Here is a 57,671-nt window from a genome sequence, read left to right as displayed (position 1 = left end):
CTTGATGATGATCTGGCCCTTGCCGTTGCCCGAAGCCACCCCAAGGTCAGCCTCCCTGGCTTCACCTGGGCCGTTGACGATGCAACCCATGACGGCCACCCGGATGGGGGCGGTGATGTCCTTGAGACCCTCGGTCACTTCCTTGGCCAGCTCGATCACATCCACCTGGGCCCTGCCGCATGAGGGGCAGGAAATGATGTCGAAGTGACGCTGGCGCAGCCCCAGATATTCCAGAATCTTGCAACCCACCTTGACCTCTTCCACAGGCGGTGCGGACAGGGATACCCGGATGGTGTCGCCGATGCCCTCAGCCAGGAGCGCGCCGAAGGCCAGGCAGGATTTGATGGTCCCCTGCCAGGCTGGTCCGGCCTCGGTCACGCCCAGGTGCAGGGGCCAGTCGCCCTTGGATGCTAGGAGCCTGTAGGTCTGCACTGTGGTAACGGGATCGTGGTGCTTAACAGAGATCTTGAAGTCGTGGAAACCCACGTCCTCGAACATGTGGGCCTCTTTCAAGGCCGATGCAACCAGGGCTTCGGGGGTGGGGCCGCCGTAGCGGGCGTAGATATCCTTGTCCAGACTGCCGGCGTTGACTCCGATACGCAAGGATATGCCTGCATCCGTGGCAGCCTTGCAGATCTCGGGGCCGACCTGGTCGAACTTGCGGATGTTGCCCGGGTTGACCCTGACGGCTGCGCAGCCCGCATCGATGGCCTGGAAAACGTACTTGCTCTGGAAGTGGATGTCGGCGATGACCGGGATGGGCGACTTCTTCGCAATGATTGGAAGCGCGTCGGCATCATCCTGGCTTGGCACAGCCACCCGTACGATGTCGCAGCCGGCGGCGGCCAGCTCAGCGATTTGTTGAAGTGTGGCATTGATGTCCGCAGTGACCGTGTTGGTCATGGACTGCACCGAAATAGGGGCTCCCCCGCCGACCGGCACAGGTCCCACCATGATCCTACGGGAACGGCGACGAGGATGCAGCGGAGTCTGACTGATGGCCTGCTCGCCTGTCTTGCGGAACCCTTGGGAGGATGCTGACTGTTCGGTCTTGGGAATGCTACTCACGCTGTCATGTCTATCAAAGCATCGGCCCTTTGGCGTGCCTCACGCTCGACTTGCTCCATTACCTCCACGGATGTGAATGTTCCCGGAAGATGCGTTTCCATGGCATTCATGACCGTACGGATAGTTTCGACGATGTCCAGATAAGGCAACCGGTGATTCAGGAAGGCCCGGACCGCCTGCTCGTTGGCGGCATTGAAGACCGCAGTCATGGGCTCGCAGCTTCCCAGAGCCCGCCTGGCCAGGTTTACCGCCGGGAAGGCCTCGTCATCCAGCGGCTCGAAAGTCCAAGTGCTGGCCTTGGACCAGTCGCAAGCTGCAGCCACATTGTCAAGACGGGCAGGCGCCGACAGGCCCAAGGCAATGGGCAGACGCATGTCAGGAGGCGAGGCCTGGCTTATGGTGGCCCCGTCCTGGAACTGGACCATGGAGTGGACCACAGACTGGGGGTGGACCACCACGGTGATCCGCTCAGGCTCGATGCAGAAGAGCCGGCTGGCCTCGATAACCTCTAGACCCTTGTTGACCATAGTGGAGGAGTTGATGGTGACCACCGGACCCATGGACCAGGTGGGATGGTTCAGGGCCTGCTCAGGGGTGACCTCGCGCATGGCTTGGCGGCTCCAACCACGGAAGGGACCACCTGAGGCAGTGACCACCAGACGGGCAACCTCTCCGTGCTGCCCCGAACGCAGGGACTGCCAGATGGCCGAATGCTCGGAGTCGACCGGGTTAATCTGGCCCGGCCTTATCTCGGCGTCAAAGAGCAGATGGCCGCCGGCCACCACCGATTCCTTGTTGGCCAGAGCCAGCTGGGATCCGGCCTGCAGGGCCGCGATGGACGGACGCAGACCGACCGATCCGGTGATGCCGTTGAGGACCAGATCGCTGCCGGAACCGGCCAGAGCCTGGACCGCCTCCATGCCTGCCTCTATCTGGATACCGGTCAATCCCAAGGCATTGAGAGCCTGCTGCAGGGCCGGAACCCGGGCCTTGTCGGCCAGAGCCAGACGGGTCACGCCAAAATCGCGGGCCTGGCGGGCCAGGAGCTCGACATGTGCGCCGCCTGCGGCCAACCCGGTCACCTGGAACCGATCCCTATGGCGACTGATCAGATCCAGGGCCTGAGTGCCGATGGACCCCGTGGATCCCAGGATGACCAGAGTGCGAGACTGGTCGGCATCGACCCTGGGCGACCAATCCACCAAGGTACGTTCTCGTCCGACTGACAAACCGTCCTGCCTGCCTTCACTGCCTGTATTCACTGCTGTCAGATGACTCATCGACCGCCTTTATCCTGCTCCCCCTCATCACCGAAGGCTGGGAACGAAATATCGGGGATGTCCAGGTCCATCTTGGGCAGATCCTGGTTGAGCAGGGAAGCCAAGTAGGAATCCGGGTCCCGGTCCTGCTTATTCCCCTGCACGTTTTGCGAATACCGGGGCTTGGCCCAGTCGGGCGTATCCGTGCTGCTTCCGGTTGTTTCGGCCCAAGGACGTTCACGAGCCTCAGGCGCTGCAGGTGCTGGTTCCTCATAGCTGCCCAAGGGTCCGCCTGCGCCCAGGGGGCCATCGACGAAGGGCGAAGAGATAATCGAGGTGGCACCTGGTGTAGACGAAGTGTCAGCGTCAGTACCTGCCGAGGCTAACACCGGTGATTCTGGCCTTGCAGAGGTGACGAACTCAGTCCCAGTCGAGGTGGAAGAAGTGGAAGCGACAGATGCCGAAGGAGTCTGCTGAAATACCGTCGGCTCTGGAGTCTGCGGTGCGAGAGAAGAGGAAGAAGGTGCCATAGAGTTGAACGGCACAGATTGTGCAGCCGACGCAGGTGTCGCTGGAGTGGTGCGGGTTGGCGCAGAGGCCGGGTCTGTAGCCGCAGGCGGCACGGAGGTGGGCATGACCGATTCCTGTTGACCGGAGACAGCGGGATTGGCAGGGGCAGCAGCAGATCCACCACCGAATCTGGCTGATGATGCCGATCTGGCAGAAGAAGAGGAAGGAGCTGCTGCCGCCGATGCTGAAGAAGGTGCACCAACACCAGTTGCACCGGCAGCTGTGGTCCCAGCACCCATTGCAGCCCCAGCGCCTTCCTGGGCCAGTCGCTGGTTGACCGCCGAAGCCAGAGCACTCAGAGAACTGTTGGGCTGCACCGTCGGCGTCGTAGGTGTCATCTTCGTGCTAGCAGCCGGAGCCTCGAAGATAGCCCGCTCTGCCTGGTGCAGTTGAGCGAAATCATCCTGACTGCTCTGGTCGCTTGCAAGAGCGGAAGCATCAGGAATGCTCCAAGCGGGTGCCTGGCTCTGTCCGATCAGCGGCTGAACGCCAGAAGCCGAAGAGTCCTGCACCGGAAGTTGCGACTGCGCAGGAACAGCAGCGGGCGCCGTTGAACTCGCGCTGGCTCTTTTGGCCCTTTCGCTGACCCGCGCAAAGGACTCGAGCTGCTCCAGGAGCTCGACCGCCTTGGCCAGGAAGAAGTCCACCTGACGCTCGTCGTAACCTTTGGACCCTCGCCGCTGAGTGAAGATGACATTGGAGACGCGGTCAGCTGTGATGTCGGTGTTCTTCGGCTTGCCCGAGTCCGTCTTCCGCCCCTCCTGCAGGTTGAGCTGGTCAGAAGTCTTGTTGAGAACCTGCTCTATTAACCGCTCCACCTGCTTGCAATCGTATGAGGGCATACCGGCATCCCCGCGCTTGAAGACGCTGCCCGAAGGTCTGCCGGCATGGGCGGTCAGCTCTGATTGCAGACTGACCATTCTGGTCGTCCAACCATCCACCCCCACCCGGGCTATCTCCAGACTGGTCTGCCTATCGGAAATCACCCTCTCCAGTCGGGAGAGGGCAGCGTCTACCTGGGTGATGATATAGCCGTTCTTGCATAGGTCAAAGGAGGCATTGGCTATCTCCTCCTGGGTCAGATCAGGATCCTGGCTCTCATAAAGTGAGTGCGCCCGCTCCAGAAAGGCATCCACCTGCTTGGTGTCATATCCCCACTTGCGCTTGCCCGAGCGCGCGATGGTCGCCTCGGTTCCACGGGCATCAGGCTTAGCTGACATCAGGCATCGACCTCCTGACCTTTCTTGCCAACGATCGTCGTGCATCGATTCTACCTGAGCGTTAAGACTCGACTTCGGGCACGCCCCCTAAGGACACTTGTGGTCCCGCCCGGACTCGAACCGGGGACATCCACCGTGTAAAGGTGGCGCTCTAACCAACTGAGCCACGGGACCAGCACACTACCTTACCAGAATACACGGTGACAAGGCCGCACGGTGCGGCTATAATCCACTAGGAATTCGCGGCCATTGTCCGCAAACAAGAGCAATACACCATACAACAGGGGGTTCGGATTGTCACAGACAGTCGATACAGGCAGTGGCAGGAAGACCAATCGCACCCTGGTGACGGTGGCGGTCTTCATTGCCACCTTTATGACGGCTATTGAGGGGACCATCGTCTCCACCGCCATGCCCACCATCATCGGGGACCTGCATGGGCTGTCCATCATGAACTGGGTCTACTCCATCTATTTGCTCATGACGGCAGTCACCACGCCCATCTACGGCAAACTTTCAGACCGCTTTGGCCGCAAGCCGCTGCTGACCATCGGTCTGCTGGTCTTTGTGATCGGGTCCACCCTATGTGCACTATCCCAGTCCATGCCCCAGCTGATCGGCGCCCGTTTTCTGCAGGGCCTGGGAGCAGGTGCCATCCAGCCGCTGACCTACACGGTTCTGGCCGACATCTATCCACTGGACAAGCGGGCGGGCATGATCGGTCTGAACGGCTCGGCCTGGGGCATCGCCTCCATCATCGCTCCTCTGCTGGGAGGCTTCATCGTCCAGCAGATAAGCTGGCACTGGGTCTTCGCCATCAATGTGCCCATCGGACTGCTGGTCATCATCATGATCCAGCTCTTTCTGAGCGAGCATATCCAGGCGCGTGAAACCCGCGTCGACTACGTGGGCATCGGACTGCTCAGCATCTGCCTGATCTGCCTCATGCTCTGCCTGCAGAGCCTGGGTTCGGCGGGCGATGCGCGCATCACCCTGATCCTGGCTGTGGCCACCGTGGTCACCTTTGCCCTGCTTCTTCATGTGGAGGGCCGCCAGGAGGATCCCATCCTGCCCCTGCGCCTCTTCCGCATCAGGACCTTCGTCATCCAAAACATCTGCATGCTCCTGGTGGCCGGATTCCTCATGGGCTTCGACACCTACATGCCCATCTGGATGCAATCCGTGCTGGGAATGAATCCCTCCCTGGGCGGCTTTGTAGTCACCCCATCCTCCATTCTCTGGCTCCTGGGCGCCTACCTGGCCGGACCGCTGACCATGCACCACCCGCCGCACCGAGCCACCAACATTGGCCTATCCTTCATCCTGACGGCCTGTGTCTGCTACATAGCCGTCCCCCAGGCCACAGCCTACTGGGTTTTTCTGGTCATCTCGGCCGTGGTCGGCTTCGGCTTCGGCCTGACCATCACCACTTCAACCATCACCGCCCAGAGCGTGGTGCCCGCAGGCGACGTGGGCGCCTCGACCAGCTTCAACACCCTGGCCCGTTCCCTGGGGCAGACCCTGATGGTCTCCATCTTCGGCATCGTCATGAACACGGTCATCGCCCGCGAAGTGCCTCAGCATAAGGGGCTGACCGAGGACATGATGAATAGCATGATCAATCCAGCCACGGCAGGGAGCATCCCTTCACACCTGCTCGGCCCGGCCCGTACTATCGTCTTCGACGGCCTGCATTGGATCTTCCTGGTGGGCCTGGTCATCCTGATCATGGCCCTGGTGGCCAACCTCTGCGACATACGCTCGCGCACCCTACTGGCCGAGTATCAGAACAAGGCCACGACGGCGGCTCCTGCCATTGATGAGAAAGGTGCGCAGTAAGGACCGAGGCCAATCGGATTCCTCCGGGAATTCCTTATGAAAGACAGTGAGGTTGTAGGCATCGGTTAATCTCAATGTCCACAACCTCGTTCATTGGCGCTTATGCAATATGCCTGGCTGACGTAAGCGCCGGGACGGCTAGAAGTCTTACTTGCCCTTGCCGAAAGCTCGCAGCTGGGTTGCGTTCCAATCCTTGCTGACAGTGGTGGGCATCAGGGCATTCATGCCCGCGGTCTTGGCTGCATTGGAGACGACCCCTGGCGCCGATGCCCCCGGTCTGCCGGGTTTAGGAGTCAGCACCCAGAAAGGCGCACCCTTGTTGACCATGGCCGAGGCATCCATGATGGTATCTGCCAGATCGTCCTCGGCGTCGCCGTCTCGCCACCAGATGATGACCCCATCCACGGCTGCGTCATAGTCCTCGTCCACCAGCTCTTCGCCGGTCAGATCCTCGATCCTAGTCCGGATCCCGTCGTCGACATCATCGTCCCACATCCATTCCTGAACGATATCTCCGGGATGAAAACCGAACTCTTCCGCTGTATAGGTTGTAGTCTCAGCCACGGTTTCAGCATAACAAGACTGCCGGAATTCACCAATTGGACCGGCCTTGTCTTATTTGCCCTTGGTGGCCGTACAGTGTGGCAGCCCCTCCCCCTTGCCATGGCCGATGGCCACCAGGGCCTTGTAGGCCTCGTCCAAGGTCGATACCCGCACATCACGCAGCCCCTGTGGCACATGGCCTGCAACCTGTGAGCAGTTGGCCGCCGGGGCTAAGAACCAGGTGGCGCCGTCCCGCTTGGCGCCCAGCATCTTCAGTTGGATTCCACCGATGGCACCGACCCGTCCCTTCTGATCCATGGTGCCGGTTCCGGCTATGGTCAGACCGCCGGTCTCCTGCTCCGGAGTGATCTTGTCGATGGCCCCCAGGGTGTACATGAGCCCAGCAGAAGGACCGCCGATGTCAGCCACCCTCATGCTGAACTGAAGGCCTGAGACGTCATATCCTTGAGCCTTGAGGAAGGCCAGGGCCTGGGCCGAGGCGGCCTTCTGGGAGCCGTGCATGTCGCCCTGCTCCTGGCGCTTGTACTCCTCAACACTCTGCCCGGGAGGCACCACGGCCTCCTGGGGGAGCACCGTGGCGTGGGGGTCGGCCCAGCCCACCAGGGCATCCAGGTTGGAGGCCGGGTAGCCGGGGATTCCGCGGGCATTGACTGTGGTCATCAGCAGGCGACCCTTGTCATGGTGGACCTGACCACCCTTCACCTCGATGACCGGTGAGCCCTTTGAACTTCCCAGCACATCCTGAGTGGGTCCGGGCGTCTCGATGGTATAAGGCGAAGGAAGGAACAGCACCAAGAGAGCCAGAATGATCAGAAGACCGCCGACCAGCATTTTGCGGGTGGGTCCGCCAAGCGTCCCGATTCGCCTTTCGGGTGCGCCTGTGGCGCAGTGATCCGATTTCCCGTGCGGAAGTGTCATAGCTCCAATATTATGGTTGATGAAGACGATAATCCTGGCAGGTGCCAACCTTGACGGTGAACGACCTGCCTTGGCGAGGACTGGAAACAAAGCAATGGACGAGAATGCAATCCACCAATGGCTCATCGAGTGCTTCGGCCCGGTGCAGGGCGAGCTGGCCTGGAGTCAGTTCTCTCAGCTGCCTGAGTCCATCCGCTCCCAGATGGCGGCTCAGGGAGCCGATCAGCTGCCCAAACCCGCCGAGGTCCAGGCCCTGATTCAGGCTTTCACGGCCGGAGGGCTGAACACTCCGGCTGACATGCAGGCCCAGGCCGATCAGGGGCCCATCAACATTGCACTGGCCAAGAACATCGCCCTGGGGCGCACCAGGGCCGACCAGTCTGATACCACTGTCACAGCAGAGGACAGCGACCGGGTAGCCCGGGTCATGAGCGAGGCCAACCTCTGGCTGGACACCGTCTGTGCCTTTGACCCCGCCCCCGGCCAAACCGAAGCACTGACCCGTGCCGGATGGATCGAGGGTAGCATAGACGCCTGGGTCCAGTTCGCCTCACCGGTGGCCCAGGCGGTCAGCGAGGCCCTGACCTCCGTCATAAGCCAGCGCTTCCAAGGCTTCGACCAGGGCGAGATTTCTGGAATGTTCGCCGGACCTGTGCCCATTCCACTACCAGACAACCTCAAGGATCCCACCACGCTGATGAAGCTGCTGGGAAACACCTCTTTCGCCATGCAGCTGGGGCAGGCCGCCGGCGAGCTGGCCAAGGAGGTCCGCGGAGGATTCGACCAGGGCATCCCGTTGCTGAAGAACCCCGCCGGAGCCCTTATACCGCAGAACATCAAAGCCTACGCCAAATCCCTTGAATTGGATCTGGACGAAGTCACCCGCTACATGGCCCTCAAGGAGGCCGCCCACGCCCGGCTCTACGCCGCCGTCCCCTGGTTGATGCCGCGCTTCGAGGCCCTGATTGGCAAGTATGCCCGCGGAGTCTCCATCGACCTGGACGCCGTGGAGGACCAGCTGCGCGATGCTGAACAAATCAACCCCGAATCCATCGCCGGCGCCATCAACCTCAGCAATGTCGGCATCGAGGACACCCCTGAGCAGAAGGAGGCCCTGCACAGCCTGGGCGACCTGCTGGCCCTGGTCGACGGCTGGGTGGATTGCGTGGTATGGAACGCTGGCATGGCCCACCTACCCCACCTGGAGCAGCTGCGGGAGATGACCCGACGCGAGCGCGCCGTGGGAGGGCCGGCCGAACAGACCTTCGAGTCCCTGCTGGGCCTGCATCTTCATCCCAAGCAGCTACGTGAGGCCGCCGACCTCTGGGAGCGCATCACCGCCGACGAAGGGGTCCAGGGCCGTGACAGCCACTGGTCCCATCCTGATTTGCTGCCTTCCCTCCCCGTCAAGGAGGAATCCGACGAGGGTGGAGCTTCGACCTCTGCAGAGGGGCAATCCGAGCAGAAGGCCGACACTCCCGCCACCTCAGTGGATTGGGATGCCGAACTGGACAAATTGCTGAATGCCGAGGAGAAGGAATCCTCTACCAATCTGACCACCTCCGCAGACTCCGGAACTTCAGATTCTCAAGCTGCAGACTCCGACGCCTCTCATGACCAGGAACATTCGGACCACGAGACTCCCGGCAATCAGAAGAGCACTGGTACCGATTGCGAGGACACCGACGACGGTCACCCGGATCAGAACGACTCAGACAGGGGCGATTCAGAAAAGGACCAAACCTGAATCGCACACCCAATCCCCTGCGATTCGAAGATCAAGACGATAGCGCTCAGCGGTGAATGAACCGGCTGGGGGCGCGTCGGACGAAGGCGCTGCCATCCTTGTGCTCCGCATAGGAAAGGTGGAGGGTGTCCTCGGCCCGGGTCACCCCTACATACATGAGGCGGCGCTCCTCCTCCAGGGCATCCCCTTCCGGTGGTGAGCCAAAGGGAATCAGCCCCTCAGCACAGCCCACGATGAAGACATGGGCGAACTCCAACCCTTTGGCGGCGTGAATGGTGGAGACCGTGACCCTTCCCTGGCCCATGCCGCCCTCCAGCTGCTCCAGCACCTCCTGCTTGCTCAGATCGACCGACTGGTTCTGCCAGCCCGACTCCGTGCGCACCCGGTAACCGATTCCACGTTCGTGCAGGGCGCGGCAGATCAGGGTCTGCTGGGCGTTGATCCGCGTCAAGATTGCAAACTGGCTGGGCCGGGCCCCTTTCCGGACCATGGAGGCTATACGAGAGACCACTGCTCTAGCCTCATCACCATCGTCCTCATAACGGGTCATCGCAACCCTGCTGCCCTCCTGACGGGCTGAGGTCAGCTTCAGATAGTCGTCACGCACCGGCGAGCGCGCCAGAATGCCGTTGGCGTAATGGACCACCCTTCCCGTGGACCGGTAATCGGTAGACAGGTCCAAATCGGCCTTGATGCCCGGGAATTCCATAGGAAAGTTCAGCAAGTAGTAGGAAGTGGCCCCGGCAAAAGAGTAGATGGTCTGGGCCGGGTCCCCCACAACACACAGGTTCTGCCTACCGTTGAGCCAGAGTTTGAGCAGCCGGTGCTGCAGGGGCGAGACATCCTGGTACTCGTCCACAGTCAGCCAGCCGATTCGGTCTCGAATATCTGCAGCAGCCTGGCCGCCTTCTTCCAATATGTGACAGACCAACAGAAGAATATCGTTGAAGTCCATCTGATTATGGGCGGCCTTGGAGCTCTCGAAGACCGTGTACAAGTCGGCCATCCGATCAGCCTCCAGACCGGCCGGCGGCAGACGGTGACTGGCCGAGCAGACCCGAACATAGTCCTGGGGGGCGATCAGCCCCACCTTGGCCCAGTTGATCTCAGCAGTCAGGTCCCTGACCTGGCCCGGGTCGGCCTCCTGCCCGCAGACCCGTTGGTATGCGGAGGACACCAGGGGGCCCACATCTTCAATCAGATCGGGAGGGTAGGTCTCACTGACCTGGGGCCAGACCCGCCTGAGCTGGTGCAGGGCCGCCGAATGGAAGGTCGCCGCCTGCAGGGAGGACGACACGCCAAGCTTGGTCAAACGATCACGCATCTCGGCCGCAGCACGGACCGAGAAAGTCACTGCCAAGGTTCTGGATGGCTCCCAGCTACCGCTGGCGCAGGCATAGGCCATCCGCCGGGTTATGGTTCTGGTCTTGCCAGCCCCGGCCCCTGCGACGATCCGCACAGGCCCGTCAAGCACGGTAGCCGCCTGCCGCTGGGCGGGATCAAGTCCCTCCAGCAATCGTTTCTCATCCTCATGCACACCCCCCATTGTGTCAAAGGCAGGTATCATAACCGGCGGCGGCGTGCCCATGTGGTCAAGTGGACAACCGCATCCACAACAGTCCTTGTATTATCCTTGACAATGTGAGTGAACGAACGAAGCTGACCCTGGCCGCCCTGGCGTCGGCCGCCATGCCCGAGGTGCCCATGACCGGCGCGCGGGACTGCGACCAGCTCAGCAGCCTGGACCGTGCACAGGGCGTGGACTGTGCCGTGGTCCAGGACGCGACCGGCAACGTCTACGACGTCTGGGCCACCAGTTCGGAGGCCGGCAAACGCCGGCTGGCCGCTCGCGTCAAGGCGGCTCAGGCCCTGGCCGATGCCAAGGAGATGGCGGCCATGGGCTTCCGGGTCGAACGCATCCTGGCCTACCAGCCCGGCGAGAGGGCTGACAGTCCGACCGGCACCACAGCTGTTGCCGTTATGACCCACTGCCCAGGCCGAATCTGTCCCCTCCACCTGCTGACCATGAACGAATGCACCGCCGCAGGCACAGCCATCGGCGCCATCCATCGGGTGCGCCCTGATTTTCTGAAAACCCACGGCTATCCGGCCTTCTCCACTGCCCAGATCGCAGCACAACTGCGCGGATGGATCAAACGGTTGCGCATGGACGGCCACGTGCCCAAGGAAATCACTGATTCCTGGGCTTCCATTGTGGCAACCGAGGGACTCTGGTCCTTTGAAACTTGCACCGTGCACGGAGGCTTCTCCGACGGCGATCTGCTCTATTCAGATTCCGGACTCAGCGGGGTTTACGGATGGCAGGATATGCAGGTCAACGATCCTGCTCGGGACCTGGCCTGGATCTTCGCCAAGCTGGACGGGTCCCGCCGCAACGCTGTCATTGCAGCCTACGGCAGGATGATGGGGGCCCGGCTGGATGACCTGATCATGCTACGAGCCAATCTTTGGCTGCAAATGGAGCAGGTAGGCGAGTTCATCACCGCCCTGGATCATGCGGACAACGAGCGGATCATCCAATTCAAGGCCCAGGTTGAGCGTCTGGCCCAGCAGCTGGGCGATCACGAACAGGATCAACGCGCCCGTCGGCAGCAGAAGACGCCTAGTCCGTCATCCGCAGACGCACCTTCCACCATTACTGTGGGGACTCTGCTGGGTGACGATAAAGCTGAAGACTCCTCTGCAACCGAGGCACAGCAGAATCCGGCGCCAGAGCCGGACCCCGCCTCGGCAGATGCGTCGGGTGAAAGCTCGGCCACCATCGCCATCAACAGGGTGGAAATGGCTGACCTGGCTCTGGCCCAGACCGTCATGGACCACTCCGATGCCAGGAATAAGCCCATCAAGCAGGCCCAGAGCACAGACCTTGGCACCGACGCCCAACCCGAGCCACCAGCTGTTGCTTCCGTCCCCCAGGAAGAGGAATCAGGCCTGAGCGATCACTTCCGCGGCATCGGCAATCCGGTCACCGGCGACGAGGATACAAATGGCGAAGCGAAACCGCAGGCTGCAATGAGCGTTCCGTCCGCAGACCCGTCCGGGAACAATCAGCCTTCGAATGCCACTGAAGCGGGAGAGGACGCTTCCCAACCGGATGATGCATCATCAGCTCAGACCCTTCCAAGCAATCAGGCCGAGACCATCGTCATTCCCAAAAAGCCCTTGCCCGAACAGATTCCCACGCTCACTGCAGAGGGACAGACATCGGCATCGCCGCCGCAGACCGGCTCTGCCCAGGAGGAGTATCACGGGGACGCTTAGAGCGTAATCACCCGGGTCAGCGAATAATGAGACCGGAAGATCCGTAGACCGGCAGGTCTGGGCGACGGAGAAAAACCTTGGAGGTAGCAATGGATATCGAATTTGGCATCAAGAATGTGGCCCGCACGGTCAACTTCAGCACCAACGCCAAGGCGGACGAGGTGGCGGCCCACATCGCCCGGGCCCTGAATGAGGGCGGACCCATCGATCTGGTGGACGACAAAGGTCGGCACATCATCGTCCCCAAGGAGTCCTTGGGCTACGCAGTGGTCGGTTCCGACACCACCCATCCTGTGGGCTTCGGTGTCCTGGGAGGCTCCTCCGACTGAGAGTGTGATCGCCTGACGGGGGCGGCCGGATCCCTTTGGTCCGACCGCCCCCGATCTGTATCCACTAACCCTTCCAGGCCACCGGGCAGCTTCCCCGGGCCCTGTCCACGATTTGGGCCACCACCTGGTCACTGGTGCAGTTCTCCCCCATGCGATTTGGCTTGCCTTGACCGTGCCAGTCCGATCCTCCGGTCACCAGCAATCCCCAGCGCTGGGCCAGGGCCAGCAGTCGTCGACGCTGCTCGGGCGGATTATCCCGGTGCCAGACCTCCAGGCCTCCCAGCCCCTCCTTAGCCAATGCAGCGATCTGCTGGTCGGAGAGCAGAACAGGATTGCGGCTGACAGCACCGGGGTGAGCAATGACCAAGACACCGCCTGCATGGTTTACAGCTGCCAGCACCTGGTGGGTGGTCGGCGAGGGCGTAGGCAGGTAGTAAGGGCTGCTGGAGGAGCAAACCCCGGCGAAGGCCTGGCTCCGGTCGGAGTAGACACCGGCCTTGACCAGGGCATCGGCGATGTGCGGACGGCCCACCGTGGTCTTTGAACCCTCCTTGACCTGGTCCAGCACCTCCTGCCAGGTGATCGGGTAATCCCGTGAAATCCGCTCAACCATAGTCCTGGTTCTGGTCAGCCTGGCATCCCTGGTCTTGGCGAAGAGCCCGGCGATGACCGGATCCTCAGAGTCGTAAAGATAGGCCAGCATATGAACCGATACACGGCCATCCTGCGCGGTGATTTCAGTGCCTGGCAACAGGGGCATCCCCAAGTCCTTGGCCGCCTGACGGGCCTGATCCCAGCCCGCATTGGTGTCATGGTCGGTGATGGCCAGACCTTCCAGACCCAGCTGCTGCGCCTGCTCAACCATCCCCCTGGGCGTCACGGTGCCGTCGGAGAACACGGTGTGGCAGTGCAGATCCCAGCCGGAGGCCTTAGCAGTATCCTCATGCGTCATGCCTCCATCCTAAACTCGTGAACGATTCAGTGTCCCAGAGAAGCTTCCCGACCATTAAGGTGATGGACTCCATGAGCGAACCGACCTCTTCAACATCACTGCAACAAGGTGCCAGATCCTTCTTCAGCTATCTGATTGCCGCCTTGGCCTCACTTGCAACCCTCTACGCCAGCCTGGTCCTGTCAGCGGAAACCCTGCAATTGGCACGGCACCCCCAGGGCCAGCTCAGCTGTGACATCAACTCTGTGGTCTCCTGCTCTGCCGTGGCCCAGTCCCCCCAGGCCGAACTGATTCGCCTGGGCACCCTGCCGGTCCCCAATGCCTTTCTAGGATTGATGGCCGAATCTGTCTTCCTGACGCTGGCCGTAGTAGGCCTCTGCCGGATCAAGATGCCGGCGCTGCTGGCGGCGGGAACATGGTTCGCCTCGCTTGCCGCCCTGGCCTATGCACTCTGGCTGTTCACCCAGTCGCTCTTCGTCATCCACGCCCTCTGCCCCTGGTGCCTAGTCATGACCTTCGCCACCAGCTTGCAGTTCATGGCTTTCAGTCACGCCACGGTCGTCCAGCAGGGTCTGCCGCACAAGAGGCCAAAATGGCTGCAGACCTACTACCAGCAGCACTTCGATCTGATGGTCGACCTGATTTGGCTGGTCGCCCTGGCAACCATTGTTCTGGCCGTGGAAGGATCCGCCCTCTTCGGCTGATCAGCAACCGGGAATATTCTCCAGGGTCAGACGGGCCACCATTCTGGCCGGTCCTGTCAGCCACACATCCTTCGGATCCACGTCCACCTTCAGACTGCCTCCACCTACCTGAATGGTCCAGTGATCGACCCCGGTCAAAGCTCGAAGCAGCACTCCACTGGCGCACAAACCGGTCCCGCAGGACAAGGTCTCGCCTACGCCACGCTCATAGACCCTCATGCTGGCCCGACCGCTGCCATTATCAGTATTCAAGGCGTCCAGACGCAGGAATTCCACATTCTGTCCCTCAGCCAGCCCGGGCCTGACCCGCGGGGGAGCCGACAGATTTAGATCGCCCAGGTCAGGCAGATCAGCTCTGGGCAGCAGGTCGGTCACGGTCCCAGGCAGTCCCCCGGTCTCCAATTCGGCAGCGGCTGAAGCCAGAACGACTGCATGGGGATTGCCCATATCCACCAAGGTGCCAGGAGCCGAGCCTCTTAGGACCTCGCCGTCGACCAGCTGTTGCCCCACCGAGCCCAACCGCCAAGCTCCGACCTTGACCTTGAAGACATGCTCGCCATCGCACTTCATCGGACTGCGCGAGACAATCCGCTTGACCCCTGCCCGGGTCCCCAGCAGAAAGGAGGATCCCTCCATGGTCGGCGTCAGCCCCTGCTTCTGAGCGAAGAGGGTGACGGCTCGCGTCCCGTTGCCGCACATCTGCGCCAGTGATCCGTCCGCGTTGCGGTAGTCCATGAACCACTGACAGCCGAAACGGTCACAGGCATCCACCTGCTCCTGGTTCAAGTCGCTGACATCAGCCGGATGGGTCAGCCGGATCACCCCGTCGGCGCCGACCCCGAAATGTCGGTCGCACAGCCATCGCACTTGGTCGGCCGTAGGTTCCAGATCCCCCCGGGGATCGGAGTAGACCACGAAATCGTTGCCGGTGGCTTGCATTTTGTAAACAGTCCGGGGAATACTCATGCTTGTAGCGTACGGCCCTTCGGCGACAGGCTAGGCTGGTTCTTCGGCTGCGAAAGGAGCGGATCACATGGCATCAGATGCACCGATCGGGATCTTCGACTCCGGACTCGGCGGTCTGAGCGTCACCGCAGCCATCCAGAAGCTTCTGCCCCAAGAGAATCTGCTCTATTTCGGCGATTCCGCCTACGCCCCCTACGGCACCAAGGAGCCGGTCCAGATCGCCCAGCGCTGCCATGTCATCGGCGACCGGTTCATGGACCTGGGCGTCAAGGCCATGGTCATCGCCTGCAACACTGCTACCAGCGTCTGTGTGGATGAGATGCGCCAACGCTACCCGGTCCCTGTCATCGGCATGGAGCCAGCTCTGAAGCTGGCATGCACGCGAGGCGGAGGCCGACCCCAACGGGTTCTGGTCACGGCCACCCCGCTGACATTGAAGGAGGCCAAGTTCTCACGCCTGATGGCACGGTTTTCTGGCAGGCACACCATCCTCACCCAGCCCTGCCCAGACCTGGTAACCATTGTGGAGTCTGACAGGCTGAATGACCAGGCCCTGGTCGATGCCACCTTGCACCGTTACTTGGATCCCTATAATCTGCAGACTTTGGATGCCCTGGTTCTGGGCTGTACCCACTTCGTCTTCTTCCGCCAGTCCATCGCCCGCATCTGCCCACCGGACCTGGCACTGATCGACGGCAACCCTGGAACGGCCCGCCACCTCAAGGATCTGCTGGCCCAAGCCGATGCCCTTAACCTGGGCCCTGGCCCCGGCAGAGTACAGATCGTCAACTCTGATTCCTCACCGGACATGCTGGATCTGTCCAAGCGGTTGCTGGCCTCCTGCCACCCCTGAACGGCTTGTCCAACGTTCACGCATAAGCTGTCATCAAGCTTGGATATCTGTCAGGAATCGAGGTGCCCATGGCACGCAAAAGAACAGCCGTCATTGACGTAGGCGGCGGCTACCGGTCCATCTTCGGCGCCGGCGTCTTCGATCGCTGCATGGAGCAGGGCATCACCTTCGATCACTGCTATGGGGTCTCGGCCGGCAGCGCCAATCTGGCCTCATTCCTGTCGGGCCAGCTCAGACGCTGCTACCGCTTCTACACTGTGTATTCCTCCCGCAAGGAGTACGCGAGTGTGAGCAACTTCCTGACCAAGCACACCTTCGTCGACCTGGACTACGTCTACGGCAAACTTTCGGCGCACGATGGGGAATGCCCGCTGGATTACCAGGCTCTGAAGGCCAACCCGGCCCTGTTCACCGTAGTGGCCTGCAAGGCCACTGACGGATCCACCGTCTACTTTGACAAGTCCGACCTGGCACAAGACAACTATGACATCCTCAAGGCCTCGTCCACTGTGCCGGTGGCCAACGAGCCCTACATGATCGATGGAGTGCCCTATCTGGACGGCGGCATCGCCGACCCGGTCCCGGTCCGCAAGGCCATGGACGAGGGCTATGAACGCATCGTCCTGGTTCTGACCCGCCAGAGGGATATTCTGCGCGAGCAGAAGAAGGATGTCCTGCCGGCACGGATCCTGGCCAAATCTTATCCAGCGGCCGGCGAGCGCCTGATGGAGCGCTACCGCACCTACAACGACGAGGTTGCTCTGGCCAAGCAGGCCGAAAAGGAAGGCCAGGTGCTCATCCTAGCCCCGGACAGCCTGTGCGGGCTGACCACGCTGAGCAAGTCGCTCAAGGGACTCAACGCCATGTACGACAAGGGCTATCGGGCCGCCGAGGCCATAGCCGACTTCCTGGAAAGCTGAACCCCGTCCCCGCACGACTCTCCATGCGGAGTTTTCCTTTTCCCGTTTTGGTCGAGCTCTTTTACAAACTTTACAGTATTGGCGCCCCGGTCTCGCTCTCTGTGCCTGCGCTCCTGCGACCGTGGCGGGGATCCGCACTCCCCTGGCTGCTCTGGGCGGTCATCAGCGCTGCGGTCATCTGATTGAAGAGCTCGTTGTAGCCGCCGGGGGTCGCCGCGGGCAGAACCAGAGTCTTGGCATTGTCGGACTCGGCCAGCGAACGCATCACATCCAGATATTGGTTGAAGAGCACCACGTTGTTGACGGCATCGATATCCATACCTACGGCCCGAAGACTGTTGATCTGATCCACAATGCCGTTGGCGATCTCCCGCCGGTAGTTGGCCTGGCCCTCGCCCTGCATCCTGGTCTTCTCGGCATCCGCCCTGGCCTGGGTCTCGATCTCGATCCGACGGGCCTCGGCACGCTCCCTGGTGGCCTCCTTCTCACGCTGGGCCGCATTGATCGAGTCCATGGCCTGCTTGACCTGGGTGGACGGATCGATGGCGGTGACCAAGGTCTTGATGACCGAGAATCCGAAGCGCTGCATCTCCTGGCCCACGGTCTGTTGAACGTCGGAGGCAATGTCGTCCTTGCGAGCGAAGGCGTCATCCAGGCTCAGGGCGGGAATGGCCGACCTGAGGGCGTCCTCCATGTACGAGCGCAGCTGGCCCGCCGGATCGACCAGCTCGTAGTATGCCGTAGCCACGTTGGCCGCCTCCACACGGAACTGTGCGGAGACCTCCACGGTGACGAAGACATTGTCCTTGGTCTTGGTCTCCAGCTTGACATTCAACTGGTTGACCCGCAGGTTGGTCTTGGCGGCTATCCGGTCCACCAAGGGGATCTTGGCATGGATGCCCGCCAGCACCACACGGTGGTACTTGCCGAAGCGCTCAATGACATCTGCCTGCTGCTGGGGAACCACGAAAATCCCTAGGAGGAAGATGATCAGCGCCAGAACCAGCACGGCGATCACAATGGCGATGCCTAGATGCATGAGTGTTCTCCTTCGAGCTTAAAACCCTTGGATACCGGACCTGAAAACCGCACCATTCCGGCCTTTCCTCTCATCACCATACATGATGGACTCGTCTGAATAATCGGCTCGGGCACTGAAGCCGTAATAGACTCGGCTTAACAAGACTTCAACCCGAAAGGACGAACATGGCAAAACTATGCGGCATCAACGCCGAAATCTTCCCCCTGGTCCTGGGCGGCAACACCTTCGGATGGACCAGCGACGAATCTGTGTCTGACCAGGTCTTGGACGCCTACACGGAAGCCGGAGGCAACCTGATCGATACAGCTGACGTCTACTCAGCCTGGGCTCCCGGCCACTCTGGCGGCGAATCCGAGATCGTCCTGGGCCGCTGGTTGGCCAAGAACGGCAACCGCAACAAGGTTCTGGTGGCCACCAAGGTCAGCCAGCACCCACAGTACTCCGGTCTTTCGGCCAAGAATATCGAGGCCGCTGCCGATGCCTCCCTGCTCAGGCTGGGCCTGGATGTAATCGATCTCTACTACGCCCACTTCGACGACAGCTCCACCCCCTTGGAGGAGACCGCAGCAGCCTTCGACAAGCTGGTCAAGGAGGGCAAGGTCCGGGCCATCGGCCTGTCCAACTACACGCCGGACCGGATCCGCGAGTGGTTCAGCATTGCTCGCAAGGAAGGCTTGACCCTGCCGGTGGCCCTGGAGCCGCAATACAATCTGGTCTACCGCAAGGACTATGAGAATGGCCTTATGCCAGTTGCCAAGGACGAGAATCTGGCGGTCTTCCCTTACTTCTCACTGGCCTCGGGCTTCCTGACGGGCAAGTACCGGACCATGGACGACCTCAAGGGCAAGCAGCGTGAGGGCATGGTCAAGGACTTCTTCACCCAGGAGGGGCTGGATGTGGTCGCCGCCATGGACGGCATCGCCAAGGCCCACGGGGTCGAGCTGGCCACAGTAGCCCTGGCCTGGCTCAACCACAGGCCTGGGATTGCGGCCCCTATCGCCTCTGCGCGCACCCCTGAGCAGCTGCCGGCCCTCCTGGCCGCTGCCCATCTGGAACTGAGCCACGAGGATATGCAGACCCTGGACCAGGTCAGCGACAAGGTCAAGGGCTGATCTGCACACTTCGCTGCCCGCTGCACGGCCAAGTGTGACACAAGCGGACACCCAACCAGGCAGTTCGAATGGAAAAGGGCTTCCATCTGATACAGGATGGAAGCCCCTTTGTACAGCTACGATCAGGCCTTGACCAAATTGACCTGCGGCTGATCCAGATCGCCGGCGTTGATGGTCAGGCTGGTGGCCAGGGTCTCTCGGGCGATCAGGTCGCTGAACTGCTGGGCCTTGGGGGCATCCTCTCCGGGCAGGGTCAGGGTCAGATGAATCCGGTCAGCGATGTCCAGACCTGCGGTCTTCCGGGCATCCTGAACCTGGCGTATCAGATCCCTGGCGTAGCCCTCAGCCAAGAGGTTATCATCCAGCTGGGTGTCGAGGATGACGAAGCCGCCAGTGGGCAGGGCTGCAGAGGCCGAACGGTCGGCCTGGGAGCCGTCCTCCTGCTCGATCCGATTGTCCAGCTCGTATTCGCCTGGCTCCAGGGCCACCGGTCCATCAGGGGTAGTGACGACCACATGGCCGTCCTGCTCTGACCAGTCGCCCTGCTTGGAGGCACGGATGACGAACTGGACCTGCTTGCCCAGTCGGGGTCCGGCCACGCGCGCATTGACCTTGAGATCGTGGATGATTCGCAGACCATGCTGGCCGGCCTGGTCCAGGGTACAGAACTCTACATCCTTAATGTTGAGCTCGGACTTGAGCACGTCCACATAGGAGCGGGCCGCATCAGGGTCACGAACCACTACGGTCAACCGGGACAGAGGCTGGCGGACGCGGATCTGCTCGGCCTTGCGCAGGGCCAGTGTGGCCGAAACCACCTCGCGGACCTTCTCCATGGCGGCTACCAGGGCAGGATCGTCGCACAGGACCTGTCCCAGCTGGGTCTCCTGTCCGGTGGCCTCGTCGGCCAGGAAGGGCCAGTCGGCCAGATGGACCGACTCGCCGCCGGTCAGGCCCCGCCAGATCTGCTCGGCCTCCATGGGCGCCAAGGGGGCCAAAACGCGGGCGAAGGCCTCCAGGACCGTGTAGAGGGTGTCGAAGGCTTGGTGATCCTCACTCCAGAAGCGGTCGCGGTTGTTGCGGATGTACCAATTAGTCAGCACATCGATGAAGTCAGTTACCGCATCGCAGGCCTCCGAGATGGCGAAGTCGTCCAGAGCCTTCTGCACCGACTGAATCAGCCGACGGGTCCGTGCCAGCAAGAAACGATCCATCTCCGGCAGGTCGGTCACACGGTCCGGTGTCAGCGCCTGGGCCTGGTAACCGGCGCCCTTGTTGGCCGCGTTGGCGTAGAGCGTGTAGAAGTAGTAAGAGCTCCAGACCGGCAGCATGACCTGACGAACCGTGTCGCGGATGCCATCGGCGGTGACGACCAGGTTGCCGCCGCGCAGGATGGAGGAGCTCATCAAGAACCAGCGCATGGCATCGGATCCGTACTTGTCGAAGACCTCATTCACATCCGGATAGTTGCGCAGGTGCTTGCTCATCTTCTGTCCGTCGGAGCCCAGGACGATGCCATGGCAGATCACGTTCTTGAAGGCCGGGCGGTCGAAGAGGGCCGTGGACATGATGTGCATGGTGTAGAACCAGCCGCGGGTCTGGCCGATGTACTCCACCACAAAATCACAGGGATCCCTGTCCTCGAAGTACTGCTTGTTCTCGAAGGGGTAGTGGAACTGGGCGAAGGGCATGGAGCCCGACTCGAACCAGCAGTCCAGCACATCGGTGATCCTGTGCATGGTGGACTTGCCGGTGGGGTCGTCAGGGTTGGGCCTGGTCAGCTGGTCGATCCAGGGCCGATGCATGTTGATCTGCCCCTTGTCATCGGTCGGGTAGCGGCCGAAGTCCTTCTTGAGCTCATCCAGGGACCCGTAGACATCCACCCGAGGGTACTTGGGATCGTCCGAAACCCAGACCGGGATGGGCGAGCCCCAGAACCTGTTGCGGGAGATGGACCAGTCGCGGGCGTTGGCCAGCCACTTGCCGAACTGGCCGTCCTTGACGTTTCCGGGGATCCAGTTGATCTGCTGGTTGAGCTCCAGCAGGCGATCCTTGATCTTGGTCACGGAGACGAACCAGCTGGAGACCGGCTTGTAGATCAGCGGGGTGCCGCAACGCCAGCAGTGGGGATAGGAGTGGACGTAGCTCTTCTCCTGGAAGAGTAGAGCCCGGTGCTCGGCAGGGATCTGTGCCAGGGGGCCGTCGCCTGCGCGCAGGTTGCGCACGATGGGCATGTTGGCCTCGAAGGCCTGCATGCCCTGGTAGTCGGGGCACTGCGCGGTGAAGACGGCCCCGGCATCGAGGACGTCTACGCTGCGGATGCCCTTGGCGTTCAGGGTGTTCATATCGTCCTCGCCGTAGGGAGCCTGGTGGACCAGGCCGGTGCCCTCCACGGTGTCGACGTAGTCGGCCGTGTAGATGGTATAGGCGTTGGGTCCGGGGGTGCCGCCCTCGGATTCGGCCTGCTCTCCGGCGAAGTAAGGGAAGACCGGCCAGTACCGCCAGCCCTCCATCTGGGACCCTTTGAGGGTGCGGACCACCTGGTAGTCCTCCCCCAGCTGCTTGGCGTAGTCTCCCAAACGGGCCGTGGCGATGTAGAACCGCTTGCCGGCGAAGGGGCCAGACACCGGGCTGACCTCGGAGTACTCGATGTCAGCGCCGACCACGATGGCCAGGTTGGTGGGGACGGTCCAGGGGGTGGTGGTCCAGAAGACCGCATAGGCGTCCTCGTCCCTGAGCTTGACGGCCACGGAGACGGTGGTGTCCTGCCGGTCCTGGTAGACATCGGCATCCATGCGCAGCTCATGGTTGGACAGCGGGGTCTGGTCCTTCCAACAGTAGGGCAGCACTCGGTAGCCCTCGTAGGCCAGACCCTTCTCATAGAGGGTCTTGAAGGCCCACATGACCGACTCCATATAAGAGACATTCAGGGTCTTGTAGCCGTGGTCGAAGTCCACCCAGCGAGCCTGACGGTGAACATAGTCCTTCCACTCGCTGGTGTACTTGAGTACCGAGGCACGGCAGGCGTCATTGAACTTCTCGATGCCCATCTGCTCGATCTGATCCACGCTGTCGATGCCGAGCTCGCGCTGAGCCTCCAGCTCGGCGGGCAGACCGTGGGTGTCCCAGCCGAAGACCCGGTTGACCTTGTGGCCCTTCATGGTCTGGTAGCGGGGAATGACATCCTTGACGTAGCCGGTCAGCAGGTGCCCGTAGTGGGGCAGGCCGTTGGCGAAGGGCGGGCCGTCAAAGAAGACGAACTCGTTGTCGGCGTGATCGCCGGACGGGCGACGATCCACTGACTTGTTGAAGGTGTCGTCGTGATCCCAGTAGTCCAGGACGGACTCCTCCATATGGGGGAAGGAGGGATTGGGCTTCACCTTGGCCAGAGCCGGGTCCACCACCGCCTTGGGATAGACTTCGCTGTCCCGACTTGTCGCATCTGAGGTATCAGTGGTCTGATTCACCGTTCACGCTCCTCGCTGGTCGTTCATGTCGCCATGTCGAGGACGAGGGACCCATGGGGCCCACCGCGGTACCACCTCGCTTGCCCGGCCAATGACCCGCGCCGGACCGCTTGAACTGGGCTATGCGGGCCCACCCGTCGGTTCTACTGGGGACCGCCGCAGGCGACCCCGTTCTTCCGAGGGCTCCCCGCTGATGACGGATCAAGGCCCATTGGTGACCAGATTATACCATCCTCAGGAAACCGGACCCGCCCGTTCGCATAACGAAACAGTCGTCAGGACTGGAAGAGATCGGGATGGCGTGGATCGCCCGGAAGATCATCCAGAGTGTCCTCGGCACCTAGCGCCTGCCGCCAGAAGTCCAGGGAACGGCCATAGGGGCTGGCCTGGCCCCCGCGAACCTGCAGGTCGGCCTTGGCCTGGAGCACATCCTCCTCGCTCACCCCGTCCAAAAGACCGACAAGTCCGGCGAATCGATCCGGGTCGTAGAAGATGCCACCGACGACCTCAAGAAGTCGGCTGGCACGTTTCATGGGCAGGGAATCCCAGTGCCTGAGCTCGATGTAGTTCTTCAGGCGGACGTCATTGAAGTGGGTGGTCAGGATGTGCGCTATCTCGGCATCGTTGAGCCGGCGGTCAGGATAGATTTCACCGGCGTTCTCATGCCAGGCGATGAAGACCTGCCGCCCCTGCGGCCCCTCCACCTCCGGTGTGTGGGAGACATCGGCCACCATGAGCGGGGTGGAGAGCATGTCCACGGCATAGTCCTCCCAGCCGAAGCCGTCCTCGAACAGCCCCGGAATCAGGCCCGTGCGCTGGGTGTCGAGCCAGTCCCAGATCCGCTGGCGCCGCAGGGGCATGCGGTTGGGCTTCCCCTCAAAGATTGGGGTGTTGCGGAAAAAGTAGGCCAAAATGGGCCCGATGGCCGTGCCCAGACGAATCTTGACGATGGCATCGTCCTCGTCCTGGTAGTCGATGCTGATCTGGGTTGAGGCGGTGCTGCGCATCATCATGGGGCCGCACTGGCCTATGCGACCCAGGTAGGTGTTCATGACCGCATAGCGTTCCTTGGGATTGATGTCCACATCCGCGTAGGACCCGGCCGGACGGTACCCGTACTCGACCAGGCGGAACCCCAGCCGCTCGGCAATGGGGTCGACCTCGGCACGGAAGCGACGGTAGAGGTCCTCGAATTCCCGGCTGTCCCGCAACACGCCCAAGGAGCACTCCACCTGACTCCCAGGCTCCAGGGAGACCACGCAGCCCGGACGACTCAGTCCGACCAGATGACCATCCTCCCGGTATTCTGCATCGCCGTCATAGCAAGGTTCCAAGGCAGACAGCAGGGCCTCGATGCCCCGCTCCCCCTCATAGGGAACCGGGGCATCGGACCCGTCGTTGCGGACTGGCAGATGCTCAATCTCAATACCGAACCGCCACTGGGACCGTGGTTTGGATCCGCGCGTGAAGTAGTCGACCAGGCTGGCCACATGCCGCGGATTAGGGACCGTCAACAGGTGCGCATACCCAACGCCTACGCTTTTCCTCATGCTGTCATGGTAGAAGCGAGCGAGGGCCTTGGGCAACCAACACGCGAGGAGTTCTGCTATCGGACGGCCGTCAGCCAGCCGGTAGCAACCCAGTGATTGCAGGCTCAGCCCACGGTCACCGTCACAGCCTGCAGGTCTTCCCTGCGCGAGGAGGATCCCACCAGCACTTGGAACTGACCAGGCTCAACCCTGCGGTTGCAGTCAGCATCGACCAGGGTCCACTCGGACACCGGTAGATCGAAGACCACCTTCCGGGTCTGCCCTGGATCCAGCTGGATCCTCTGGAAGGCCTTGAGCTCGCGGTCAGCCCAGCTGACCGAAGTCACCAGGTCGCTGATGTAGGCCTGAACCACCTCGGTGCCTGGCCGCTTGCCGGTGTTGGTCAGGTCCACCGTCACCCTGACCGTGTCTTCGGGGCCGATGGCATCCGGTCCTTCGACCTTTGGCTTTCCGTAGGCAAAGGTGGTGTAGCCCATACCCTGGCCGAAAGCGAAAGCCGGTTCCTGTGTCAGATCGGCATAGCGGTTTCCATGCTGGCCCCGGATCTGGTTGTAGTAGACCGGCAACTGCCCGGCATGCCTGGGGAAGGTGATGGGCAGCCTGCCTGTGGGCTCAACCTTGCCGGTGAGAATCCTGGCCAAGGCACGACCGCCTTGCATGCCCGGGTCAGGCTGCCAGATCAGAGCCCTGGCCGACTGTGCGGACGGAGGCAGGATCAGCGGCTTGGAGGACATGAGCACGATGACCATGGGCTTGCCCGTCTGTGCCAGGGCATCCAGAAGATCGCGCTGAGGACCATAGAGCTCCAGCGTGGCAGTGGAACGGCCCTCGCCCACCAGCTGGACCACGTCGCCGACCACAGCCACCACCAGGTCGCTTTGCTTGGCCAGATCTACGGCTCTGTCGAAGCGGCTCTGATCGATCCTGGCCGGGGCCGCCACCTTGGGCCTGGGCTGGCCGTCGGGGAAGAGTGGACCCGCTGGATCGTCAACCAGACGAACCACGTCGACTCCTTGCTCGCAGCTAAGCTGCCAGTTTTCAGGCAGCTCCTGACGCAGGCCGTCGGCCACGGTCGAGATCATCTCCCGCGGCTGGTCCTTGATCCAATCGCACTGACCGGATCCGCCGGCCCAGTCCCCGAGCTGGTTCTGGGCATCGTCGATCAACGGACCCACCAAGGCGATGCTATGCGCTGAATCATCACTAGGACGGCCATCAGCACCCACCCCACCGAACAAGGGCAGAATGCCGTCGTTCTTCAAAAGAACCGCCGACTCCTGGGCCACCTGAAGATTGAACTCCTGGTGCTCCGGTGAGTTGATGACCGCCTTCTGGGCCTCGAAGTTAGGCAGCCGCGGATTCTCGAAAAGCCCCATGCGGAATTTGAGGGCCAGGATGTGCTTGACCGCCCGGTCAAGGTCCTCCTCGTGCAGAAGCCCGGCATCCAGTGCATCCAAGGCCCCCTGGTAGAAGCCGGGCGTGGTCATGATCAGGTCGTTGCCGGCCTTGACGGCGGCTGCGGCTGCCCTGGTGTAGTCGGGCTGCACCTTCTGCTCCCAGACCATCCGGCCCACGTTGTCCCAGTCGGTGATCAGGGTGCCCTGGTAACCCCATTCCCCTCGAAGCACGTCGTTGAGCAGCCAGTTGTTGATAGTGACCGGTACCCCGTCGATGGACTCGTAGCCCAGCATGAAGGTGGCCACACCCTCCTTGGCCAGGCGCTCGAAGGGCGGCAGGAACCAGGAGAGCAGCTTACGGTGCGAAAGGTCGGCCTCGGAGGCGTCACGCCCACCCTGGGTCTCGGAGTAGCCAGCGAAGTGCTTGGCCGTGGCCAGCACAGCGTCCTTGGGCAGGGTCCCGGTCATGGCTGATCCGCCCTGGTAGCCGCGCACCATGGCCGAGGCCATCTCGCCAATCAGGAAGGGGTCCTCGCCAAAGGTCTCATCCACCCGACCCCAGCGGGTGTCCCTGGCGATGCAAAGCACCGGAGAGAAGGTCCAGTGGACGCCTGTTGTGGCGACCTCCTGGGCTGTGGCCCGCCCCATCCGCTGAACCAGTTCAGGGTCGAAGGAGGCTGCCATGCCCAGCTGTTCGGGAAAGATGGTGGCCCCGCGGAAGAAGGAATGGCCGTGGATGCAGTCGTCGCCGATCAGCAGGGGAATGCCCAGACGGGTTCGATGGACGGCCTTGTCGGCCTTGATCATGTTCTGCGGAGAGACATGCAGCAGGGACCCTGCGTGCTGGTCCACCACCTCCTTGTCCACTCCCGAGCGAGCATCCAGCTGCATCATCTGGCCCACCTTCTCCTCTCGGGTCATTCGGCCCAGCAGGTCGGCCACTCGTTCATCTACGCTCAGGTCGGGATTGCAGTAGGGCAAGTCCTCTGTCAACTTCCTTGATGCCATCCGGACACCTTCCTTTCTTACTAAGCACTAAATCCACTCATATATTTGCGTCCGGTCTGTCTGAAGCAGATCAGACTAAAGCCGGTCTATCGAACGATGATTGCCAGGTCCCAGGGTCCAATGATCATCGGCTGGCCCTGGTCCACATGCGCCTGAGGATCAGCCTGCCCGTCAGCTACCAGCAGATGCCCCCCGTAGGGCGCGTCCAGCTCGACCTTCTTGGATGAATAATTGAGCAGGTAGGCGACCTGCTCTCCCAGGGCGTTGATGCCCTCCCGCACGGTGACCAAGCCAGCCAGGTCTCGGGCAGGACCACTCAAGCCAGCCGCATCCGCCGCATCCGAAAGCAGCATCCGCATGCCCTCAGCCGAGGGTAGAGTGCCGATCCACTCAGCAATGCCGTTGCCGTAATCATGACGGGTCACAGCCGCATACCGCCCCCAGACTGGATGGTCATAGGAGGCCAGGACCTGAGTGCCGGGGCGCGCATTCAGCAGCTCAATCAGCCCCTGGCAGGCCGGTCCGGCCTGGTCGGCCCCATGCAAATCCAAGCTCAGATTATTGCCGGGACGGGTGAACTGGTTGTAATCGACGCCGAACACGTCGGTCAGCAGATGCGGCGCCTTGTCGTGCCAGACCTTGAGATTCTCGTCCGCCACAAAGGAGCGCAGCGTGGCCACCAAGTGACCTCCCTGATGAACGTAATCAGCCAAGGCCCTCAGCGTATCTTCATTGGTGCTGTACAAGGCTGGAATCACGACCATTGCGTAAGAGTCCAGTTGGGACTGGTCAGCCTTGTCGCTGATGAAATCACACTCGATGTTGAGCTCGAAGAGGGCATCGTAGACCCGTCTGACCACATCGTTGTACGAGATCTGCCCCTGCTGACGGGGGAAGCCGGTCTCCAGGGAGAACCAGTCCAGGGCGGTCAGGGAGTCGTTGCCCACCATGATGGCGACCTTGTTGCGCTTTTGGAGGTTGGTCAGGCGCTCCCCCACACCCTTTTGCGCTATCTGCCTGCCGAACTGGCCGGCCTCCTCATAGGTTGGGTTGGGTTCCATATCCTGCGAAAGCAGACCCTTCCAGTAGGTCTCAAAGGAATTGTGGATGGAATGCCAGTGCCAGTACATGACCCCGTCAGCCCCCGAGGCCAGATGGCTGTACGCCTGAAGCCGCAGCTGGCCCGGATAGGGAAGCCAGCCGTTCTGCCCCTGGGCATCGGTTTCCAGAACCAGATAGTTGGCACCACCCTTCAGGCTGCGGGCCATGTCCCCGCCGAAGGCGATCTCCTTGCCGGTCAGGTCATCCTCAGTGGGATGGTAGATGTCCACACCGGCCACATCCAGGCATTCGGCCGCTTCGAAATGATCGACAGCTGGCTGAAGGCCATATGACCAGCCTGGACCCCAGTCGAAATCGAAGTTGTGGGTGACGAACTGGTCCTCGCGAGCATATTCGCGCACGATGCCAGCTTGCCAGGCCAGGTAGTGGCTGACCTGGCTTCGGCGGAAGCGGTCAAAGGCCGAACCCAGGGATGCATTGATGGTCCCGGTCAGATCGGGAAAGTCCTCCCAGGAGTCAATTCTGTTGGACCAGTAGTCCAGGCCAAAGGCAGCATTGAGACGATCCAGATCATCGTCAAAGCGCCGCCGTAGATCCTTGACGAAGAGCCGCTGCATGTCGGGCGATACGCAGTCGTAGTATTTGGTCTCGTTGTCGACCTGGTAGCCGATCACCTGAGAGTTATCGGCCACATGGCTTATTAGCTTGCGGATGACGCGCTCGCCATAGTACCGGTAGGAGGGGTTGACGATGTCCATGATCTGGCGAGCGCCATACCGGTTGTGGCCCTTGGGAGTGTCCGCCAGAACATCCGGATGCATGGCGGCCAGCCAGGCGGGGACGGCATAGGTGGGCGTGCCCACGATGACCTGAATGCCGAAGCGTCCAGCCGCTTCCAGCACCCGGTCCACATGGCTGAAGTCGAATACGCCGGGTTGAGGCTCCAGGGTGCTCCAGGTGGATTCGGCGATACGAATGGTGGTAATGCCAGCGGACTTCATCATGGACATATCCTTGTCCACCCGCTCATAGGGCATGTATTCGTCGTAGTAGGCGCATCCGAAGATGAGCCTGTCCGGAAGGCGTGTGCGGACTGCGTTGTCTGTCATGATGAGCTCCAATCTCAATCTACAGGGTTAAATTCATAGGACAAAAGTGTTGAAGGATCGTGGCTCCAGGGTCGCCTTAAAGCCTTGACTCTCTTCGCCATCTTCTTCCGGCCCGGAGAAGGAGAAGGGCATGGCGCGATCCAGGGCGTTCTGTGCCACGACAACAATCGATCCATCCGGATTTTCGAAGGCTGTGGCCATGGAGCTGAAATGGCCACGCGTCTCCAGCAGGCGAGCGCCCGGGCGCACATAGTGCGAGTAATGGCGCATGACGTAGTACTCGGGATTCCGCCTGACCTTGCCGGTGGTGGTGTCGATGGAGAAGAGGGAGTTCTGCCGCCAGCCCCAAGTGGATATACCCTGGCCCAGAACCATGTTCCAGTAGGTGTAGCAGGTTGCTCCAGCCCGAAGATATCGGTTGACCAGCGAAAAGACGTATTCGGCGTACTCCCAGGTGTTGCCGCCCATGCCGCATTCAGACTCGGTCTGTTCCAGCTCAATCTCAGGCCAGGACTGGTGAGTGCGCTCGATGTCATGCTGGCCGGCCCACTGGTAGCCGATGCCGGCGATGTACCTACGGCAGTCCTCGTCGAAGAGGATGTTGTCCACGTACCGGTTGTAGTTCTCCAGAATCATGCCTTCGGGGCCGAATTTCATATCCTCGGGACCATTGAGGGTCCCCAGGAAGATGGCCGTGTCCGGCGCCTCTTTGGCAAAGAGGGGACCCAGATAGTCGCGGATGAAGATGCGCATGTCCTCACTGGACCAGAGACAGGAGGGGAATTTCTGGTCCGCGAAGACCTCGTTCTGCACGTGCAGCTGGTCGATGTGGATGCCGCGGCGGTCATACTCGCGCACATACCGCAGAAGGTAGCGGGCATAGGCAGTGAGATTGCGCTCGCTCATGTCAATTCGCCCGAAATTGTAGACCTTGGGGCGTTTCATCCAGGTGGGCGGGCTCCAGGGGCTGGCGAACAGTCCCATGCTCGGCTGATACTTCTGGGCCTGGCGGATATACGGAATCAGGGTCTGCTCGTCGTGGTCGACGCTGAAATGCTCCAGGTCATAGTCGCCGTCGGTCTCGTCATAGCTGTACCAACCCGCGGCGAAGTCATTGGCGCCGACCGGGGTCCTGTTGAAGGTCAGATTCAGCTCGTCCGGGCTAAAGAGCTCACGGATGACCCCATCACGTTTCTCCTCCCCCAGCTCCTGCAAGGGCAGCCACCCCAACTCATTGAAGCAGCCGCCAAACCCTCTGAGGGTCTGCAACTTACCGCCGGCGCATTCCAGATCAGGCGATGACTCCAGAGCGGAGACAGCCAAGTGCTGCTCCTGCATGGCCTGCTGCCGAGTGGTTGTAACCCAAATCGGTTCTGCATTCCTATTCATATTATCTTCTGCTCCTTTGCATAGTTTTCCTGTATGCCCACATAGGCCAAATCACTTGACGTTTCTGATCATCAGGATAAAGACGCATCCCAACAGAGCGAAAACGATAGCAGTTGGGAAGGCCGCCGCATAACCCCAGTTCAGCGTGATGAAGGACATGACCAGAGGGCCGGCCATCTGCCCCAGTGTGGTGGCCAGGTTGAGGATGCCCAGATCCTTGCCGGCTTCCTCCTTGCTGGGCAAGACATCGACATTGAGCGCCTGGTCGACGGACGAATAGACTCCATAGCCGAACCCGGCGATGCCGGCGTACAGATACATGCCCATGACGGTGGGGCTGATCCAAGGCATGGCGATGCCGACGGCGAAGAGAACGGAGGCGATGACCACCGGCACCTTGCGCCGCCCGATCAGGTCGGAAACGGGCCCCGAGACCAAAGAGCCCAGCAGGGAAACCACCATGGTGATGACGGACATGACCGAAATGGTTGCGGCTGCCTGGGTTACGGTTTGGCCCACATACTTTTCAATGATGTAGAGCTGATAGGCGGAGATCATCTGATAGCTCAACAGCATGCAGAGCCTTCCGACGAAGGCCTTATAGAAGTCATGGGCCCCATGGAAGCGCGGAGGCTGGAAGGACTTGAGCACATCCATGAGGGTGCCCTCGTCCTTGGGCAGGTAAGCAGCCGAGCCCTCCCTAGGCATGATCAGAATGGCCACGACACCACCCATGAACATGAGTACGCCAGCCAGAACGAAGCCAGTGAACATATGGGTCACCAGGGCCGCACCGATCAGAGAGCCGATGGGCGAACCGATGGTAGAGCCTGCCCCATAGAAGGCGGACAGGGTTCCACGCACACCGGATGGCACACGGTCGGACAGGATGGCCACCATAGGGGCGATCATGCAGTTCAGGCCGAACATGCAGAGGCAATAGACGATGGTCAGCAGGATCGGGTTGGTGGTCATGCCCGTCAGGAACAGGGTTACACCACCCAGGACTGCGCCGCCCAGGACCCATGGTGTTCGACGCCCATACCGGGAGCGGCTGCGATCAGAGAAGTTGCCGAAGAGCAGGTTGGAGACCAATGAAGCCACGGCGGTACAGGCATTGACTATGCCCATCAGCGCCTCGGGGGCGATGCCCGGGACCTGCTTGAGATGCTCTGGAAGCAGCACGATGCTGACAATTCCCAGGCCAGACATCCACAGAATGCCGAAGGCCAGGAAGCTCGCCCCAAATCGAAACAGGGTCTTTTTTGGAACCGGCTTGCCCGTCTCGGGCGATAACAGCGGATCCCGCTGGGCTGCAGCAAGGGCAGCCTTATGCGCCTGCAGAAGCTCGGAATCGTCCGATGCAGGGGTTGTTGAGTCGCTCATGGTGTCGACCTCTTTCAACTAGTCTTCTCTGACAGGTCCAATGTGTGGCAGACAACCATATCTACCACCCATTAGATAATTATATATCTAACAGGCATTCGATATATTTGTCAAATCAATCATCCAGCGCGGATTCGCGAACGACAAGGACTTCCTTGTCCAATACCCTACCGAGTCGAGACCCTGTCGAGCCTACGGGCGGCACTGTTATGAATCCGGCCACCATGTACCATGAGTATCAAACGACCGGCAGCACCCAGGCCTTCAAGGACAACGAAAAGGAGCCGCAAGACCAGACAATGGCGAGCCGAACCAGAAAGTCACCCGAGGTGAGACGGGCGGAAATCACACATGCCGCCGCCCATCTCATCAGCCAACATGGATACAACGGCATATCGCTCAAAGATGTCGCTGACATGGTGGGGATGTCACAGCCGGGCGTCCTCCATTATGTGGGCAGCAAGGAAGGCCTGCTCTCCCTCCTGGTCACGGACATTTATGACGTCAATGGCACCCCGGAGGAATTCGTACAGACAGGACTGCCCGGGTCCGACCCCGATCATCCCCATCTTCCGGCCTATTTTGACTATCTGGTCGCCCACAACGCGGGGCGGCCCGAACTCACCCAGCTATATACGGTCCTGGAAACCGAGGCTATCTCCACCAACCATCCCTTGCATGATTACTTCATCCGCAGGCCGACAGAGGTCTGGGAGCACTATTCCAAATTCCCCTGGCTGCTTCCTGATGGCATAGGATGGGCGGCAGACATGCCAAGCAAGGTGAGGATGAGCCTGGAAGTCATGGACGGCATACAGATACGACTGCTGCGTGAGCCGAAAATCGACTACGTCCGGGAATGGAGCCGGTTCAAGGCGCTGATCTTCCCCTCCCCGCTCTGGGATGGATATTGCTGATCAAAACCACGCCCGCAGGAGTCAAGCCGACAAGGTGATGCCGGGCACCGGCCAGCCCGCCTAGTCCATCCTGAAGGGCCTGGCATCATAAGGCGCCTGATACCGCCGATCCCTCCAGAAGTATTCATAATCGTGGTCATTGATCGGACGGACGACCTTGCAGGGGTGGCCGTAGGCGACCACGTCGGAGGGGATGTCCTTGGTGACCAGGGACCCCGCCCCAATGACCGTGTTGTCTCCGATGGTCACTCCCGGCATGATGATGGCGCCTGCTCCGATCCACACATTCCTGCCGATGCTGACCGGAACCGTGAACTGAGGCGTTCCATAGGCTCGTATATCGGGGCGAATGGTGTGCCCGGTGGTCACAATGGTGGCGTTGGGCCCGAACATGGTGTGGTCGCCTATGTCAATGCGGCCGTCGTCGACCAGAACCAGGTTGAAGTTGGCGTAGCATTTGCTCCCCCAGTAGGTGTTGCAGGCCCAGTTGGCCCGTATCGGCCCCTCAATCCAGCTGCCTTGGCCGAATGAGCCGAACATCTTCTTGCAGAGGTCCTGCTTCTTCTTTACCTGGCTGGGACGGCAGGCGTTGAAGTCGAAGACCAGATCCTGCTGGGCGTCCTGGACCTGCTTCATTTCGGGTGTATCGGCAATGTAGATCTGGTCGGTGTCCAGCAGAGCCTTGATCTCCTCGCGGCTGGTCATGGTAACCCCCTCTTTCCTTGATCCTCGTGGTTCATCAATTCCGAGGCCGGCGCATGAGCTTCGGACTCCGGCCCCGTCATGGTGGCTACAGGCTTTCCAGAACCTTCTCCCCGTCCTGGACAGGTGCTGCCTGCCCAGCATCCAGGCCGGCCGATTCCGCAGGCTGGGATTCAAGGGCCGCCTTGTGGTCCTGGCTGAGCTTTTGCTGGTCGCCCGGCTTCTTGGCAGCGGCGATCATCAGCTTGATCCTGTTGAGCTGGTTGGCCTCAGATGCGCCGGGATCATAGTCGATCGAGACGATGTTGGCCTCGGGGTAGGTCCTGCGGATCTTGCCGAACATGCCACGCCCGGTCACGTGGTTGGGCAGGCAGGCGAAGGGCTGTGCGCAGACGATGTTGGGCGCGCCGGACTGGATCAGTTCGATGATCTCACCGGTCAGGAGCCAACCCTCTCCGGCCTGAACACCCAGGGAGGTGACAGAGGCGGCCTTCTCCCTCAGATCGCTGATGTGGGCGGGAATGTCGAACTTTCCATGGGAGGCCTTGAAGCCGGCGATCATGGGGGCACGGTAGACATCCGCAGCCTTGAGGACGATCTTCTTGACACCCACCTGGCCGCCGGTGCCCAGCATCTCCTCGTTCCATTCAGCGTTGGAGATGCCGTTGACCATGAAGTCGCAGACGCCGGGGAGCACGGCTTCGCAGCCCTGGCTCTCAATCAGGTCGACCACGTGGTTGTTGGCATCGGGATGGTACTTGACCAGGATCTCCCCGACTACACCCACCCGGGGCTTGCGGGGGATATCGCGCAGGGGTAGTTGGTCGAAGGCCCGGATCATCCGCTTCATCAGCGTGCCATAGGGCAGATAGCCATGACCATAGACCTTCTTGGCGGTCTTGGAGTACCCGTGGTGCTCGATGGTCTCCTTGCAGATCGTGTCCCAGAGCTTGTAGAGCTTGTTGGCTGAGCCGGGCTCCTGCTCGTAGGGGCGGACCCTGAGCAGGCACTCGATCATGGCGTCGCCCAGGTAGAAGGCCTTGACGGCGCGGTGCAGCAGAGCCGGAGTTACCTGAAGGCCGGGATTGGCCCGGAATCCTTGAACGCTCAGGGTGATGATGGGGACGTATCCATAGCCGGCATCAGCCATGGCCTTGCGCAAAAGGCCATAGTAGTTGGTGGCCCTGCACATGCCGCCGGTCTGTGTGACGATGACCGCGCACTTGTGCGGGTCGAACCTGCCGGACAGGAAGGCGTTGACCAGCTGCCCCACCACGATGATGGCCGGGAAGCAGGCATCGTTGTTGACGTACTTAACCCCGGTGTTGATGTCTTCTGCCGTGGCATGCTTCAGAAGCTCGAAGTGGTAGTCGGCGCTGGAGAAGACCGCCTCCAGGAGGGAGAAGTGCACAGGAGACATCTGCGGCGCTACCACTGTGAATTTATGCCCCATCTCCTTGGTGAAGCGATGCTCAGTGGCGTACTTGGACAGGGTCGGCTTGGCAGCGGCCCCGCTGGGCTGAACAGCTTTGTCCTGTTCAGCCGGGCGCTCTGCCGACTTGCTTTCAGCTTCCTTCTGCCGCGATGCCATGGTCTCCCGGATGGGTCTGATACCCATGGGGTGAAGACCTATCAGACCCTGATCGCTTTTGTCGTGCAGGGCCACGAACCGGGCCAGAGCCACGATGTCGGCCTTGCGCTGGGACAAGTTGATCTTCTGCGCGTTGGTGGACCGGAACCCATCGGATTTCGGCTGGTCAGGCGCATCCGCTTCCACTGCTTCAATATGGCTTGCAAGGTCTTGAGAATTCTGAGAATCAGACGAATCCTCCACCCGAACCAGGTCAGGCGATGAACCAACTTCCTTGACCGCGACCTTCGCAGGCACCTGTTCCATAACGGGCGCTTCCTTCCGGTCTTCGCTGTCCTCCTGGGCCAGATCCCGCTGATGGCGTTCGTCCATGGCGGCCTTCAGCGAGCGCAGACGGATCTTGGCCGCACCCAGGTTGGAGACCTCGTCGATCTTCAGCTGCGTGTAGACATCGCCCTTATCGGCCAGGATCTCCTGGACCTGGTCGGTGGTGATGGCATCCACGCCGCATCCGAAACTGACCAGCTGGACCAGCTGCAGGTCGGGATACTCGGAGACGAACCTGGCTGCCGAGTAGAGCCTGGAGTGGTAGGCCCACTGGTCGGTCACCCTCAAGGGCATCTTCTGATGGTCGTCACCAAAGCCTGGCACGGTCTTGCGGAACTTGGCGGCTGTGGGGTTGTTGGAGGCCAGGGCCCGCTCCCCCGCCGCCGGAATGATGTAATCGCTCAGCTTGGGCAGTTTATGCACGTCCAGCTCGCAGATCGAATCCTCGGAGAGCACAGCCATACCCAGGGAGCAGATAGTCTCGGGAATGCCGTGGTTGACCTCGGGGTCCACATGGTAGGGTCGTCCGGACAGGACCACGCCCTTGACTCCGTACTCCTGCATGTAGGCCAGGGCACGAAGCCCCTCCTGGCGGACGTCCTCCTTGAACCGGGCATCCTCACGGTAGGCCTCCTGGACGGCCGTCCGGGCCTCCTCCTCGCTCACCTTGGCCCAGTCGAAGACCTTGACGATCCGCTCGACCATCTTCTCCTTGTTGGACAGGTTGAAGTAGGGCCGCATGAAGCGGACGCCGTTCTCCTTGAGCTCGCCCATGTTGGCCTCGATCACCACCGGATAATTGGCCACGATTGGGCAGTTGTAGTGGTTGTCCGTATCCGGAACCAGCTCCTGCTCGTAGGTGACGCAGGGGTAGAAAATGGTCTTGATGCCCTTGTCCACCAAGGAGTGAATGTGCCCGTGGACCAGCTTGGCCGGGTAGCAGATGTTCTCGGAGGCGATGGACTCCATCCCGCTCTCGAAGAGCTCGTGGTTGGATCGCCCGGAGATCATGACCCGGAAGCCCAGCGAGGTCAGCAGAGTGAACCAGAAGGGGTAGTCCTCATACATGTTGAGCACACGAGGAATGCCGATATCACCCCTGGTGGCCTTGTCAGGGGTCAGACGGCGGTAGGCGAAGGCCCGCTTGTACTTGAAGTCGTAGAGGTTGGGCCTGTCGGAGCGCTTACGGTTCTTGTCCCCGCCACGTTCGCAGCGGTTTCCGGTCACATAGCGGCCGCCGTCCTCGAATTCAGTAATGGTCAGCTTGCAGTGGTTCTGGCAGAGCTTGCAGACATCGTGGGTGGTGGTCATGGAGAGGTTGTCCAGATCATCCCCCGCCAGGATGGAGCTGACTACATGGCCGTCTTCCACCCTCAGATCGGGCAGAGTCGTCTTGAACCCCTGGTCATTCTTGGAGGCAATCTTGTTGACGGCGGCCGGTGACAACCTTGACTTGGTGGAAGCCGGAGCCCTGTTGGGCGTAGTGGGGGTCCTGCCCACGGACTTCGTCCCGGCGGCCATGTGGGAGCTGGCCGCAGCGAAATCCTCGATCTCGTCATTCTGCGGGCAGTGCATGCGGGCCGTCAGTGCGGCACCGTAGGCTCCCATGAGCCCGGCGATGTTGGGCCTGGTCACCTTGCGACCGGTCAGGAGTTCGAAGGCCCGCAGGACGGCATCGTTGAGGAAGGTGCCTCCCTGGACCACGACCACCGGCCCCAGGGCGTTGGCGTCACGCAGCTTGATGACCTTGTAGAGGGCGTTCCTGACCACCGAGTAGCAGAGTCCTGCGGCGATGTCCTCCGGGGAGGCACCCTCCTTCTGAGCCTGTTTGACCGAGGAGTTCATGAAGACCGTGCAACGGGAGCCCAGATCGGTCGGGGCCTCGGAGGCCAGCGCCTGCTTGGTGAACTCCTGGATGCTGATGCCCATGGACTGGGCGAAAGTCTGCAGGAAGGATCCGCAGCCGGCCGAGCAAGCCTCGTTGACGCAGATCGAATCGATGACCCCGTCGTTGACGGCGATGTACTTCATATCCTGTCCGCCGATGTCGATGACCGAGGTAACGCCGGGGCTGATCTCCTCGGCGGCCCGGTAGTGGGCCATGGTCTCGACCACGCCCTCGTCAACATGCAGGCCGGCCTTGACCAGACCTTCACCATAGCCAGTAGCGCAGGCACGGGCAATGTAAGCGCCCTCTGGCAGGGACTTCCTGACTTCCTTGACGATGTTGGCGGCGGCGATCAGCGGGCTGTCCTTATGCACCCCGTAGGTGGACCAGACGATGGTCTTATCGTCGTTGATCAGGACGGCCTTGATGGTGGTGCTGCCCGCATCGATGCCCAGAAAGTGCGGCCCCTTGGCTCCGGACAGGTCCCCGGTGGGGATGACCTGGGCACCATGCCGGTCATTGAACTCCTTGCGCTCCTCCTCGTTCAGGAAGAGCGGGCGGATCGTTCTGGCTGTGGAAGGCATGTTCTCCAGGCCCTTCAGGGCGGAGAGGACGCCATCCAACGAAGTCAGATCAAAGTGCATGTCCTGGTTTTTGCTGGCATCCTTGGTGACCTCGGTCGCCTGAACCTTATTCTCACCGTTCACCAGGGTGGTGGTGCGGCCATCCTGCATGGCATCCTGCAGAGCCATCTTGTCCAGGTTCGAAGCCTTCTCGGACCGTGCCTTGTCGACCTCCGCTTGGTCCAGTCCCCAAGCAGGACCGAAGGGGTCGTTCACATCGGTTTCTGGCGAGTAGTCGGTCTTGACATGCGCAGCGCTGTCCTGGTCATCCTGGTCGTGACGACCAGCCATGATGGCGGCGCCATAGGCCACGTAGAGGTGCGCATTCTCAGGAATAATATAGCGGCTGACCCTGTCCTGGAGGATCCGTTTGAAGGCTTCCCTCAGCTCGCTCATGAAGAAGAGGGGCCCGCCCAAAAAGATCACGTTGCCACGGATGGGACGCCCGCAGGCCAGACCGGAAATAGTCTGTGTGGCAACGGCATTGAAGATTGATGCGGCCAGATCCTCCTTGGCGGCTCCGTCGTTGATCAGGGGCTGGAGGTCGGACTTGGCGAAGACCCCGCAACGCGATGCGATGGGATAAATGGTCTTGTATTTGGAGGCCATATCGTTCAGGCCGGAAGCATCGGTGTTGAGCAGGGTGGCCATCTGATCGATGAAAGCACCAGTCCCGCCCGCGCAGGACCCGTTCATCCGCTGCTCCGGAGTGGGCTTCAGATAGGTGATCTTGGCATCCTCGCCGCCCAGTTCGATGATCACATCCCCCTCGGGATAGGTGGCGTTGATGGCCTCGGTCTCGGCAATGACCTCCTGGGCAAACTCGGCCTGAAGCTGGCTTGCCAGCTCCAACCCGCCCGAGCCGGTGATCACCAGGCTGATGGGATTGCTGGCCAGACCAACCCGTGATAGGGAGAGCTTAATATCCGTGACCAGTTCCGCCACGCACTGCCGCACGTTGGCATGATGGCGGCGATAGTCGCTGAAAAGCGCCTGATCCAGCCTGTCCCCTGTGCCAAGAACCACGGCCTTGACAGTGGTGGAACCGATGTCCAAACCCACACGCAGGAGATCCCGCGGTCCTGTGCCCTTATATCGACCCGCTATGTCGACGCCATCAGACATGAAACAACCTCAATCCGTGAGACCGCCGCATGATGGGGTTGAAAAGCAGACACCACATCATATCCGGCTTGCTATATTTATGCTACCGCCAGAGCGTGAATAACTTTTGCAATATCGGGGAATCAAGACTGTCACCTTTGACACAGTCGCCAGCAAAAACGCCTCTGCTGCAGGCAAGCCGCAGACGAGGGCAGGTGCATCAAGGCGTTGTTCCAACCCTTCTCCTTCACACTTTGACCTCAATCAAAGACTCCTTGCAAACGGGAGAAATGCCACTGTGCCCTCGGCGAAATCGGCCCAAAAACAATCAGCAGAGGGCCTGCAGCTGACCGGCAGAGGACATGGAATTGTCCCCGTATTGAGAGACCCTGAGAGGACGTTTCCTTCGCTGACCAACCCGCATACCATCCCGTACAGGCTATGCCGAATGAGTTGATCAGGCTGGCGGAACCGATGGTCAGGAGGCATCAGGTGCGAGCATACATGGGTTCGAACATGCGCGGGTCGATGGGTACGTCGACTGGCTCAGCCCCATCCGGACTGGCCCCCAAGCCCTTGGATCAGCTGCCCCGCCTGGCACGAGATACCACCGAGGAAGACCCCTGGCCCGTCAGTGTGCTCAGTCAGAAGTACCACGACGCAGTGGCCCGCTGGCCCGGAGCCTGGGTGGAGGGTCAGATAGTGGAGATCAATACCCGCCGGACCGGTTCCGCCTATCTGACCCTGCGCGACAACTTCGAGGACATCTCCATCAACGTCATGGGCTTCCGTGCCTTCGCCACCCAGGCCAGGGAATTCCGCCAGGGCGACCGTGTGGTGGTGCACGGGCGGCCCGACCTGTGGATCAAACAGACCCGTTTGAGCTTCATGGCCGACCGGATCAAGCGTGTGGGAACCGGCGACCTCAAGGAGCAGATCGACCAGCTCAGGCGCAAGCTCAAGGGCGAAGGCCTCTTCGACGCGGAAAACAAGGTGCCCCTGCCTGAGTTTCCCCGACGCATCGGCCTGATCTGCGCACCCAAGGCCAGGGCCGAGGGGGATGTGATCACCAACGCCCGTCTGCGCTGGCCCACCATCGAATTCTCCGTGGTGCACGCCCACGTCCAGGGTCCTCAGTGCCCGCCCGAGGTGGTCGAGGCCATCCAAAAGCTGGATGCTGATCCTGCCGTGGATGTGATCATCGTGGCCAGGGGCGGCGGCAGCTTCGAGGATCTGCTCGGATTTTCGGACGAGTCAGTAGTCCGGGCCACGGCAGCCTGCCTCACCCCCGTCGTCTCAGCCATCGGCCACGAGGACGACTGGACCCTTATCGATCTGGCGGCGGACCTGCGCGCATCCACCCCCACTGACGCAGCCAAGCGGGTGGTGCCCGACCTGGTCGAGCAGGAAGGGATCATCCAGGAGGCCCGAATGCGCATAAACGCGCGTATTGAGAATATGGTCGAAGGCGAGACGCGCTTGATTGAGGGATATGCCAACCGCCCCAGCCTGACCAAGCCGCAGACCATGCTGGACAAGCCCCAGCGGTTGGTCGACGAATCCTTGGTTCGCCTGGACATCGCCCTGCGACGAATCGTGGACGATGCCTCCTTGACCGTGGAGAAGCTCCAGTCATCGCTGACCGCCCTCTCTCCTCAATCCACGCTGGACCGTGGATATGCAGTCGTGCAGGCCCTGGACGGGAAGGTGGTCATCAGCCCCCAGCAGGTTCAGGCCGATCAGGATCTGACTTTGACCGTCAAAGAGGGCCGGATCGAGACCAGGGTCGTCAGCGGGCAGTGACCCATTCCACGTGGTCTGTCACATATAATCATCCGCATTATTTAGGAATTTGATCAACTCACCAGATAAGAAGAGGAGCAGGCATGAGCGACACCGACGAGGAGCAGGACAAGGAGCAGGACAAGGAACAGCCGGTACTGGCTTCGGCCCTGAGCCAGAAGGAACGCGAGACCATCGCCAAACTGCCCTATGAGCAGGCCCGGGACCAGCTGATCCAGGCGGTTCAAGCGCTGGAGGCCGGCGGCCTGGATCTGGATGCCTCCATGCGCCAGTGGGAGATCGGCGAAGCTTTGGCCAAGCGTGCCCAGGAGCTGCTGGGTCAGGTGCGAGCCAAGCTCGACGCCGCCCAGCAGGAGCAGGCCAGCGCCGGAGCCCAGGCCGGCACTCAATCCAACTTGGATGCCTGAAGTCCCCTACTCCACCATCACCGTGGCCAGCAGGGCTGCATGATCCGAACCTGCGATAGGTACGGCCTGCAGCTGGTTGGCCCTGATGTCACGGTCCACCACAACATGATCGATAGCCACCAACCTGGGCAATGGAGCCCTGTCGGCCGGCCAGGTCATGCTCATGCCATGCCCGGCCTGACGTGCCCCATCGCTGAACCGCTCCCCTAACATGTCTCGGAAGACCGCATGGTCATAAGTAGCGTTGAAATCTCCCATCAGCACGTATCGAGTGTGCTCGTGGTTTCGCAGCTTTCCCAGGTCGGACACGCTGCGTCGCCACGCATTCCAACTGCCAGGTTGCGGTGAGGTGGTATGGACCGAGACGAATCTGACGCTGGTCTTGCCTCTGCCGAAGTCAATGCTGGCCGCCGGCATCATGGAGGAGCGAGATCCCACGTCGTCCTTTGAGGGCGACTGCATTGGCGCGGCCGTCCAAAGACCGTTGGCGTATTCCTTAGAAGATGTGGAAAGCTGCTCGTGGGGCAGATAGCGGTCGATGCCGGCCTTGTGAAGACGGTCCACAAAATCCTCGCTGACCTCCTGCAGAGCCAGCACCTCAACCCGGTTGTCGCTGACAGTCTTGACTACCTGATCGGCTTCGGCCTGTCCTTTGTAGACGTTCAGCGTCATGACCCGGGCCACATCGTCGTACCGGTCGGGATGCTCAAGAGCTGCCAGCTGATCAGCTTGGCCATTGAGTTCGTGTCCTTCTTGGTAGAAGGGATACTGCCAGTAGACATTCAAGGCCAAGGCGGCGATAAGCACCAAAGCCGTGAACCATCGTGAAGACATCAGAGCGAGGAGCAGGGCCAGCAGACCCAAGAGAATGAACCAGGGCGTCAGAGCGGCCAGATCCGGCAGGTATGGGATCGACGACAGCCATGCCGGACAGGCACGCGCCGCCAGAGCCAGCAAGCTGGCCAACGCCAGCAGCCTGGCCACCCACCCAAAGACGTGCTTCACCAGGAAGGACTGTCTGAATCTCGCCATGGTCTCCTCCAGAAAATCATCGCCGACCCGGTCCCCCTTCCAAGGAACACACAGTCAGCTCGACCGTTGAGCAATTGTAAACCACGACCATATGGCGGACAGGTATATGAACCTAACTTCTCCAGAAAGGGAACGGTGCTAGCCCGCACACCAGCGACCTGCCCAAGTCCCACTTCGTGGTACAGTAGTTTCCGTTGCCCCGGTAGCTCAGGGGATAGAGCACTTCTCTCCTAAAGAAGGTGTCGTGCGTTCGAATCGCATCCGGGGCACTCTAAAGGTTCAGGCATAAGAGTACTTGGCCCTGCTCTCCGCAACCATTTCCCAACTCTATGGCTTTCCATATTCTGGCACATCGCCAACGGGTATCCCCCGCTACTAGCTTCCACACATGTACATTGGAGGAGGTTTCGGTACCGTTAGTCGAGCTTATACGCGGTCCGGCTGATACAGCTGCCGGGTATGCTTCGAAGTCAGAGCAGTCGATGAGGTCATGTCTGACTAACACCATGTGCTGATCACTGTGCTCGTTTGACCATTACCAGCCCAAGGCGAGAGGACGTTACAGGTCAGGGACGTCCATCTGAGGATGGCATATCGTCCCTGTTATCCCAATGCTCAGCCTGCAATACATGCTGCCTGTTCCACTTGGCCAAGTGGCGAATGATCGTCTGATCGCTGTTGAGATAATAAGCGGCCAGCTCCCGGTTGAACCAGGTCCTGTCCTTATCACTGGTGGGCACAGTGAGCGGATGCCGGTCGCCATGCGCGATCAGCAGCCCATTGCCAGCGAGCAGCGCAGTCCTCTTATTGCCGTCGCCAAATGGCTGCATCTTGGCCAGTCCGGCAAAAAGACGCACCGCATCTTCCAGGATGTCTTCTCCAGTTGCTCCCCCAACGGTGCTTTTTATCAGGGATGCAATGGTGGCAGAATCAGGCACGGGTGGCTCGTACCTCCCCAAAGGGGTGCTGACCATGACGGGGGTGCGTTCGTCGCGCAGCTTGCCTGGTTCCATGGCAGCAGTCCTTGTCAACTGCGCGTTGATGGACTTCACGTAGGCCAGGTCGATCGGCTCGCGAGCATAGTCGTAGTGCAGGGTGTAGTCCGCGGCCTGCCGCAAATCTAGCAGAAGGTTGTAGTCGGCCTTGGAATTGACGACCTGGGGATTGCCGGTACGCAGGAACTCCTCAGTGGCCATGAAAGTCGACTGCAGCCCATCAAAGGTGCGGCCCATGGCGTACAGGAGCCCGGCAAGTTGTTTGGTGCTCAGCGATCCGTACTCGCACATGTGCGTTTCCTTCCGTTCCTGTTCTGCTTAGATTCTCTCATGCCAGCCGTATTCTGCATCAGCTGTTCTCGCCCGGCTTCCGACCGACCAGCCGCAAAGAGTTCAACTCCAGTGGGCAAATCCTCAATGTGGCGGTGACACTTACTATGTCCAGGAACCAGTCGCTCGAACATGTTTGCCGGATTCTTGCTCATGGTATTCACATGTTCCTCTTTCCTGTTGTGTTGTGCTGCGTATCGAGCATCCCATTTTCAGGTGTCACGTATATAAGACGAGGAAACCGAAAAGTTCATTGTCGAGAGGGCTTACATCCCCCTACCCGTGCCTGGACTCGTAGCACTCTGTGTCCTGCACAACGCTTTCAAAAGAATCCAGGGGGGGGGGGGCTTGCTTGGCGTGGTAGCCGATAAGATGTTGTATCCCATAGTTCATGACACAGCATCGATAGACTTGTTGACACCATAGCAGAACCTGATATAAGGACCCTAACGCAATCAATAGTCGGGAAAGACTCAACTCAAAGTTAAAAATACGATTGGATTACGCGAATCGCTCCTAGGCACCCCGTATTTGCCGACGCAGTGGATATTGAGGATAATAAAAAAGTTGCATATTCGTGCGTGACTGACAAACCTGCACAAATTTGCACTTGAAAATCTGTTTTGAACATTGACCGGCTCGATCATTGTCGATAAGCCTCATCCGAAATGAACCCCATGTCTCATCAAATGCACCAGAACGAGGATGTAGAGGATAATCTCCTCAACTGGAATGACAGGGCAGTTGTGCACGCCAATGGTGGCTATGGAGACCTTGACGCTTTTGCGGATGATCCATCGGCCCTGTCGCCAGTGACCCTGCGCGATCTGGAGGTTTTGAAGCCCCATCTGCCCGAACACAGCATCAAAGGGTTACGTCTTTTGCATCTGCAATGCCACATAGGCTCTGATACCCTATCGTGGTGGCGCTTGGGAGCACGAGACGTATATGGCCTGGATTTCTCTCCCACCTCACTGGATTATGCCAGGAAGTTATCTGAACGCGCCGGCGCAACCATAACCTATGTTCAAAGCGATGCTCGTTGTGCTGCCGATGCCATGCCTGATCAGAAAGGCTCATTCGATGTAATCGTCACCAGCTGCGGAACCATCACCTGGCTTCCCGATCTGAAAGACTGGGCTCGTTCAATCGCCTCCCTGCTAACAGCCGGTGGAATATTCATGATCCGCGACAACCATCCCCTGCTTTTCGCCTTGAACAACGAGGGCATGTCGATAGTTCAAGATTATTTTGGCGGAACAGAAACGACTTATGAGACGGATCAAAGCTACACGTCAGCAACCGACTCGCTCGAGGATGGGACAAAACCCCAAATTACCCATACCACCAATCACAATTGGGCTCATGACTTCCAGGAAATAAGCAGCCCTCTTTTGGATGCCGGACTGACTATAGAGGCCATCGGCGAGCATAATGTGGACGACTGGCAGTCACTGCCAATGCTTGAGTACAGCCCAGAACTGCAGGGATGGATCATGCCCCACAATCAGCCTCAAATCCCCCTGACCTTCTCGATGGTAGCTAGAAAGAAAGTCTGACTGAGCAAGTACGAGCGTGGTTTTGCTTAGACATGATCTGACTTGGCTCGGCGGCCTGCCCGGCAGATTGGCTGCTATTAATTCCGTTGCAGCATAAGTTGCGCAACGGGATTAACAGCGGCATTCCATGCCGAATTACGATAAGGCATTATCGTTCAGCTTCGATCCCGCCAATGTCGAGGGGCAGATCCGTAGAAGGCCAGGCTGTAAGATTGAGTAAAACGCGCATTTTAGAAATGCGTTTATACAGGTAAGCCGCTGGAGCCGACAGCCCAATCAATACGTGTCAGTTACTTGCCCTGCTTGAGTCTGCGATACTTCATGGGTGTCATGCCCGTACTCTTCTTGAAGGATGCACACAGTGAGGATTCGGATGTGAAACCGCACTGCTGACAAATCTGGCGTATGGACATCCCGGTATTTACCAGCAAATACTGCACCGCATGTATGCGGGAATCCACCAGGTAGGCATGCGGCGTGATGCCGGTTTCCTGCTTGAACAATCGAATGAAGTGGTATTCGCTCAGAAAGACTCGTTTAGCCAGCCCGGAGACGGTGAGCGGCTCATACAAGTGGGAGGACACATAGGCAATCGTGTCCTCCACCACCTCCTCCTGCTTCCGTTTGAAGGAGCGCGGCTGCTCATCGGCAAACTCGGTGAGCAGGTCGGTGATGTATTTGGACATCCTCGCTTCCGAATAGCCGTTTTCCGCCGTCATCAAGGAGGTAATGGTCCGCATCCGTTCCAAGGCGTAGGTCTCGGAGGAGAGCATGAAGACATTGCCCAGCTTTCTGATGATGTAGTCATAGTAGGGCCGAGCCATGATGCCGTCGAAGTGGAGCCACTGGGCTGTCGTTGGGACATCGGTGCCGTAGGCATGGTGTGCGTAGCAGTTGACCAGCGCAAACCGGCCCTCCTCAGCTACGAACGAACCTTCGGGCAGATCCAGCGTCAGCCTGCCGCTATCGATATGAATGATCAGATAGCTGTCAAAGGATCGTCGCTCCAGCCTGTAGCCGGGTTCATAGGAGAATTTGCCCACCCTCAACGGATAGAAGAAAGTTGTTCGCGCAATAGCCGAAGGAGTGTGAATCAAAAAGTCAGAGGCATTGACATCGATGCCGTGTTCAGCAGGCTTCGCCATGACGTACCCTCCTTTCCGCACAAACCAATTTCCCCACAAATCACGACATCCGCGCCTGACGACCTTTAAATGAAGCCAGGAATACTCAAGCAACCGGCAGCTTCGTCCTTGCCAATACGGCAATGCCGTTACCTCATACTCAAACAATACAAGGCAACGGCAGAATTCCCATTACTTTATGAAGATCAGTGCACGTTGAAGCCCTGCTGCTTACCGTATTCCTTCAGGTGCTTCTGCCAGGCATCCACACCCTGCTTCAGAGTGATCTTCTTGTCGGTGTAGGCGGAACCGACGTCGTCAGCGAATACGGTCCGAGCATAGACCTCGAAGGGCAGTGTGGCGTGACCAGGGATCACATCGCTTGCCGCCTTGGCCAGGACCTCGTTGTATTTCTGACCGCCGAAGTATTCGATGTCATCACCCTTGGTGTTCTTGACGGTGGTGGCCTCCTTGAACTTCTTCGATTCAGTGGTCTTCACATCGTCCGGGAATGAACCGCCTGCCACACGAGCGTCAATGCTGGCCTGGTTCCGCGAAATGAAATCGATGTACTTATAGGCTGCATCGGTCTTCTTGCTCGAAGCCATAATCGCCAGCGACGAACCGCCATGGTTGGAATTGACCGCAGACCCATCCTGGGTGGGCATGGTAGTGACCCTCCACTTGCCTGCTTGGTCGGGTGCCACGTTGACCAGCGTAGTTGGGATCCAGCAGCCGATCAGCGCAGAAGCGAGCTTTCCATTGTTTAGGCTCTTGTTCCAGTCCTCGGTCCAGATGACGGTCTTGGTATCGACCAAATCCTCGTCGATCATCTTCTGCCACCACTTGATGAAGCTCTGAGTCCCCTTGTCTGAATCGAGGTTGATGGACAGATCCTTGCCGTCTGCAGACAGCTTGTAAGGATGCCCGTTGGCCTGCCAGATCATGGCATCGAAGAAGCCCGCGTCACCGGAATCGGCAGCGATGTAGGAACCCACCGCCCGTATCTTCTTAGCAGCCTCGTAATACTGATCCCAGGTCTTGATTTGTGTAGCATCAACGCCTGCCTTGTCGAACACATCCTTGTTGTAGAAGAAGGCCATGGCTCCCGAACCAAAGGGCAGCCCATAGGGCTTTTTGTTAACCAGAACCGAATTCCAAGTGCCCGGATTGTAGAACTTCGAGTAGCCCTTGGTCCTGTCACTCAGATCAGTCAGCCGATCATTGATGGCATACTGGCTCAGGGCATAGAGTTCGATTTGCGCCACATCAGGTGCTCCCTTGCCTGCCTGGAAGGCATTGTCAAGTGCAGTGTACTGCTCCTTGGCTGTCCCGGCATTCTGCAGTTTGATCTTGATGTTCGGGTACTTCTTCTCGAACTCCTTGGTTGCGGCTTTCAGGGTGGGCTCCCATGCCCAGACGTTCAGCTCCACATTCTCGTCACCACTGCTCTGCTTGCTACCGCCGCAGGCGGTGACACCGAGAAACATGGCCAGTACGCCGGCACAAGCTACTAGACGCTTCAGCCCTTTTGCATGTTTCATCACATCACTCTTTTCTCTTAGTGCTATTCATCAGGTTTTTATTGGCATGAATCCATGTCCGACAACAGAGGCAGGACTCCCTTCCCGGCCACTCACCTTGCGATTGGCTTAAATGACCGCAAATGCAAAAATTCATTCATTCCTTGACCGCACCTGCAGCCAATCCCGACTGCCAGTACCGCTGGAGAATCAGAAAAGCGATCATCAGAGGAATGACAGTGATCAGCGATCCGGTGATGACGAGATTCTGTATGGCGTGACCGCCGGCAGTGTTGGCCTGGTTCTTCCATTGGTTCAGTCCGATGGTCAGGGGGTACCAATTGGCATCCTTCAACATGATCAGGGGCAGGAAGTAGTTATTCCAGGTGGCCACTATGGCGAACAAGGCCGTGGTTACGATTCCGGGAGCCAGCAGGGGCAGACTGATGGTCAGGAAGGTTCTGAACTCCCCTGCACCGTCAACCCTGGCCGCCTCCAGGAGCTCTGTGGGAACAGCCTGCTCGGAGAATATCCACATGAGGTACAGGCCAAAGGGACTGATAAGGCTGGGCAGGATCATGGCCCAGGGCGTATTGGTCAAACCCATCTTGGCAAACAGCAGAAACTGCGGAACAGCCAGGGCAATGCCGGGCACACTGATGGAACCCAGCACGACCGCGAAGACTGCCTTGCGGCCAGGAAAAGCGAACTTGGCCAAGGCGTATCCGCCCATGATGGCTAGTACGGTTGCGCCACCCGCTCCCACAACCACGTAGAGCAGCGTGTTCAAGAGCCAACGTCCGAATATACCGTCCTCATAGGTGAAGACCGTGGTTATGTTGTCCCAAAGCGCGAAGGTGTGACCAAACCAAAGACCGAAGGTCGAGGTGAAGTCGGACTGCGTCTTAGTGGCGTTGATGATCAGGTAGGCGAATGGAAACAGGCAGTATAGCGCGAAGATGCCGGTAACCAGCGTCAGGGTCATCGAGCGACGAGGGTTCGCGGGATTGGAGAATCCGTTTTTTGCGGCGCGCTTGCGTTCCGCCCTTTCATCCCTGGCTACTCGCTTGGCACGTCTGCGTTCACGCGCCCGAATCGCTGAAGGCGACTCATCCAAAATGTCAGAGGTCATTTCATCTGCTCCTTCAGACTGTTCAACTGGACCGCGTACGCGATCGCCATGGTGATTACGGCCATGACAATGGCAAGGGCCGCAGCGTAATTCGACTGGTTGCCCGCGAAGCTCAGACTGTAGGCGTACATATTCGGCGTGTAGTAGCTAGTGATGGTGTTTCCAGGCACCATGTTCTGCATAATCGAGGGTTCATTGAAAAGCTGGAAGGAGCCGATGATGCTGAAAATCACGGTGATTGCCAGACTTCCACGCAACTCCGGCATCTTGATACGTCTGACGATCTGCCATTCGCTGGCCCCGTCGATTGCCGCCGCCTCATAGAGCGAATGTGGAATCGTAGACAGGGAGGAATAGAAGATCAGCATGTTATAGCCGGTGTATTCCCAGGTCACGATGTTACCGATAGACACCAGAAGAATATTGGAAGCCAGCAGGTCCAGGTGCAAGCCAGTCCATGAATTGAAAGAGCCGACCAGTCCATACTTGGCCCCGTACATGAATCCCCAGATCAGCGTGGACACCACGGCAGGAACGGCATAAGGCAGGAAGGTGGAAATCCGGAAAAATTTGGTTCCATGCAATCTCATAGAGTCAATCGCCAAAGCTAATAAGGCGGCCAGAAAGAGGCAGAGCGGCGCCTGAATCAGCGTAAAAGCACTGACGCGGCCGACCGAACTCCAGAAATGACCATCTGCGAACAAGCGTTTGTAATTGCTGAGCCCGGCGAAAACCGTACCGCCGACCATTCGTTTTTCAAAGAAGGAAATATAAATTGCATAGATGATCGGGATTATGAACACCAACAGGAAAGCCACGGCGAAAGGCCCCATGAACTTCCAGCCGCGCCAATCACGCCTGTGCTTGTTGACGGTGCTCGGTTGCTGATTGTTCGCAACATCAGCTGGCCCTGCCGCCGATTTGGAAAATGTCATTATTCTCCTTTGAGATGTCTGATGCGTGAACCCAATTTCCACCGTCAACAACGACGAAGAACTGGGTCAACAAACCAGAATTGAGGGACGGACGCCCCACCAATTGGCCGTTGAGCATCTAGATGTCAGAAACTGTCAACCATTCAGACAACTCTGTTGAATGTAGATGTTTTGCTGTAAACGGTCACGACTGTTTTTCACATGCACACATCCTTGTGCCTCTTTTCATTACGTTGATAGTACAATCATTAACGTACTTTCAGTCTATAAACAAATACAAGGCTCCGTACATGAAAACTGCTATCTAATATCGAAATATTGCTTTCGCTGCATAGCGTCTGCTTTTTGACCGCACGAGGACGAGACTGGTTCACCAATGACAACATTGGTGAACCAGAACCTCCCATAGTGTGAGAAGCTGAGACACCAGAAGTGCCCTTATCGCCTGCTCGGCAGGTATCGTCTGCCGAGCAATGCACCGAATGACGTCAGTACAAGAGTCCCGACCAGTGAGGCTACTGAGATTATCGAAGTTCCTGAATAGGCCATGACCGTATGTGAAGGTCCACCAAGCGAAGAACGCTTCCCGTGCAAACCTTCAGTTTCTGCACCAGACGCGTTCTGCCCGCGGGCCTTGGCCCAAATACTGAAGCTGGCGTTCGTTCCGCAGTAAGCCACGACGATAGTCTTTTTGCCCGCCACAGTAGGGTCGAAGCCCGTCAGCAAATGTGACGGTAATCAAGCTCTTACTATCAATATTCGTTCTTTCATCAGTCTGAACCACCTTAGCTGCATTGTCTCTGCCGAAGGCCTGCAAAACGGGGTTGCTTTGGGAACCCGCCGACAAATCGACTACATAATCATTGCGCTCAGCTGAGAAATCTTGAATAGTCTGTCCAACCAAGCGCAAATCAGCCGGTCGTCATCATTGCCTAGTTCAGGCTCGAAGTCTGAGAGACTCTCCGTACCGTTTACCTTAATCTAGGCCACGTTGATATACGTTTTGGCATCCTGAAGATTGTTGACAAGCCGCACTGCCTTTGCCTCGACAGGGCCGGACAAGGCGAAAGCCGCCGTCGGCGCATCGGCTTTAGTAGAGGCATCAGCACCACTGGCCTGAGGAAGATACCATCTCCGAGGCAAGGTATCCATCAATGGCTTTCCTAGCCGTATCATCATCTTGGACGTTGACTGAGCAGTGGTTGCCAACACAACAAGCCAGATTTCTGACCAGGCTGCGGGTTGTTGACGACCTTCCGCAGCGGCTTCCAGTTCGCCCCATCGTCCGCGTATTCAACCTTGGTCAGCCACGTTCTATGGTTTGGCTGCAACCAGGTAAAGGCTGAAAGACAGGGCAGGGAACGCCCTCCACTTATTTATGGCCAGAGTACCCTTTACAGTCACCACAGCACCCCTCATGTGCCCGGTTCAGCTTTCCTTGAGAATCAGTCCAATCCCAGCTGACAGTTTGAGGGTCAACCTTGATGCCTGACAAGGGATTGTATTGCCGAAGAAAACAGTGGCAACGCCTTGAACCTGATAGGCTCCCTCTCTGCCCACATCAACGGCCTCAGTTTCCCGAACCAAAGGTACCGGCTCCCCCTGACCCCAGGTAATAGAGAATCACTGTTTGAGGCATGGCCGCGGATCCGCCAAGCGGAACCTGGGCCGTAGATCGGAAGTACCACCCTTGGTTGTCAACACCGGTCGGTTCTGCCACAGAGATCGCCGCATCCGCATCGGTTCGCTGGCCAGTCATGTCCCCAGCGCCTTGTTGGCCTAAAGCTGCGACAGATGCCGGGTTACCGCTGGACTGACTGATCGAACTCTCTTCTCCGTAGTTGCTTGTGGCGTTGGCAAACCAAGCTAAAGAGGTCCCCCTATCTTTGGAAGGACCATCGGTATGCTAGGAATTTGGCCTCACCCTTGACCGTTTGCTCATCTTCCGATGCCACGGCTGGAGTCGCCATCGATGCACCAGTCAGGAGAACAGCCTCTGCCATCAATCCTGCAAGGATTTTGTGGGATATGCTCATGTATTGTACCTTCATTCTTCTCTGAATAGTCAGACCGTCCGCCTATCGGCCCATCCCAGGGTCCTGGCATTAAGACGCCATTGCTACGGATAAAGACCCTGTCCGCTTACATGATCGCGGACACCGCTCTCTCATAGACCACGTCATGCATGAGCAGCTAGCTTCCAACCAACTACATATGAGCCAGACGGGCGGACTTCCGTTTGCTTGTACGGTAAGACTGGAAATCGGGTATCCTCCTTGCACAGCAAGAAGATGATATATGTTGCCGAATTCCGACAATACGAGCCGGCCGCAACATTGGGCCAGTTGAACCTTGAATCGACTCCATACATGGTTTTGCACGGGGGATCCAGTAAAGCCACCAATTATCTGAGTCTAAACAGCTTGTCCATACCCGGGAGACTATTCATTAGGTAGCTAACAATCTAACTGAGGAGAGCCTTTGAGCGAAGACTACGGCAAACGAATCAAACGGGCAGCCAACCTCATGTCACGATCCATGGATGCCTACGCGAGCCAGTACGGACTGACCGGCACTCAAATGTCCATCATCGACTTTCTGGGCGAGTCCGAGGACCACACCCAGCGGGACATCGAGATGGAATTCGACATCCGTCCGTCCACAACAACAAAAATCCTACAGCGAATGGAGGCTAGCGGACTGGTCGCCGCCAAACGCGACCCCAGGGACGGCCGCCAACGCATCATTGCTCTCACCACCAAAGCTCGGGGCCTGCAGAAAGCCGGGCGGGACTATATAGAAAGTCAGCAGAATGCCATGGAGCGCCGGTTCAACCAGCGTGATTTAGATGCTTTCGACCGCGTGCTGGCCTATTTCATCGCCTTGAATTCCGATGATCCGTCCCAGGCCGGAATGGAGTCTCGCTCATGAGTAGAACTCAAGCGCAAAGCGCTGCAATCCCCCGCAGGGTCATAGGCGCAGTAGTAGCCACCGGCATCATGTCCTTCTGTGGCGTGATCGTGGAAACGGCCATGAACATCACTTTCCCTGCCCTCATGAGCCATTTCGGCATCGGGACCTCCAGCGTCCAATGGATGACCACCCTCTACCTGCTGGTCGTCGCCTCCGTCACCCCGCTCTCGGCGGCGCTTAAGCGCCGATTCCGCAACTGTACCCTCTTTCTGTGCGCCAACCTGCTCTTCCTGTCCGGACTGATCATCGACGCGCTGGCTCCGGTCTTTCCCCCTCCTATTGCTGGGAAGGGCAATACAAGGGCTGGGCACCAGCATCGCCCTGCCTCTGATGTTCAACATCATCCTCCAGGAGGTTCCAACAAAGCGTATCGGCACCATGATGGGCGTGGGTACTCTGATCACAGCTATTGGACCAGCTGTCGGCCCCACCTTTGGCGGGTTGGTAGCGACCACCATCGGGTGGCGTTTCGTCTTCATCATCCTGATCCCCGTACTGATCATCTCGCTGGCTACCGGCCTGGCCTGCATACCTTCGGTTCCGGTGGCAGCCGACGGGGAAACAGCCGGACTGGATCCGCTTGACGTGTTCCTGATGGTCCTGGGCTTCGCAGGCTTGATCTTCGGCATCAGCAACGCCTCGTCAGGATTGCTCTCCTGGAGATTCAGCGGAGCGCTGGTCCTGGGGCTTATCGCCCTGGCAGTGTTCACCCTCCGAGCCCGGCATCAGGCCCAACCGATCATCGACGTGCGTCTGTTCACGGACAGCCACTTCTCCCTGCATGTCGGCGCCTACATCCTCTTTGAGATCAGCGCCCTGGCCCTCTCATTCATCCTGCCCAACCACCTGCAGTTGGTTAATGGCTGCACCTCGCTGCAGGCCGGATTGGTAGTGCTGCCGGGCGCGGCGATCGGAGCCATTCTGGCCCCGCTCTCCGGCAGGCTCTATGATCAGCTGGGTCCGCGCATACCCATCATCAGCGGGAGCTGTGTCGCCTTGATCGGCCTGCTGGGATTTGCCCTGACGGCCCGCCATCTGACAACCCTGGCCATCCTGATACTCTATATTTTCTTCATGCTGGGTATCGGGCTGAGCTTTGGGAACATCATGACCAACGGCCTACACCGGCTGAGCCAGAAGCAACAGGCCGACGGCAACGCCATCTTCAACACCGTCCAGCAGTTCGCCGCAGCTATCGGCAGCAGCCTGGCAGCCACCATCGTCGCGGCAGGCCAGGCTGCAGTCACAGACCGTCGTCTAGGCACCATCAATGGCTCCCAGCATGCCCTGATCCTGTTATTGATCGTCTGCTCTCTGGAGGTTCTGCTAATCCTGGCCGCCCTGCGTCGCTCTCGAAACCGCAGCGAAATTAATACCCACTACCTGAATCATTTCGCGGCCATCAGGGAAAGACCAAGCTCCTTGGGCACTGACCAAAACAGCAGGCCAGGCAAGGTTGCGCCTCCGCTTCTGAGATCAATACCAAGGCGGGCAGGAGCCATCATGCCCCTGCCCCGCCTTGGAGACCCGAATCGTTAGGATTCCTGCTGTCCATTCTGGCCCGTCAGGTCACCACGACCAGAGACGACCGCGTCAGCCTGCGAGCGCCGACGCAGATAGCGTCTAATGAATAGAACCTCGGCGGCAATCGCGAGTATGGCCATAAGGACATCCACGCCGATCACTATCTTCTTCCAGGCCGGCATGGCGTTCGCCTTCGCTCCACCGTCGTCGTAAGCGCCACTATTCACCACCGTATAGAGGATGTGCTTGCTGGCACGGCGCAGGTACTTCACCGATGACGGAGACTTGGGATCGTCGACCACGTTGGGGCCGTTCCCATAGGTTGAGAGCATGGCATCCACTCCATTGGGCAGAGCGTTGTCTGCATTCATGAAGCCACGACCGTCAGCACCGAAAGAGTCCGTAAGAGCCATGCCCTTGAAGCCCCATTCGTTGCGCATAATCGTGTTGATCCATCCCTGTTCTCCGGACCACTTGGTGCCCACGTAGTCCCAGCCGACCATGGTGGCGTCGGCCTTGCCCTGTTTGACGGACATCTCGAAGGGCCGTAGATAGACCTCCCTGGCCGCCTGCTCATTGGACCAGATGCTGACCATCATTGCATTCGAATCGTAGAGGGCGAAATGCTTGATGTAGGCGTATACCCCCTTGGATTTGGCTCCTGCCACTGCATTGGCGCCAATGACGCCGGCAAGTTCGCCATCCTCCGAGAAGTACTCGAAGTTGCGGCCGCCAATGGTGGTCCGATGAGTGTTCATTGCCGGAGCATACCAGCCGACGATACCCATCTCACGTGCCATCTTCCCCATGATTTCACCGTACTGCCGTGCCAGGTCTGCACTCCAGGTGTTGGCCAGAACCACGGCTACCGGGAATCCAAGCGAACCCTTCTTGGTGAAGTTGTTGTTGATGGCCGCAGGACCATCCGCATCCGTTGTCGCCACCTTGCCAATGGAATCAACAGCAGCCGTCTGGAAGCCGGCCATCGAGGTGAGCTCGGACATATCCTTGACTGACATCTGATCAAGCAGCTTGTCCCAGCGAGGGTCATCAGCCGATGCGCCGCGCAGCTGAGCCAGCTTCAAATGGTTCTTGGCACCCGTGGTGGGCATGGCATCCTGCTTGCGGCTGTATGTAGCCCTGTCGAAATCAGCGTTCGTATGGTACTGGTCGACATACTTCTTAGGCAGCTCCTTCAGCGCGGGGGCAGCAGTCGCCTGCTCATAGTTGGCGAAATGATCCTTGCGGGACAGGTAGTGGACGTCGCCGGCGACTTCGTCGATATGATTGGTCGCCACCGTCTTGTCGCTGGGCCTGGGATTGCCTTTTCCATAGACCACGTCCTTGTCGACCGTATATTCCTTATGATCGATCGCGTGATGTGAGTCGGACTTGATGGAGATTTCGTAAGCACCGCGTTCAAGCACATAAGCCTTGTGGCCCAGATAGTCATAGGATGCCAGCTGTTCCTTGGGAATGGACACCTTGACGGTCTGGGATTGCTTGGGATCCAGCAGACGGGTCTTTTTCAAAGCGATCAGGTTGGCTGTGGCTTTCTCCAGGCCGCCGTTGGTGTAGGGCGGATTGGAGTACACCTCGACCGTATCCTTGCCTGAAGCGGATCCGGTATTGGTGACAGTGACGGTGAACCCGAGCGAATCGCCCTCGTCTTTGATGTCGGACATTTGCTGGCTGAAACTGGTGTAGCTCAAACCGTAGCCGAATGGGAACTGAACCGTGGAGTCGTAGTCGATGGCACCTTCGGAGGCGGCCGTCTCGTAATACTTGTACCCGACGTAGATACCCTCCACGTAGTTGATGTATGACGGCTTGAGCTTGAAGGTGATGCCCTTGGCCACCGGTAGGCTGACGGCCTTGCTTTTCAGATTCTCATAGTCCGTGGCTGCGGCATTGTTCCACCATGGCGCCTTGCGCATGTCATAGAGGAAGGTGTCGGTAGTGCGTCCAGACGGATTGATGCGGCCGGAGAGAATTTCCCCCAGGGAATCGAATCCGACATTGCCGGGCGCAGGAACCCAGAGGGCGGCACGAATCTGAGGATGATCTCTGAGGAATCCCAACTGCATGGGGTTTGATCCGTTGTAGAGGAAAATGACCTTGTCGAAGTTTTTGCAGACCAGGTCGATCATGTCCCGCTCTGTGCGCGAGGCCTCCAGATACGATTCCCCTGATTGAAAGTCTGCATATTTGTCGGAATTGTTGCGGTACTTGTCGGCAGGCAACTGGCTCATGTCCTGAGGCATGTCGTTGTAGCCCTCACCGCCGACCCTGGCCAGCGTGATCACCGCCGTATCCGAGAAGGCCTTGGCCTTGGCCATGACATCATCGGTGTAGCGGTCGGCAGTGACCTCTGGCAGGGACCAGCCTTTGTTGAAGGTGCTGTTGGATGAATCCCGCTTGCCCAGCTTGGAATAGAGCGAACTCAACTCATCGTTGGTCTGGAAACCGGCCTTATGCAGACCATCCTTGAGGGATTGAATATCATAGCTGGCATTGATGGCGCCCGACCCCGTCCCTCCGTAAACTGGATTCTCAGAGGCCCAGCCGAAGAGGTTGAGCTTCCTGGTTTTGGTGAGCGGCAGAAGGCCATCATCGTTCTTCAACAGCACGAACCCTTCTCCTGCAATTGATCTGGCCACCTTGCCGGCCTGGGCGGTAGTCGCATCCGAAATCGTCGCCTTCCCAGCAGCATCCGAATTCATGGACAGATTCAACAGTGTGGACATGGGCCCTGTCAGTATCATGCTGACCACGGCAACCAGAGCCACCAAGGGCACGGCTATGGCATTGGACCGAACCAGTTTGCGAACTGGAGCAGACCAGATGCGGGCAACCGCCGCAACAATAATGGCAGCAAGGACGATGAGCGCGAAGACCACCAGATACCATTTGATGGCATCCATGACCCCCACCACGTCCGACCATGCAATCTGAAGCATGCTGTAACCTCCTCGTCGAAACGAAGCTCCCTGCGGGCGGACCAAGGCAATGTCACGGCCCCGAAGCCATCGACACAGATGGCCAAGGCACTCCGATAAGTTATGTCTTTATGAGTCAACAGTATCCGGAAACGGATGCCTCCATCAACGCCTAGACATAACCTGTCATTATGCAGGCATGATCTGCAAAGGTCCCGAATGGCCTTCAATCCACGTCCAGGAAAACCCTCATCTCGTTTTCGCCACGGTTGGACCAGGCGAAATAGGGAATCAGGGTGGCAGTGATCGGCATGCGACGGACCGGTTGCCATTGACGGTAAAGCGGAGCAGTATCAGCTCCCTCTGCTGACTCCCGCCAGGCGGGTATCTGCAGTCTGACCATGCTGCGGCTGATCTTGTCGACATGGCCTTCGGCCTGAGGATCGTCGAGGTACGCTCCTGCCTGGAAGGTGAAGGGCTCGACTTTCACACGGCTTGCATCATCCAACAAGGCGCTGCCGTCCAGATGC

General features: G+C 59.4%; 38 protein-coding genes, 2 tRNA genes and 4 pseudogenes (2 of these 44 cut by a window edge). 15 read left to right on the top strand and 29 right to left on the bottom strand.

Features of this window, described 5'->3' with window-relative positions; all coding sequences use genetic code 11:
* From ispG to DKK74_RS02260, 4 genes are all read right to left on the bottom strand, one after another.
* Positions 1-1,068, bottom strand: partial view of a flavodoxin-dependent (E)-4-hydroxy-3-methylbut-2-enyl-diphosphate synthase gene (gene ispG, locus DKK74_RS02275; RefSeq protein WP_181414878.1) — the 5' portion only. It extends 162 nt beyond the left edge of the window; only the first 1,068 of its 1,230 coding nucleotides appear in the window; its start codon is at positions 1,066-1,068; its stop codon lies beyond the left edge, outside the window.
* Positions 1,065-2,348 carry a 1-deoxy-D-xylulose-5-phosphate reductoisomerase gene (gene dxr / locus DKK74_RS02270; protein ID WP_258334416.1) on the bottom strand — a complete coding sequence of 428 codons (1,284 nt, stop codon included), beginning with the start codon at positions 2,346-2,348 and terminating at the stop codon, positions 1,065-1,067. The genes ispG and dxr overlap by 4 nt, the downstream gene beginning before the upstream one ends.
* Positions 2,345-4,117 (bottom strand): DivIVA domain-containing protein, encoded by a 1,773-nt coding sequence (locus DKK74_RS02265; RefSeq protein ID WP_181414877.1) that lies wholly within the window; start codon positions 4,115-4,117, stop codon positions 2,345-2,347. Before DKK74_RS02265 ends, dxr begins: the two co-directional genes overlap by 4 nt.
* Before the next feature lie 100 nt (positions 4,118-4,217).
* Positions 4,218-4,291 (bottom strand) — tRNA-Val (locus tag DKK74_RS02260).
* A gap of 120 nt (positions 4,292-4,411) precedes the next feature.
* Between DKK74_RS02260 and DKK74_RS02255 the strand changes: the two genes are divergently transcribed.
* Positions 4,412-5,956, top strand: a complete 1,545-nt coding sequence (locus DKK74_RS02255; RefSeq protein WP_110412560.1) for an MDR family MFS transporter — start codon at positions 4,412-4,414, stop codon at positions 5,954-5,956.
* Positions 5,957-6,103: 147 nt separating this feature from the next.
* On the opposite strand, the gene DKK74_RS02250 is transcribed toward DKK74_RS02255, so the two are convergent.
* A complete protein-coding gene (locus tag DKK74_RS02250; RefSeq protein WP_024627263.1) occupies positions 6,104-6,520 on the bottom strand; it encodes a DUF3052 domain-containing protein in 417 nt (138 codons plus the stop codon).
* A 51-nt stretch (positions 6,521-6,571) separates the two neighbouring features.
* Positions 6,572-7,438, bottom strand: coding sequence for a S16 family serine protease (locus DKK74_RS02245; protein WP_110412559.1), 867 nt, complete (start codon positions 7,436-7,438; stop codon positions 6,572-6,574).
* A gap of 94 nt (positions 7,439-7,532) precedes the next feature.
* Here DKK74_RS02245 and DKK74_RS02240 point away from each other — a divergent pair, with 94 nt between their 5' ends.
* Positions 7,533-9,185: a zinc-dependent metalloprotease gene (locus tag DKK74_RS02240; protein ID WP_110412558.1), complete on the top strand. Its 1,653-nt coding sequence runs from the start codon at positions 7,533-7,535 to the stop codon at positions 9,183-9,185.
* Positions 9,186-9,231: 46 nt separating this feature from the next.
* Here DKK74_RS02240 and DKK74_RS02235 read toward each other — a convergent pair whose 3' ends face one another.
* Positions 9,232-10,731, bottom strand: coding sequence for an ATP-dependent helicase (locus DKK74_RS02235; protein ID WP_181414876.1), 1,500 nt, complete (start codon positions 10,729-10,731; stop codon positions 9,232-9,234).
* Between the two features lie 95 nt (positions 10,732-10,826).
* Here DKK74_RS02235 and DKK74_RS02230 point away from each other — a divergent pair, with 95 nt between their 5' ends.
* Together DKK74_RS02230 and DKK74_RS02225 are read left to right on the top strand one after the other, a co-directional pair.
* On the top strand, positions 10,827-12,467 hold the full coding sequence (locus DKK74_RS02230; RefSeq protein WP_110412828.1) for a phosphotransferase family protein: 1,641 nt from the start codon (positions 10,827-10,829) through the stop codon (positions 12,465-12,467).
* Between the two features lie 89 nt (positions 12,468-12,556).
* Entirely contained in the window at positions 12,557-12,796 is a 240-nt protein-coding gene (locus tag DKK74_RS02225; protein ID WP_046322632.1) for a DUF3107 domain-containing protein, read from the top strand.
* A 64-nt stretch (positions 12,797-12,860) separates the two neighbouring features.
* Here the strand turns inward: DKK74_RS02225 and DKK74_RS02220 are convergent, their stop codons facing one another.
* Entirely contained in the window at positions 12,861-13,748 is an 888-nt protein-coding gene (locus DKK74_RS02220; protein ID WP_110412557.1) for a PHP domain-containing protein, read from the bottom strand.
* A gap of 71 nt (positions 13,749-13,819) precedes the next feature.
* Between DKK74_RS02220 and DKK74_RS02215 the strand changes: the two genes are divergently transcribed.
* Complete coding sequence (locus DKK74_RS02215; protein WP_110412827.1) at positions 13,820-14,452, top strand: vitamin K epoxide reductase family protein; 633 nt, start codon at positions 13,820-13,822, stop codon at positions 14,450-14,452.
* On the opposite strand, the gene dapF is transcribed toward DKK74_RS02215, so the two are convergent.
* Positions 14,453-15,418 carry a diaminopimelate epimerase gene (gene dapF, locus DKK74_RS02210; RefSeq protein ID WP_110412556.1) on the bottom strand — a complete coding sequence of 322 codons (966 nt, stop codon included), beginning with the start codon at positions 15,416-15,418 and terminating at the stop codon, positions 14,453-14,455.
* 67 nt (positions 15,419-15,485) lie between these two features.
* Here dapF and murI point away from each other — a divergent pair, with 67 nt between their 5' ends.
* Both murI and DKK74_RS02200 read left to right on the top strand, forming a co-directional pair.
* Positions 15,486-16,271, top strand: coding sequence for a glutamate racemase (gene murI, locus DKK74_RS02205; RefSeq protein WP_110412555.1), 786 nt, complete (start codon positions 15,486-15,488; stop codon positions 16,269-16,271).
* A gap of 68 nt (positions 16,272-16,339) precedes the next feature.
* Positions 16,340-17,191 carry a patatin-like phospholipase family protein gene (locus tag DKK74_RS02200; RefSeq protein ID WP_110412554.1) on the top strand — a complete coding sequence of 284 codons (852 nt, stop codon included), beginning with the start codon at positions 16,340-16,342 and terminating at the stop codon, positions 17,189-17,191.
* A 70-nt stretch (positions 17,192-17,261) separates the two neighbouring features.
* Here DKK74_RS02200 and DKK74_RS02195 read toward each other — a convergent pair whose 3' ends face one another.
* Entirely contained in the window at positions 17,262-18,230 is a 969-nt protein-coding gene (locus DKK74_RS02195) for an SPFH domain-containing protein (protein ID WP_046322627.1), read from the bottom strand.
* Positions 18,231-18,397: 167 nt separating this feature from the next.
* Between DKK74_RS02195 and DKK74_RS02190 the strand changes: the two genes are divergently transcribed.
* Positions 18,398-19,345 carry an aldo/keto reductase gene (locus tag DKK74_RS02190; RefSeq protein ID WP_110412553.1) on the top strand — a complete coding sequence of 316 codons (948 nt, stop codon included), beginning with the start codon at positions 18,398-18,400 and terminating at the stop codon, positions 19,343-19,345.
* Between the two features lie 122 nt (positions 19,346-19,467).
* On the opposite strand, the gene ileS is transcribed toward DKK74_RS02190, so the two are convergent.
* The 6 genes from ileS to DKK74_RS02155 all read right to left on the bottom strand — a co-directional run bounded on the left by ileS (position 19,468) and on the right by DKK74_RS02155 (position 31,713).
* A complete protein-coding gene (ileS, locus tag DKK74_RS02185; protein WP_146210529.1) occupies positions 19,468-22,812 on the bottom strand; it encodes a mupirocin-resistant isoleucine--tRNA ligase in 3,345 nt (1,114 codons plus the stop codon).
* A 275-nt stretch (positions 22,813-23,087) separates the two neighbouring features.
* A complete protein-coding gene (locus DKK74_RS02175) occupies positions 23,088-24,362 on the bottom strand; it encodes a glutamate-cysteine ligase family protein (protein ID WP_110412825.1) in 1,275 nt (424 codons plus the stop codon).
* A gap of 104 nt (positions 24,363-24,466) precedes the next feature.
* Positions 24,467-26,767, bottom strand: coding sequence for a glycoside hydrolase family 3 N-terminal domain-containing protein (locus DKK74_RS02170; RefSeq protein ID WP_110412552.1), 2,301 nt, complete (start codon positions 26,765-26,767; stop codon positions 24,467-24,469).
* Positions 26,768-26,853: 86 nt separating this feature from the next.
* Positions 26,854-28,938, bottom strand: coding sequence for a beta-galactosidase (locus DKK74_RS02165; protein ID WP_110412551.1), 2,085 nt, complete (start codon positions 28,936-28,938; stop codon positions 26,854-26,856).
* A 33-nt stretch (positions 28,939-28,971) separates the two neighbouring features.
* Positions 28,972-30,327, bottom strand: a complete 1,356-nt coding sequence (locus DKK74_RS02160) for a glycoside hydrolase family 30 protein (RefSeq protein WP_258334414.1) — start codon at positions 30,325-30,327, stop codon at positions 28,972-28,974.
* A gap of 51 nt (positions 30,328-30,378) precedes the next feature.
* Positions 30,379-31,713 carry an MFS transporter gene (locus DKK74_RS02155; protein WP_110412823.1) on the bottom strand — a complete coding sequence of 445 codons (1,335 nt, stop codon included), beginning with the start codon at positions 31,711-31,713 and terminating at the stop codon, positions 30,379-30,381.
* Positions 31,714-32,012: 299 nt separating this feature from the next.
* On the opposite strand from DKK74_RS02155, the gene DKK74_RS02150 reads away from it, so the two are divergent.
* Positions 32,013-32,630, top strand: a complete 618-nt coding sequence (locus DKK74_RS02150) for a TetR/AcrR family transcriptional regulator (protein ID WP_110412822.1) — start codon at positions 32,013-32,015, stop codon at positions 32,628-32,630.
* 60 nt (positions 32,631-32,690) lie between these two features.
* On the opposite strand, the gene DKK74_RS02145 is transcribed toward DKK74_RS02150, so the two are convergent.
* The 4 genes and pseudogenes from DKK74_RS02145 to DKK74_RS08855 all read right to left on the bottom strand — a co-directional run.
* Complete coding sequence (locus DKK74_RS02145) at positions 32,691-33,335, bottom strand: sugar O-acetyltransferase (RefSeq protein ID WP_110412550.1); 645 nt, start codon at positions 33,333-33,335, stop codon at positions 32,691-32,693.
* Positions 33,336-33,420: 85 nt separating this feature from the next.
* Positions 33,421-36,621: pseudogene (locus DKK74_RS08865) on the bottom strand (acyl-CoA dehydratase activase-related protein); the annotation flags it as partial.
* A gap of 194 nt (positions 36,622-36,815) precedes the next feature.
* A pseudogene (locus tag DKK74_RS08860) lies at positions 36,816-37,797 on the bottom strand (acyl-CoA dehydratase activase); the annotation flags it as partial.
* Positions 37,798-38,022: 225 nt separating this feature from the next.
* Positions 38,023-38,886: pseudogene (locus DKK74_RS08855) on the bottom strand (BadF/BadG/BcrA/BcrD ATPase family protein); the annotation flags it as partial.
* Positions 38,887-39,393: 507 nt separating this feature from the next.
* On the opposite strand from DKK74_RS08855, the gene xseA reads away from it, so the two are divergent.
* Together xseA and DKK74_RS02130 are read left to right on the top strand one after the other, a co-directional pair.
* Complete coding sequence (gene xseA / locus DKK74_RS02135; RefSeq protein ID WP_110412821.1) at positions 39,394-40,668, top strand: exodeoxyribonuclease VII large subunit; 1,275 nt, start codon at positions 39,394-39,396, stop codon at positions 40,666-40,668.
* Positions 40,669-40,751: 83 nt separating this feature from the next.
* Positions 40,752-41,075, top strand: coding sequence for an exodeoxyribonuclease VII small subunit (locus DKK74_RS02130; RefSeq protein ID WP_110412548.1), 324 nt, complete (start codon positions 40,752-40,754; stop codon positions 41,073-41,075).
* A gap of 6 nt (positions 41,076-41,081) precedes the next feature.
* Here DKK74_RS02130 and DKK74_RS02125 read toward each other — a convergent pair whose 3' ends face one another.
* Complete coding sequence (locus tag DKK74_RS02125) at positions 41,082-42,107, bottom strand: endonuclease/exonuclease/phosphatase family protein (RefSeq protein WP_110412547.1); 1,026 nt, start codon at positions 42,105-42,107, stop codon at positions 41,082-41,084.
* Between the two features lie 196 nt (positions 42,108-42,303).
* On the opposite strand from DKK74_RS02125, the gene DKK74_RS02120 reads away from it, so the two are divergent.
* Positions 42,304-42,376: transfer RNA gene (locus tag DKK74_RS02120), tRNA-Arg, on the top strand.
* A 297-nt stretch (positions 42,377-42,673) separates the two neighbouring features.
* Here the strand turns inward: DKK74_RS02120 and DKK74_RS02115 are convergent.
* On the bottom strand, positions 42,674-43,393 hold the full coding sequence (locus tag DKK74_RS02115) for a Fic family protein (protein WP_258334413.1): 720 nt from the start codon (positions 43,391-43,393) through the stop codon (positions 42,674-42,676).
* Positions 43,394-44,109: 716 nt separating this feature from the next.
* Between DKK74_RS02115 and DKK74_RS02110 the strand changes: the two genes are divergently transcribed.
* Positions 44,110-44,991 (top strand): class I SAM-dependent methyltransferase, encoded by an 882-nt coding sequence (locus tag DKK74_RS02110; protein ID WP_219997341.1) that lies wholly within the window; start codon positions 44,110-44,112, stop codon positions 44,989-44,991.
* A gap of 290 nt (positions 44,992-45,281) precedes the next feature.
* Here the strand turns inward: DKK74_RS02110 and DKK74_RS02105 are convergent, their stop codons facing one another.
* The 5 genes from DKK74_RS02105 to DKK74_RS08670 form a co-directional block, all read right to left on the bottom strand.
* A complete protein-coding gene (locus DKK74_RS02105; RefSeq protein ID WP_110412546.1) occupies positions 45,282-46,136 on the bottom strand; it encodes a helix-turn-helix domain-containing protein in 855 nt (284 codons plus the stop codon).
* A gap of 185 nt (positions 46,137-46,321) precedes the next feature.
* On the bottom strand, positions 46,322-47,659 hold the full coding sequence (locus DKK74_RS02100) for an ABC transporter substrate-binding protein (RefSeq protein ID WP_110412545.1): 1,338 nt from the start codon (positions 47,657-47,659) through the stop codon (positions 46,322-46,324).
* Between the two features lie 136 nt (positions 47,660-47,795).
* Positions 47,796-48,770 carry a carbohydrate ABC transporter permease gene (locus DKK74_RS02095; RefSeq protein ID WP_045935133.1) on the bottom strand — a complete coding sequence of 325 codons (975 nt, stop codon included), beginning with the start codon at positions 48,768-48,770 and terminating at the stop codon, positions 47,796-47,798.
* Positions 48,767-49,705: a carbohydrate ABC transporter permease gene (locus tag DKK74_RS02090; protein ID WP_110412544.1), complete on the bottom strand. Its 939-nt coding sequence runs from the start codon at positions 49,703-49,705 to the stop codon at positions 48,767-48,769. The genes DKK74_RS02095 and DKK74_RS02090 overlap by 4 nt, the downstream gene beginning before the upstream one ends.
* Positions 49,706-51,275: 1,570 nt before the next feature.
* Complete coding sequence (locus DKK74_RS08670) at positions 51,276-51,464, bottom strand: hypothetical protein (protein ID WP_146210528.1); 189 nt, start codon at positions 51,462-51,464, stop codon at positions 51,276-51,278.
* Between the two features lie 722 nt (positions 51,465-52,186).
* On the opposite strand from DKK74_RS08670, the gene DKK74_RS02080 reads away from it, so the two are divergent.
* Positions 52,187-52,636 (top strand): MarR family winged helix-turn-helix transcriptional regulator, encoded by a 450-nt coding sequence (locus DKK74_RS02080; protein WP_110412542.1) that lies wholly within the window; start codon positions 52,187-52,189, stop codon positions 52,634-52,636.
* A gap of 318 nt (positions 52,637-52,954) precedes the next feature.
* A pseudogene (locus DKK74_RS02075) lies at positions 52,955-54,217 on the top strand (MFS transporter); the annotation flags it as partial.
* On the opposite strand, the gene DKK74_RS02070 reads toward DKK74_RS02075, so the two are convergent.
* Positions 54,214-57,162 (bottom strand): glycoside hydrolase family 3 protein, encoded by a 2,949-nt coding sequence (locus DKK74_RS02070; protein ID WP_110412541.1) that lies wholly within the window; start codon positions 57,160-57,162, stop codon positions 54,214-54,216. The pseudogene DKK74_RS02075 and the gene DKK74_RS02070 sit on opposite strands and share 4 nt — an antisense overlap.
* Positions 57,163-57,367: 205 nt before the next feature.
* Positions 57,368-57,671 carry the 3' end of a glycoside hydrolase family 127 protein gene (locus DKK74_RS02065; protein ID WP_110412540.1) on the bottom strand. The gene runs 1,868 nt beyond the window's last position, so only the last 304 of its 2,172 coding nucleotides appear in the window; its start codon lies off the right edge, out of view; the stop codon is at positions 57,368-57,370.

The sequence above is a fragment of the Bifidobacterium asteroides genome, from assembly GCF_003202755.1.
GTDB classification, from domain to species: domain Bacteria; phylum Actinomycetota; class Actinomycetes; order Actinomycetales; family Bifidobacteriaceae; genus Bombiscardovia; species Bombiscardovia asteroides_F.
Note: the sequence above shows the minus strand (reverse complement) of the source record. Positions and strands in the feature narration are given on the sequence as shown.

Excerpts from the sequence above, each read along its gene's own strand:
- DKK74_RS02175 (WP_110412825.1), bottom strand. The coding sequence starts at position 24,362 with ATGAGGAAAAGCGTAGGCGTTGGGTATGCGCACCTGTTGACGGTCCCT.
- dapF (WP_110412556.1), bottom strand. The coding sequence starts at position 15,418 with ATGAGTATTCCCCGGACTGTTTACAAAATGCAAGCCACCGGCAACGAT.
- DKK74_RS02090 (WP_110412544.1), bottom strand. The coding sequence starts at position 49,705 with ATGACATTTTCCAAATCGGCGGCAGGGCCAGCTGATGTTGCGAACAAT.
- dxr (WP_258334416.1), bottom strand. The coding sequence starts at position 2,348 with ATGAGTCATCTGACAGCAGTGAATACAGGCAGTGAAGGCAGGCAGGAC.
- DKK74_RS02100 (WP_110412545.1), bottom strand. The coding sequence starts at position 47,659 with ATGAAACATGCAAAAGGGCTGAAGCGTCTAGTAGCTTGTGCCGGCGTA.
- DKK74_RS02125 (WP_110412547.1), bottom strand. The coding sequence starts at position 42,107 with ATGGCGAGATTCAGACAGTCCTTCCTGGTGAAGCACGTCTTTGGGTGG.
- DKK74_RS02150 (WP_110412822.1), top strand. The coding sequence starts at position 32,013 with ATGGCGAGCCGAACCAGAAAGTCACCCGAGGTGAGACGGGCGGAAATC.
- DKK74_RS02195 (WP_046322627.1), bottom strand. The coding sequence starts at position 18,230 with ATGCATCTAGGCATCGCCATTGTGATCGCCGTGCTGGTTCTGGCGCTG.
- DKK74_RS02245 (WP_110412559.1), bottom strand. The coding sequence starts at position 7,438 with ATGACACTTCCGCACGGGAAATCGGATCACTGCGCCACAGGCGCACCC.
- DKK74_RS02225 (WP_046322632.1), top strand. The coding sequence starts at position 12,557 with ATGGATATCGAATTTGGCATCAAGAATGTGGCCCGCACGGTCAACTTC.
- DKK74_RS02220 (WP_110412557.1), bottom strand. The coding sequence starts at position 13,748 with ATGACGCATGAGGATACTGCTAAGGCCTCCGGCTGGGATCTGCACTGC.
- DKK74_RS02105 (WP_110412546.1), bottom strand. The coding sequence starts at position 46,136 with ATGGCGAAGCCTGCTGAACACGGCATCGATGTCAATGCCTCTGACTTT.
- DKK74_RS02240 (WP_110412558.1), top strand. The coding sequence starts at position 7,533 with ATGGACGAGAATGCAATCCACCAATGGCTCATCGAGTGCTTCGGCCCG.
- DKK74_RS02145 (WP_110412550.1), bottom strand. The coding sequence starts at position 33,335 with ATGACCAGCCGCGAGGAGATCAAGGCTCTGCTGGACACCGACCAGATC.
- DKK74_RS02130 (WP_110412548.1), top strand. The coding sequence starts at position 40,752 with ATGAGCGACACCGACGAGGAGCAGGACAAGGAGCAGGACAAGGAACAG.
- DKK74_RS02095 (WP_045935133.1), bottom strand. The coding sequence starts at position 48,770 with ATGACCTCTGACATTTTGGATGAGTCGCCTTCAGCGATTCGGGCGCGT.
- murI (WP_110412555.1), top strand. The coding sequence starts at position 15,486 with ATGGCATCAGATGCACCGATCGGGATCTTCGACTCCGGACTCGGCGGT.
- DKK74_RS02190 (WP_110412553.1), top strand. The coding sequence starts at position 18,398 with ATGGCAAAACTATGCGGCATCAACGCCGAAATCTTCCCCCTGGTCCTG.
- DKK74_RS02110 (WP_219997341.1), top strand. The coding sequence starts at position 44,110 with ATGTCTCATCAAATGCACCAGAACGAGGATGTAGAGGATAATCTCCTC.
- DKK74_RS02265 (WP_181414877.1), bottom strand. The coding sequence starts at position 4,117 with ATGTCAGCTAAGCCTGATGCCCGTGGAACCGAGGCGACCATCGCGCGC.
- DKK74_RS02115 (WP_258334413.1), bottom strand. The coding sequence starts at position 43,393 with ATGTGCGAGTACGGATCGCTGAGCACCAAACAACTTGCCGGGCTCCTG.
- DKK74_RS02160 (WP_258334414.1), bottom strand. The coding sequence starts at position 30,327 with ATGAATAGGAATGCAGAACCGATTTGGGTTACAACCACTCGGCAGCAG.
- DKK74_RS02215 (WP_110412827.1), top strand. The coding sequence starts at position 13,820 with ATGAGCGAACCGACCTCTTCAACATCACTGCAACAAGGTGCCAGATCC.
- DKK74_RS02170 (WP_110412552.1), bottom strand. The coding sequence starts at position 26,767 with ATGGCATCAAGGAAGTTGACAGAGGACTTGCCCTACTGCAATCCCGAC.
- DKK74_RS02200 (WP_110412554.1), top strand. The coding sequence starts at position 16,340 with ATGGCACGCAAAAGAACAGCCGTCATTGACGTAGGCGGCGGCTACCGG.
- DKK74_RS02070 (WP_110412541.1), bottom strand. The coding sequence starts at position 57,162 with ATGCTTCAGATTGCATGGTCGGACGTGGTGGGGGTCATGGATGCCATC.
- DKK74_RS08670 (WP_146210528.1), bottom strand. The coding sequence starts at position 51,464 with ATGACTGGCCAGCGAACCGATGCGGATGCGGCGATCTCTGTGGCAGAA.
- DKK74_RS02235 (WP_181414876.1), bottom strand. The coding sequence starts at position 10,731 with ATGGGGGGTGTGCATGAGGATGAGAAACGATTGCTGGAGGGACTTGAT.
- DKK74_RS02155 (WP_110412823.1), bottom strand. The coding sequence starts at position 31,713 with ATGAGCGACTCAACAACCCCTGCATCGGACGATTCCGAGCTTCTGCAG.
- DKK74_RS02165 (WP_110412551.1), bottom strand. The coding sequence starts at position 28,938 with ATGACAGACAACGCAGTCCGCACACGCCTTCCGGACAGGCTCATCTTC.
- xseA (WP_110412821.1), top strand. The coding sequence starts at position 39,394 with ATGGGTACGTCGACTGGCTCAGCCCCATCCGGACTGGCCCCCAAGCCC.